This is a genomic window from Stecheria intestinalis (assembly GCF_009696165.1).
Lineage (GTDB): Bacteria > Bacillota_I > Bacilli_A > Erysipelotrichales > Erysipelotrichaceae > Bulleidia > Bulleidia intestinalis.
Genome location: NZ_VUMN01000025.1, coordinates 1 through 44,776, shown reverse-complemented (window position 1 = coordinate 44,776; position 44,776 = coordinate 1). Strand labels below are relative to the sequence as shown.

Below are 44,776 nucleotides of genomic sequence, written 5' to 3'. Positions count from 1 at the left end.
CCTGCGGGGAGACAATCTCCCGCTTGGCCGGCATCAGGTAAAGATGCTGTTCAACGTATTCTTTTACCTGTGTCAGCCCGCCGGAATAGCCATGAGCTACAAGAATATCCATGATATTGTTGGAATTCCTGTTATTCTTTCGGAGCATATCATCAATAAGGGCAGTATAGCCGGTCAGCACCGTGCTGCCATGATGTGTTCCCTTTAATGCATGATCCTTAATGACAAAGCCATCCTTCTGGATCTTGCGAAGCCTCTTCCGGGATATCCCCGTTCTTCTGCCAAGCTCAGCCAGATTAACTTTATCAATGCTGAAAGACGAACCCTGTTCTTCTTTCATCTCTTCCAGGGCTTGTGATATAGTGGCCTCAAGGTCACTGCGCTGTTTCTGGTTCATGTTCCTCCTTTCGCTAGTACATTGAGCATGTCTAGTATAGAAGGAACCATGCTTAGTTACACGCAGTGGCCCTTTTCTTCCGACAAATTATGGCCTTTCTCAGCCGACGTTTAATGGCCCATTTTTCCCGACGCTTTCTGGCCCTTATCGCCCGACCCTAACAACGTAAAACCGCCCCGTAAAGGGGCGTGGCTTCTACCGAATGACATTTTGTGAATACCACGGCTTCCTCTGGTCAGGGCAAAAGAGGAGGCCGCGGCAATATGGGGACTGCGCCTGGAGCGCCTTCAAGCAGTTCTTCCGACAGTACAGAAGCGGGACAGCCGGTATAAGGCTGTCTCTTTTGATATAATGCCATAGGAATGGGAGGTACCCGGCCAATGAGAATCGGAATTGTCGGAACGAACTTTGTTTCGGATATGTTCATGAAAGGAGCGGAGGCAGTACCGGAAATCCAGGCATCTGCAGTGATCAGCGGACATCGGGAACATGCAGAAGCGTTTGCTGGGAAATACGGAATTCCTCATGTATACGGAAATCTGGAAGAACTGCTTGATTCCGGGGAGATTGACGCAGTCTATCTGGCCGTGCCCAACAGCCTGCATAAGGAAATGGCACTTCAGGTGCTGAAACGGGGCATCCCGCTGATCTGCGAGAAGCCGCTTGTGCCGACCCTGGCCGATGCCAGGGAGCTCTATGCCTGCGCAGAAGCACATCATGCTTATCTTCATGATGCGATTGTTCCGCTGTATACCGATCATTTTCAGATTCTGAAGGAGAATCTTGCCCGGGTCGGAAAGATCCGCCATGTCTTCTTCAGCTTTTCGAAGTATTCCAGCCGCTATGATGCCTATCTTGCCGGGAAGAATCCGACCACCTTCCGGAATGATCTCTGCAATGGATGCTGGATGGACCTCGGTGTCTATACCATTGCGGATCTGGTCGGCCTTTTCGGAAAGCCGGAATCTCTCTGCGCCAGCTCGGTGATGCTGGAATCGGGAGTAGATGGAGCTTCTGCCGGGATTCTGCATTACGGAACGTTTGATGCGGTGACGATGATCAGCAAGATCTCCACGTCTTATCAGAATTCTGAGATCCATGGCGAAGAAGGAACGCTGATCATTGAGAAGCCTTCGCTGATCTCGAAGGTCTATTTCAGAGGTGTTCATTCAGATGAAACGGAATTGCTGACCCCGGATGATGCTAATTCATTCGGTGATCAGCTGCGTGATTTCGTGACGAATGTCAAAGCAGGAAAATCTGAGAGTTCCCGGGTGCCGCATGCGCTTTCGCTGGCGGTCATCGAAACTCTGGAACAGTGCCGGAAACAGGCTGGAGTCTATTATCCGAAAGAAGGAAAAACGGAATGAAGGGTTATATCAATGCGGACATCTGGAAGCGGAAAGAAACTGCTTTCCTGATTGAAGACGGTGTCTTTCAGCAATTCGGAACAAATGAAGAGATCGAAGAGCACCTGTCTTCACAGGATGAGCTGATTGATCTGAACGGAGCATTCGTGATCCCTGGATTCACGGATTCGCATATGCATCTGCTGGAATACGGGCATTATCTGAATCATGTGCAGCTGGCTGGCTGCCGATCCATTGATGACGTGCTGGCGAGAATCAGGGGCAGACTGGAGAGCGAGGAGCCGGTAGACTGGATTCTGGCCAGAGGCTTCAATGAAGAAGAATTCGATCATCCGGAAATGCCGGATAAGCAGATGCTCGACAATCTGTCGCGCAATGTGCCGATCTGTCTGACCAGAGTGTGCGGTCATAAGATGGTATGCAATTCCAAGGCACTGCAGCTTGCAGGCATTGAAGCAGATTCAGAGATTGAGGGAGGACGCATTGATTTTGAACACGGACTCCTGGAAGAAACGGCGCTCAATGTCATGCACCAGGCATGGCCGGAAGAAACCATCGATTCTCTGAAACAGGCGATCCTGAAAGGCGCATCGGCGGCTAATCGCTATGGCATCACCAGCGTCGGCAGCGATGATTTTCTGTCGGTGACGAAAGACTGGCGCAAGGTGCTGGATGCGTTCCTGCAGCTCAGCTATCAGCAGAAGCTGACGGTGCGCGTCAATGAACAATGCGAGTTTGACAGCCCGGAAGAACTGGCCGGGTTCCTGGATGAGGGCTATACGACTGATGTCGGCGATGATCTGTTCAGGATCGGACCGCTGAAGATGGTGACAGACGGATCGCTCGGCGCAAGGACTGCAGCTCTTTCGGAACCATACACTGATGCGAAAGATACCAGGGGATATCCGATCTATACGAAAGCAGAGCTCAGGACATATCTGGAACTGGCAAATCGCTATAATATGCCTGCCATCTGTCATGCGATCGGAGACAAGGCGCTGAACCAGGTTCTGGATCTCTACAAGGATCTTGTCCTGCCTGGAAATCCTCTGCACTATGGCATCGTGCATTGCCAGATCATGACCCCGGAGCAGATTCAGAAAGTCCTGGATCAGAATCTGGTGTGCTACTTCCAGTCTCTGTTCATCGATTCCGATGCGAAGATCCTGAAGCAGCGGGTCGGAGAGAAGCGGGCTGCTTCTTCTTATCCGTTCCGGACACTTTATGAAGGAACGCTTGCCTGCAATGGCAGCGATGCGCCGGTCGAGACTCCGGATCCCCTGAAGGGCATTCAGCTTGCGGTGACCAGAACTTCTCTGGATGGCAGGGCTTCCATGAATCCGAAGGAATGCATGAGCGTCGAGGAAGCCCTCACTTCCTATACAGAAAAAGGTCCGGAAGCGTTCTTCTCAGAGCATACCGGAAAGCTGGAGACCGGTTATCATGCCGACTTTGCAGTGCTCGAGAAGAACATTCTGAATATTCCTGCCGAGACCATCAGCCAGGTCAGAGTGCTCATGACTGTGCTTGGCGGAGAGGAAGTCTATGAAGTTTCGAAGAATTGAAGACGCAGACATTCCGGTATGCCTGGAATGGTACAACTGGTATATCCGCAATTCCATGGCCACTTTTGAAACGAAGGAGCTGACCCTGGAAGAATTCAAAGACCGGGTTCATCATGTGACTGCATCTTATCCATGGATCATCCTCGAAGACCCGGAACCGGTCGGCTATGCTTATCTCTCTCAGTTCAATGAGCGCGCAGCATATGACTGGACGGCAGATGTCTCGGTCTATCTCCGCCATGATGCTGGTCATAAAGGCTATGGAACTGCACTGATGAAGCAGCTGATCCGGATGGCAGAGCAGGATGGCTATAAGCATCTTGTCAGCATCGTCACGGAAGGAAATACTGCCAGCGAACATCTTCATGAAGCCTGCGGGTTTGAGAAGATGGCATTCTTTCCGGACTTCGGATACAAGCATCATGCATGGGTCGGCGTGACGTATTACGTCCTGAGGCTTTCCGATCAGTTCGAAGATTCGCCGGCAGAACCGGAGGACCGCGATGTCTGAAGTCATTCTGGCCGGGATCTGCCTGAAACAGGATGTCCATGAGTTCGACGGACTGATGGCGGAGTGCAGGGCACTCTGCGCAGCCTGCGGCAGAACGGTTGCGGCAGAAATCACGCAGCAGTCGGAAAGCTTTGATCGGAAGACTGCGTTCCGTTCCGGAAAGCTTCAGGAACTGGCTGCTCTCGTCAAAGAGACGAATGCGGAAGCGATCGTCTTTGCGAATGATCTCAGCGTCGCGGCAGGTCAGCGGATTGAGGAAACCTGCGGCGTGCGGGTCATCGACCGCACTGCTCTGATCCTGGATATCTTTTCACTGCGTTCACGCACGCGGCAGGCAAAGCTTCAGGTAGAAATGGCAAGACTCCAGTATGCACTTCCGCGCTTAAGCGATCCGGGCGAAGAAGAAACGCATGAACGCGGCGGTTCCTATCGTTCCAGAGGGTCTGGCGAACAGCGGTCTGCCCAGATCAGGATCACATACCGCAAGCGGATCCGCCAGCTGCAGAAACAGCTCGCAGAGCTGGAAAAGCAGAACTGGATGACCGAGAACCGCAGATCCAAGAGCGAGCTTTCAAGAGTCGCTCTGACCGGGTATACGAATGCCGGCAAGAGCAGCCTGCTCAATGCAATGCTGAGAGAGAATGCCAGAGAAGGACTTCAGGTTCCGGAAAAAGATATGCTGTTTGCGACGCTGGATACGAGTGTACGGCAAGTTTCCAGCCAGGGCAGGCAGTTTCTGCTGTATGATACCGTAGGGTTTGTATCCAGGCTTCCGCATACGTTGATTGATGCATTTCACAGCACGCTGGATGCGGCCAGACATGCCGATCTGCTGCTTCATGTGATTGATGCTTCAGATCCGCACTGGGAAGAAAAAGCCCGGGTCACGGAGGAAACCCTGCAGGAAATCGGAGCCGGCAGTATTCCGAGAATCAGGGTATTCACGAAGAGCGATCTCGGCATTCATAAGGATCTTCCGGAAGGAATCCGGGTTTCCGCAAAGACGATGCAAGGTATTCCTGAACTGATGAATCAGATTGCTGATACGCTGTATCCGGAAGAAGAAACACTGATCTGCCATCTGCCGTATTCGGCTATGGCATTTCTCGAAGAATCGCGCCGGACCGCGCAGATTGAAATACTGGAAGAAGGGGAGCAGGGACTGAAAGTCCGGGTGTCCGGGCCGAAGGTCCGCCTGATCCCGTTCCATGCATACAGGGAGGAAAGATATGAACAAGACAGTATGGGAAAAGTATGACGAAAAAGGAAGAAATCTGATCAGTACCTTCGGAGAGGAATACCGCCAGTTTCTGAGCAAAGTCAAGACTGAGCGGGAGTTCGTCTGCGAAGGAAAGAAGATGGCAGAAGAAGCAGGGTTCCGCGATCTGAAATTCGTGACGGGTCCTTTGAAGCCGGGCGATCGGGTGTATGCGGTGAACCGCGGCAAGAATCTATGCCTGTTTGTCATCGGAAATCAGCCGCTGACCGAAGGCATGAATATTCTCGGTGCGCATATCGACAGCCCGCGCATGGATCTCAAGCAGCATCCGCTTTATGAAAAAGACGGACTGGTTCTGCTGGATACGCATTACTACGGCGGCATCAAGAAGTATCAGTGGGTCGCAAGACCGATGGCGCTGCATGGCGTCGTCTGCCGCAAGGATGGTTCGAAGGTATTCGTGAACATCGGCGAAAAGCCGGATGATCCGGTTGTCGGCGTTTCGGATCTGCTGATTCATCTGGCCGCAAAGCAGATGGAGAAGAAAGGCAGCACGGTGGTAGAGGGTGAAGCTCTCAACGTGCTGGCTGGTTCGATTCCGATGGCAGGCGAAGAAAAAGATCCGGTCAAGAAATATCTGCTGGACCTTCTGAAACAGGAATATGACATCGAGGAAGATGACTTCCTCTCGGCAGAGATTGAAGTCGTTCCGGCTGGCGAAGCAAGAGATTACGGACTTGATCGTTCGATGATTCTCGGGTATGGACATGATGACCGTGTCTGCGCATATACGAGCCTGCGGGCAATTCTGGAAATGCAGGATCCGGAACGCACGTCCTGCTGCATTCTCACCGACAAGGAAGAGATCGGCAGCGTCGGTGCTACCGGCATGCATTCAAGATGGTTTGAAATGGTCATCACCAGCCTGCTTGCCCATGAAGGCAAAGCAGATCTCGTGCATCTGAATGATACTCTGACCAATTCCATGATGCTGAGCAGCGATGTCAGTGCAGCTGTCGATCCGAACTATGAAGATGTCAATGATCTGAAGAACGCTGCTTATTTCGGGAAGGGAATCGTATTCAACAAGTATACTGGTTCCCGCGGCAAGTCAGGGTCCAATGATGCGAATCCGGAATTCATCGCGAAGGTCCGCAAAGCCATGGAAGATAGCGATGTCATGTTCCAGACGGCAGAGCTCGGTGCAGTGGATGTCGGCGGAGGCGGAACGATTGCTTATATCCTTGCCCAGCTGAACATGGATGTGATCGATGCCGGCATTGCCGTGCAGAACATGCATGCACCGTGCGAGATCGTATCCAAGGCAGATGTGTATGAGGGATACCGTGCTTACAAGGCATTCCTGACGAATATCCGCTGAATATGAACTTGCTGATTCGCCAGCGGCTGTTCTCCTGGCTGGACAGCTATGATGTGTATGCGGATGACGGAACGCCTGCCTATACTGTCAAAGGGGAAGTCTCGTTCGGCCATCAGCTTCGCATCTATGAGCATTCCGGTACTCCCATCGGATTAGTCAAGGAAGTGCTTCTGACGTTCATGCCGGCCTTCCGTCTCTATCAGAATGGACAGCAGATCGGAACGCTTCGCAGAAAAGTCAGCCTGCTGCATCCGTGCTACGAAATCCCGGAACTCGGCTGGTCGGCAGAAGGGGATTTCATGCAGTGGAACTATACTCTGTATGATGAAACCGGAAGAGAAGCTGCTGTCATCTCCAAGCAGATTCTGAATCTGACCGATACCTATGTTCTGAGCATTGCTGATCCGAAGAATGCACTTCTGGTGCTGATGATCGTGATCGCCATCGATGCAGAACTGTGCACTGCAGAGAAAGCATCCTGATTTCCGGAAAATGTTTCTGCGTCTCTTCTTATGAGGAGACGCATTTTTTCGGATTGTCTGTCGGAGATCTGATGCAACGATTGTTTACAGATGAACGGAATGATTGTTAATTCTGCTTGGTGGAATATCTGCTTCTGCAGCTTTACTCTGAAAAAGAGAATGTGCAGAGGTGGAAATCTCATGAGGAAGAAATATATCGATCATATCCGCTGGATTACTGAAGTTCTGGTTGTGATCTATCATGTTATCTACATGTACAATGGTGCTGAAACTGCAGGAGTGATCGGACCATTTTCCTTTCCGCAGTATCAGGACGCGTTTCTCTATCTGATCTATCCCTGGTTCATGCTGATATTGTTTGTGATCTCAGGAATGTGCAGCAGATATGAGCTGGAAAAACGTACAGGCAGAGAATACCTGAAACGCCGGACCGAAAAACTGCTGATTCCTTCTACTATCGGGGTATTTGTCTTTCATTGGATCGATGGGTATTTCAATATGCTCATCAGCAATGCGTTTGCAAAACTCCCATCCGGAATTCCGGGGCTGATCACCTATCTGATCATGGCTCTCAGCGGGATTGGCCCGCTCTGGTACATTCAGATGCTGTGGATCTACTCTGTTCTTCTGGTTCTGATCCGGAAAATAGAAAAAGACAGGTTATACTGTCACTGCAGGAATATCAAGATGATGGGGCTTCTGATGTTTTCCGTCGGCATCTGGCTTTCGGCAAATATTCTGAATGTGCCGGTAGTTTCCGTATATCGGTTCGGAATCTATGGGTTCGGCTTCTTTTCAGGATACTTCGTTTTTTCACATGATCGGGTCATCCGCTGCCTGACGGAATGGGAACTGCCGCTGCTTGCAGGATCTGGAATATCAGCGGTTCTATATCTTGTCAGGTTCTGGGGAGAACCATACGCCGAGCATTGCGTCCTCGATACTTTTCTCTGCAATGTGTATGCATGGATTACTGTACTGGCGATCCTGGCATACATGAATGGGCATGGAAATTACAGCACTTGTTTTTCGAGATGGATGGAAAAGCAGACATGGGGACTCTATCTGCTTCATTATCTGCCGCTTTCTGCATGCGCATGGTTTCTGCATTGCTGCGCGGCAGATCTTCCGCCAGCGGTTCATTATATCCTGACTGCTGTTGCTGCTTTTGCGGGTGCGTGGCTTCTGAATGCAGTGATTATGAGAATACCGCTGCTGCGAGTATTGATACTTGGGAGAAAGTAATGTTCAAGGAAAATCTGATTGTATTAAGAAAACGGAATCATCTGTCTCAGGAAGAACTTGCTGAGAAAATCGGTGTGTCCCGCCAGACGCTTTCCAAATATGAAACTGGAGAATCACTGCCGGATATTGGAATATGCAAAATACTGGCTGATCTGTTCGGCGTCACGCTGGATGACCTGGTAAACTATGAAAATACGGATCATCTTGGTTTTGGTGTTCCGCCTGCCGGAAAGCATGTGTTCGGATTGGTCACAGTGGGAGAACATGGCCAGATTGTTCTTCCGGAACAGGCAAGAACTGTATTCAGACTCATGCCGGGAGACCAGCTGCTTGTGCTAGGCGAAGAAGAACAGGGGATTGCGCTCATCAGGGAAGAGGGCTTCCTGGATTTCGTGAAACATGCAGGAATGGAGTGAATGAAGATCGGATCTGATACAATAGCTGCTATGAACAGAATTCTATTTGTATGCCATGGAAATATCTGCCGTTCCGTATCGGCACAGTACATCATGCAGGATCTTGCAGAGAAAGCAGGAAAGAGCGACGAATTCCTGATCGATTCTGCAGCAACTTCGGCAGAAGAACTCGGCAATCCGATCTATCCGCCGATGAGAAGGGCATTAGCTGCACATAGCGTTCCGATCGGAACGCATACTGCCAGAAAACTCAGAGCTTCTGATTATGGAACATATGATCTTCTGATCGGGATGGATCAGGAAAACAGCTTCTATATGCATCGGATTCTGAAAGATGATCCTGAGCATAAGATCCATTTTCTGATGGAATATTCGGATACCCCGGACCGGGAAATCGAAGACCCGTGGTATACCAGAGACTTCGAACAGGCCTATCAGGACATCCTTGCAGGTTGCCAGGGGCTGTTCCGGAGTCTCACATCATCGGAGCGAAGATTCTGAGAACCAGATAGAAGAAGGTGCGGAAGATTCCCATTCTGCCTTCTTCCATGGTAACCAGATGGCTTGCTTTCTGGGCTTCCAGAAAGTCGGCTTTGATTGCATTGATTTCAGCGGAATGGAATAATGCCGTTCCGTTTTCAAAGTGCAGATAAAGCGAGCGATAATCCAGATTGATGGTTCCGACGGTCGCAATTTCATCATCGCTGACGAATACTTTGGCATGATCAAAGCCAGGCGTATATTCATAGATCTTCACGCCTTCCTGGATCAGGTTCGGATAATAGCTGCGGGTAATCCGCCAGATGATCTTCTTGTCTGCAATCCCCGGCGTTATGATGCGGACATCCACACCGCGCTTTGCCGCCAGAATCAGAGAATTCATCATATCGGTATCGATGATCAGATACGGCGTGAAGATATAGCAGTAGTGTCTGGCGTGATTCAGAATATTCAGATAGACATCCTGGCCGGTCAGCTGGAAATCAAGCGGAGTATCTCCATATGGCGCAATGAAGCCATCGGGTTCTCCCTTTACTGCTTCCCGCTTCCATAGCGTATAGTCAGAGTCTTCATGCGTGTATGCATTCCAGTTGGTCAGAAACAGGACGGTATAGCTCCATACAGCCTCTCCGGTAATCCGGATCACATTGTCTTTCCAGTGACCATGGATATGCTTCACATTGATGTATTCATCTGCGAGATTGATGCCTCCGGAGTATGCAGTCACACCGTCAATGACCATGATCTTGCGATGATCGCGATGATTCATGATGCCATTGAGAAGCGGATGAACCCGATTGAAGGCAACTGCTTCAATCCCTTCCTGCCGGAGTTTTTTCCAGTAGTTTCCCGGCAGGGTATTCAGGGAGCCCATATCGTCATACATAACTCGTACTGTTACGCCTTCTGAAGCTTTCTGCTTCAGAATTTCATGAATGGAATCCCACATGACGCCTGGCTCGATGATGAAGTATTCCAGGAAGATGAATTCCTTTGCATTCCGAAGATCTTCCAGCATCGGTTTCCATCCGAGCTCTCCGAGTCCGTAATATCGGAATCCGGTGTTCTGATAGATCGGGAAACCAGCACTGCTGCTGATGAAACGATACTGACCGGCAAGATCTTCATCCTGGAAGGCTTTCTTCTGTATTTCAGGACTCTGCAGGTAGTATTTCTTAGCGGAAGAGGTTTCCTGCTGCAGTTCCTTGTAGATCCGCGAGCTGAATCGATCAAGAACTTCCAGAAACAGCCATACCAGGATTCCTCCGGCAGGTGCAATCAGAATCAGAACAATCCACATCAGATCCGAAGAAAGATGTCTGGAATAACTGACTATCAGCAGAACGACCACCAGACTGAATAATCGCAGCACAGTTTCCAGATCATTCAGCAGTTCCGCAGGAACATACGTCAGAGCTGTATAGATAAATGCAGCCTCCAGCAGTATCAGCAGAATCATCAGGACCATCCTGCTGAACAGAACATGAGCGATCTTTTTCATAGTGCCTCCTGGTTACTATTTTAGCGAGAAATACTGTATTTCTGCCTTGATCTTCAGAAATCCGATCTGTGATATTGAGGAAAATGCTCCTGCGGAAAAAGAATCATAGCCATTTCTTCAGAATCAGGGATATTGATCTTCCATGAACGAAATTTCAGGACAGAATATGCAGGAATGGAATGTGCATGTTCAATGACTCTCTGAGTCTGTCCCATGGTGCTGGTTTTCTATGAAGAAGAATCCTGCTTTGGAAAACGGATCCCGGCATAGTGTTTTCTTTGCGTGAACCGATGGATTTCTTTGGATCATCTGATGCAGAATTCCACGCAGATTCCTGAAACAGGCGGAATTCCGGGATTGACAGCGATTTCAAATACTGTTAAAAATATCTCAGACGGATTGTTACCGCAGAGCGGGCGAGACTGTCAGTATGGGAATGTTACGGAAGGCATGACCTGAACAGATGAATGAGAATTCATTTTGTTTAGGTTTTTTTCTGGAAAGGTGAAATATGCTCAGACTGGTCAAGATGTTCAACAACAATGTAGCCCTGGCCGATGATGGCAATGAGGAGCTGATTGTTATGGGCAGAGGAATCGCTTTTCAGAAAAAGCCCGGAGATGTGCTGGATGAGACAAAGGTTGAGAAACGGTTCAGCGAAGTATCAGGAAGCGGTGCAGAGCATCTGTCGACATTGCTCGGTACCGTTCCGCCGGAAGTGTTGGAGCTTTCTGAGAAGATCATCTCGGACGCAGAGCAGGAACTGCAGGTATCATTCGACCCGGCAATCCATGTCGGACTGACCGATCATATCTGCGAAGCACTGAACCGATGCCGCAATGGTCAGAAGCTGCATAATGTGCTGCTTCATGAGATCGCTAAATTCTATCCGAAAGAATTCGCAGCAGCCAGGCATGCCCTGGAAACGATCTACCTGACAACCTTTGTTCAGATGGAAGACGATGAAGCAGGTTTCATTGCCATGCACTTCGTCAACAGCGAGCACAGCGGAGAACCGCTGAATGAAACCATTCAGATCTCGAAAATCACAGAAGACATTCTGAAGATCGTCGAGCTGACGTACCGGATCAAGCTGGATCCGGACTCATTGAACTGGACGCGGTTCATCACGCATATCCAGTACTTCGCTAGAAGGCTGCTCGCCAGCGATATCATCCAGGGAAATCCGGATGATGACCTCCTGTATGCCCAGGTAAGAAAGCAGTATCCGAAAGCTTATGAATGTGCCCTGAAGATCAAGGAATACATCGAAAAAGTGTACGGAGTAACCATCACGAATGAAGAAATGACTTACTTCATGATCCACATCAACCGCGCAGCCGGGCGGTCTGATTCAGGAATGTAACGGAAACGGCATGACCTGACAGAAAACGGAATCTCGTTTTTTTCTGTCAGGTTTTCTTTTGGAGAAAGGGAAAAACATTATGGCAAAAGATTATTCCGGACTGGCAGCCGATATTGTCAAAGGAGTCGGCGGAAAGTCCAACATCAGCGGCGTCACCAACTGCATGACTCGCTTACGCTTCGTGCTGAAAGAAGAAAGCAAGGCCGATGAAGCAGGCCTCCGCAAGCTGAAAGGTGTCGAGGGCGTCGTCAGCCAGGGCGGTCAGTATCAGCTGATCATCGGGACTGACGTCGCTGACGTCTGCAAAGCAGTGCAGAAAGAAGCAGGACTGACTGCTGATGCACCATCCATATCAGAAGGAAAGAAACAAGGCATGGTAAACCGTGTTCTCGGTACGATCACTGCGATTTTCCAGCCGATTATTCCGGGCATCTGCGGTGCGGGCATGATCAAGGCAGTGCTTGCATTATGCTCCACGTTCCAGCTGCTGGATACGACGGGAACCACGTACAGCCTGCTGTCTTCTCTGGCTGACAGCGCATTCTATTTCCTGCCGATCTTCCTGGCATTTTCTTCCGCAAAGCAGTTCAAGTGCAATCCGTATCTTGCGGCAGTCATCGGTGCCTTCATGATCCATCCGAGCACGATCTCCGTCATCAATGGCGAAACGGCTGCGACAATCTTCGGGCTTCCGGTCAAGGCAGTCTCTTATGCAAGCAGCGTCGTGCAGCCGATTCTCGTGATCTGGGCAATGTCCTATATTCAGCGTTTCGCGGACAGGATCTCTCCGAAACCGGTGAAGATCTTCCTCTCCCCGCTGATCACGTTCCTGATCACCGCTCCGCTCGCTCTCGTCGTCATCGGCCCGCTCGGTTCTTATATCGGCGATGCGCTGTATGTGCTCTTTGACTTCTTCAACAACCAGGCCCGCTGGGTACTGCCGCTTCTGATGGGTACCTTCACACCGCTCTTCGTCATGACCGGCATGCATTACAGCTTCATGCCGATTCAGCTTGCTCAGTATGCAACATTAGGATATGGCACGCTGCTCGGCCCAGGCATGCTGGCATCCAATATCGGCCAGGCTACTGCTTCTCTGATTGTCGGTCTCAAGACCAAGAACAAGGAACTCAAGGACAAGGCACTCTCTTCTTCTGTCACTGCATACTTCGGCATCACCGAACCGGCAATGTATGGTGTCACGCTTCCTCTGAAGAAGCCGTTGCTTGCAGCAATGATCGGAGGCGGTGCTGCGGGTTTATTCGCAGGCCTCGTGAATCTGCGTACCTACGCTTCTGCGACTGCAGGCATTCTTGCCCTGCCGGTTTATATCTGCGATGATCTCTCAAATGTGCGCAATGCGGTCATCACGATTCTGATTTCCATTGCGGTTACCGCAATCATGACTATGATCCTCGGCTGGGACGATCCGGCTCCGGAAGCGGAAGGAAAGGCTTCTGAAACCGCACCTGCAGGTTCTGCTTCTGAAAATCTGGTCCGCCGCATCACCGTCGCTTCGCCTTGCGAAGGCACTGCTGTTTCTCTGAAAGAAGTACCGGATCAAGTATTCTCCCAGGAAATCATGGGCAAAGGCATTGCCATCCGTCCTGAAAGCGGAGCGATCAAGGCTCCGGCTGACGGAAAAATCACCGCAGTATTCCCGAGCGGCCACGCTGTTGGAATAACCACACCGGAAGGTGCAGAGATCCTCATTCATATCGGCATTGATACGGTAAATATGAAGGGAAAAGGATTCAGAATTCACGTTGCGCAGGACCAGGAAGTGAAGAGAGGTGATCTTCTGGTAGAGGCAGACCTGAAGCTGATCCGCGAAAAGGGATATGACCCGATCATTCCGGTCATTGTCACCAATACTGCAGACTTCACAGACGTGATTCCCGCAGACGAAGGAACCGTGAAGACCGGAGATCCGATTCTCACGGTTATCCGCTGATGGAAGAGCGCTTTCCGGATCAGTTCCTGTGGGGCGGAGCGATCGCTGCCAACCAGTGCGAAGGCGCATACGATCTGGATGGGAAAGGACTTTCCATCCAGGATGTCATGCCCCATGGCATCTGGGGACCGATCACGGAGAAACCCGAAGCAGAGAACCTGAAGCTGAAGGGCATTGACTTCTATCACCGCTATCCGGAAGATATTGCCTTATTTGCAGAGATGGGCTTTAAGGTTCTCCGTCTTTCGATTGCCTGGAGCCGCATCTTCCCGAATGGCGATGATGAAGAACCGAATGAAGCAGGGCTTGCCTACTATGACAAGGTATTCGATGAATGCCGGAAGTATGGTATTGAGCCGATGGTGACGCTGTCTCACTATGAGACGCCGCTTCATCTTTCTCTGGAATATGACGGCTGGAGAGACCGCCGGCTCATCGGCTTCTTCGAGCGCTATGCCCGGACTGTATTTGAGCGCTATAAAGGGAAAGTTCATTACTGGCTGACGTTCAATGAAATCAACTCCATCCGGGTATACCCGTTCATGGGCGGAGCAATTCATACACCGAAGGACCAGCTGACTGCTTCTGATCTGTATCAGGCTGCCCATCATGAATTCCTGGCAAGTGCGCTTGCGGAGAAAGCGGCGCATGAGATTGATCCGGAAAACAAAGTCGGCTGCATGGTGCTGGGCATGATCAATGATCCGCGTACCTGCGCACCGGAAGATCTTCTCGCAGCTATGGATCAGGATCATCTCTATCTGTTCTTCACGGATGTTATGATGCGGGGCGCCTATCCGAGCTATACCAAGGCACTCTTCGAAAAGCTCAATGTCTCACTGAACATGGAACCAGGAGATGCAGAACTCCTGAAAGAGGGAACTGCAGACTTCCTGTCCTTCAGCTATTACATGTCGCGCTGTGTGGCTGCAGATCCTTCCAAGTATGACAGTGCTGCCGGAAACCTGACCGTCAGCGTTCGCAATCCGTATCTGAAGCAGTCTCAATGGGGATGGGCAATTGACCCCGCTGGTCTCGAACAGTATTGCGTCCGCATGTATGAACGCTATCAGAAACCGCTCTTCATCGCCGAGAATGGACTCGGGGCTGAAGACGTCCTTATTCCGGATGGAAAGGGAAGCTATACGGTTGAGGATGATTACCGCATCGATTATCTCCGGAACCATCTGAAGGCCGTTCGCAATGCCATCCATCAGGGAGCAGAAATTTTTGGATACACTGCCTGGGGCTGCATCGATCTCGTCTCTGCATCGACTGCCGAGATGCGCAAGCGCTATGGCATGATCTATGTCGACCGGAACGATGATGGAACCGGAACTCTGAACCGCTACCGCAAGAAAAGTTTTTACTGGTACCGGGACGTCATCGCCAGCAATGGTTCTGATTTATCATGAATATGCATGGAAACCGGGTTCTGTAACCCGGTTTTTCTGATGGCAAGCTTCTTTCAGATGTTCATGAACGAGAAACTGCTTGATATTCTCCGCTGGTATCTGGTGCTGGTCTGAAAATAGATGGACAACGCCTGATACAGCTTTGATATTTTGCTCGCGCTGAAACAGTCTTATGGATTGACGGATTCTGATTACGTGCTGTTGTCTGAATTATAGCGAACGATGTTCGGAAAAAATATGCCAAGATATCTTACAGAAGAACGAAACAGAAAACAGGATGTACTCCTGAAAGCAACCGCAGATCTTTTCCGGAATCATGAATATGACGAAATCACGATGCGTCAGCTCTGTACGGAAGCTGGAATCGGACTCGGAAGTTTCTTTGATTATGTTATGAAGAGACAAACACCTCTATTTCGGGTAAGATGGAAGCAGAAATCAGGAGCACAGAACGATGAGTGAAGCAGGAGAGAATATCCGTCTGCAGAAGGCGGTAGAACAATACCGGAAAAAGGGAACCGATGAAGCATATTATGCAATTCTGGATGCGGTTGAAGAATGCGTCAGACATGATGCAGAAGTATGGATCAACGGTAATCCGATTCCCGGTGATCCGGATCATGTGGATCCGGCTGGCATGGAAGGAGACGATGGTCAGTTCTATATGATGATCTTCTCTTCCCGCGAAGCATCCAATCATGGTGAAAACCAGCATCCGATGCTGGTAGGAGTCCGTGATATGATCGCAACCGTCTACGGAACCGAGCACTGTGCAGGCTTATGCATTGACTATGCTTTCGGCCATGAAGTACCGATGGTGACCAGGGAAGTACTGGAACAGATCCTTCCTGAAGACGCAGTGGATTTCTGAGTCAAGATGTTCGGCGGATGCCGGGCATTTTTATTTGCAATGAAAAAGAGCAGCGAATTGCTGCTCTACTGGTAGAGTTCCGGATACAGGAATTCCAGAAACAGGGGAACGATGGTCTCCCAGGAGGCTTCGCTGTGCGTGCCTCCGACGACCACATTCGGGAATGTATGGCAGCCCTGTTCCGTATAGGCGTGATTGATCCGCAGCAGGTAATCCATGCAGCGGGCAAACGTTTTCTTGGCTTTCACTTCATTAGAACCGAAGTCCAGATAGATTCTCGTATCATGAGAGAAGCTGGAATGGTCGATCAGATCCGTGATCTGATCAGCATAGATATCCATCGTCGAGCTGACACACGCCGCTCTGGAATAGAGATCATTGAACTTCGCGATCATATACATCGACATCAGGCCGCCCATCGACGATCCGGCAATACCAACCTGTTTCCGGTTTTTTGAAATCCGGTAACGCTTCTCGCAGGCTGGTTTCAGGGTATGCGCAAACCACTCTCCGGTGATCTCTCCTTTGGCATTGAGCTTGCCGATCCAGGTATGAGAATCCGGCTGAAACGGGCTGTACTCTTCGAGCCTTGCATTTCCGGTATGATTGCAGTCCTGTCCGATCACGACCAGCGGCAGGTGCGTGCCATCGAGATAATCCCGGATGCCCCAGCTTTTTCCATAGGTAGCCAGGGAATCATCAAACAGATTATGCCCGTCAAACATATACAGCACCGGATAACGCTTCCGGCTTTCATCATAATCATCCGGAAGATAAACCCAGATCTTTCTCGGACTCTGCGCAAGGGGTTCAATCGGAAGCTCAAACTCCTCAATTCTTCCCATGGCGTTCTCCCATCCACTTGATATGCGATTCACTGCCATCGCGGATCCGCTGAATATTTGCCTTATGCCGGTAGGTAACAAAGCACCAGAGAGCAAGCAGGCAGATCGAGAGATTCACCGGATTCTTCAGAATGAAGCTGATGATCACCGCAATCAGCAGTGAAAGAATCGAAGAAAGCGAAACCATCCGGCAGATCCACAGGATCGCGAAGAAGCAGATAATCGGGAAAAAGAACTGCCAGAAATACTGATGCGTCAGAAATACGCAGATTCCGAGCAGATATCCGTAGCTCGTGGCAACTGCCTTGCCGCCCCGGAACTGTGCGAAGATCGGGAAACAATGACCCACACAGCAAGCAAGACCTGCATAAGGAATCGCTTCCGGAGCCACGTAATATGCCAGCATCATCGAAAAGAATGCCTTGAAGGCATCCAGCAGCGTGACGCTGATCGCAGCCGGCTTGCCGAGAATTCTTCCAGCATTGGTCGCACCGAGATTTCCGGAACCGTAATTACGGATATCCTTATGATAAAAGACTTTTCCGATGACAAGACCCCATGGAACTGAACCGAAGAGATAACTGACAATCAGGACAAGCAGAGTTTTCATATGTTCCTCCGATTGCATTCATTATAACTCAAAAGGGAACCGGTTCTGAAGCATCCGGATTGCTTCGATCTGATGCATGAGCAGCCTCTTCAGCTCGCTGATCCGGAAATCGCTGATTCCGGATACTGCCTGGCAGGAAGAAAGCTTTCTCGCATAAAGATCCGGAACATCTTCCAGTACTGAGAAATCATACGCCAGAAGATTCCGGCATCTGCTGATCAGCGCGTCATGATTCATACGGGTCGTCTCGAAGAACTTCGCATTGCTCGAAAGACCTTCTTCATAAACTTCTTCGTCTATAGAAAAGCATGCCAGACCGCTTCCGGTATCGAAAATCGGTATGCAGGATTCCAGCTGAAGCGTGTCCGGGTTTCTCAGAACCCCGAAATTATTCAGATGCCGATCGCTGTTCAGCATCAGATAGTCCAGGACAATCATGTCATCAACGCACTTTGATGCATTCCGGATTCCTGCTTTCTCCAGCATGCATACATAGCCCCGATGCCATGACATGCCGGCAGGAATCGGCTTCGACTTCAGAATATCCCAGGCTCCGATCATTTCATGTTTCTCATCGGTCATAGAACGGCAGGAAGAAACGATCTGATTCTCGAAGACTTCTACATCATAGCTGCAGACCTCCATGCCTAATCGCTTTCCGATCAGGCTGGCCAGCCATTCATTCACCGGTTCTTCCTGATAGGACGCAGATCCTCCTTTGATCAGCACGAGATCCTGATTCCGCTGTACCCAGGCCTTGCGGTGATAGCCATTCAGCGTATTGCCAGGACATCTTTCATATTCTTTCTTCCAGACAATCTTCTTGCGGGAAAACGAAACCGTCCGGAATCCTTCTTCTTCAAACGGATGGCGGAAATATGAAACCTCCTTCCAGCGCAGGGAAGAATCTTCCGGCTTCACCCAGTAGACATCAGATACCGATAACGCATGGTCTGCATTCAGAAGATCCCTCGGATGCGAAAAACCGATCACCGTCTTCATATGATCCAGGCCAACCCGATATGTCGGAATGCCTCTGCGCAGATACCAGATATTCAGCTGTTTCAGGGAAAGGACAGATACTTTCGTTCCGGCCCCAGGCGGAATATGAGCAGGATTCAGAACCTTGGTCACGTTCAGAAACAGGTGGGAATCCGGATCATAATCCGCTTTCAGAACCGGGATGTCTTTGTGCATCAGGAGTACATTCATCGCAGAACTATTGTACCCAAGCAGACAGTTCATGCAAGCAGTGAGATTTCAGCGTATAATTTTCAGCAATACTAGGGGGCAGAAAGCTATGCTGAAACGATTTGCTGCGTATTTCCGGCCGCACCGCAGGCTGTTTTTCCTTGATCTGGCATGTGCATTTCTGGTGGGACTCGCGGATGAGTTCATGCCGCTGATCGTCCGCAACATGATCAATCAGTATGTTCCTGACAGAAACTGGAATATGATGGTCCGCTGGAGCTTTGCCTTGCTTGGGATCTATCTGCTCAAGCTTCTATTGAACCTCATCATCAACTACTGGGGCCACATCATGGGCGTCCGCCTGCAGGCAGATATGCGCCGCGATCTCTTTCAGCACATCGAATCACTTCCCGTCTCGTTTTTCGATGAAAACAAGACGGGCTCGATCATGTCCCGCATTACCAATGATCTGCAGGAAATCTCCGAGATGGCTCATCATGGACCGGAGAATATCTTCACTTCGGCGGTCATGTTAACGGTGTCTGCAGTCATGCTCGGAAGAATCAACCTGAAGCTCACGATCATCGTGTATGCATTCCTTCCCGTTGCTGTGCTGTTTGTGATCCTGATCCGGAAAGGGCAGATGGCTGCCTTCCGGCAGAATCGAGTAGAAATCGGAGAGATCAACGGCGAAACTGAGACTTCGATTGCCGGCATCCGGGTCACGAAAGCCTATGGCGGAACCGAAGGGGAGATGGAGAAATTCGACCGGACAAATCTCAGATATGTGGAAGCCAGAAAGCGTTCCTATAAGTATCTGGCTTTATTCAATTCCGGCATGACCTTTTTCACCGACATGATGTATGTTVTCGTCGTGATCTTCGGCGGCCGCATGTTCTTTGCAGGTTCGATCAATTCCGGCGACTTTGTTGCTTACCTTCTTTATATCTCGATGTTCCTGACACCGATCAAGAAGCTCGTTGAGACGTATGAGCAGATTGCTGACGGCATCTCCGGCTATGAACGGTTCGAAGAGATCATGAATATCCCGTCAGAAAAGGATGATCCTGGTGCAGTCGAAGTCGGAAGACTGAAAGGAGACATCTCCTTTGAAGATGTCTCGTTCCATTACCAGACCCAGGAAGCTTCCGGCCGGAAAGTCATCAGCCATATGAACCTGCATATTCCGGCGGGTCATACCGTCGGTCTTGCCGGTCCTTCCGGAGGCGGAAAGACCACCATCTGCAACCTTATCCCGCGTTTCTATGAGATTGATTCCGGCACAATCCGGATCGACGGCATCGATATCCGCCATATGACCAGAGCTTCTCTGCGCCGCAATATCGGCATCGTTGCCCAGGATGTATTCCTGTTCAACGGCACGATCCGGGAGAATATTGCCTATGGCAATCCGGACGCCACCGACGAAGAAATCATCGAAGCAGCAAAGAAAGCAGAGATTCATGAAGATATCATGGCCATGCCGGATGGCTATGATACGAATGTCGGCGAACGCGGCGTCCACCTTTCCGGAGGCCAGCGTCAGCGGATCTCCATCGCCAGAGTATTCCTGAAGAACCCGCAGATCCTGATTCTCGATGAAGCTACGTCTGCTCTGGACAACGCGACCGAGATGCAGATCCAGAAGTCTCTGGATGAACTCGCCAAGGGCAGAACCGTTCTGGTCGTTGCCCATCGTCTGTCCACGATCCGCAAAGCAGACGAGATCATCATGGTTTCTTCTGAAGGAATCAAGGAACGCGGCACCAGCGAGGAACTGCTTGCGAAGCATGGCCTGTACTGGCAGCTGTATGAGTATCAGTTTGCGGATCTCTCCTGAAGCACGTATAATCAGAAATACGCATGAAAAAAACGAATACACATATTCTGATCGCAGCACTGGCCATGGGGATGTGCATCACGCTGGTGCCGGTGATAGCAGAAGATGAGAATCCTCCTTATACGGATACGACCTACTGGAATAATCTCTGTTCCGGAACCAGTCTCACCTCAGACCAGCAGACTGCATGCTCTGCTTATCTGCAGTACATCCAGGGGCAGAATTCTTCTCTCCAGCAGCAGATTTCAGACGCCCAGTCCAGGAAAGATGCAGCATCTGAACAGCTTTCTTCCGTTCAGTCTCAGATCAGCGATCTGAACTATCAGATCTCGGAAATCAATTCGAGCATTGAAGACCTGAACAACCAGATTGCCGAAGCAGAACAGCAGTCGGCTCTCATTGCGCAGCAGATCAGCGATACCAAAGTGCAGATCCAGCAGAAGACGGATGATATTGCGGCCCTGAAGGAGAAAGTCAAGAAACGCATGGAGAAGCAGCAGGAAACCATGCGCACCAATCAGATTCTCGATGTGCTGCTCGGCGCCAAGTCATTCAGCGAGATGATCACGATTGCCAACGGTCTCTCTGATATCAGCCAGTATGACAGCCATACGCTCCAGCAGCTTCAGGACGAGACGGATCAGCTGAATCAGATGGAAGCAGATCTGCAGAGCCAGGAATCCGAGCTCGAACAGCTGCAGTCAGACCTGGAATCCGGCAAGGCGGTGCTTGCTCAGCAGCAGGCGGAACTGGTCACTGCATCGAGTTCTCTCTATGCCGCCCAGGCTTCCTATCAGGCTCAGCTTTCTTCTGCCCAGTCAGATCTCAACAGCGCTTCTGCTGCTCTGAGTGCCAATCAAGCTGCCCAGAGTTCGGTGCAGAATGGCATCAGCTCCTCGAAAGCCAACAGTGCTTCCAGCTCTTCCTCTTCTGATTCCGGAAGCAGTTCTTCGGATTCCGGATCAAGTTCTTCTTCGGATTCGAGTTCGAGCTCCTCCTCCAGCAGCAGTTCTTCTTCGAATACGACTCCTTCTTCCGGAAATTCCGGCGGAAATCCGTATTACGGCGGTTGGAGCAACTGCACGTGGAGTGCGTGGCAGCTGGTTCATGATGCGATCGGCATCTCTCTGCCTAGGTGGGGGAATGCAGGGGAATGGCTTGCTAATGCGGCAGCCAGCGGTTATTCCACCGGTTCTTCGCCCAGAGCGAATTCCCTCATTGTATGGGGATGGCATGTCGGCTACGTGACTGCTGTAGATGGAGACAATATCTACGTCAAGGAAGGAAACTACCTCGGAAGCTACCGCGAAGGATGGCTTGCCTCCTGGCGGAAAGGATCGATCATCGGATATATCTATCTGTAACGAAACGTCAGGCAATCTGGCGTTTTATTGTTCTGCCAGCGTGCAGAGATCATTTTCTCACCGTCTTCGGACAGGTTCAGCACAAGCTGATAGGAAGAATCTTTCAGTTTCATCACAGCATAGGACCCATCAGATTCCGCATCTGTTCCGTAAAGCACACTGATGTCATAGACACTTTTCCCGGAAAACCAGCCCTGATCGGCTAGCTGTTTCGTTGCCGGTATCACGACGGATCTTCCTTGAACCCGCATTTCTCCAGGACCTGAAGATCCGGGTTTTTCTGTTTCAGGGCCTCTTTCAGGATGAGATGTTCCGAGTTCAGAAGCGAGAGGAAAGTGAACGCACTCATTCCGATCAGGACCAGGAAATGGGTGAGAGGGAATACGCGATGGTGCCGATGCGCTCTGCCAGTTCTACTGTTCCGATTCCTTCTTCTGCCATTCTGACATTCAGATTCAGACGGATCATGTCAGTTCTCCTAGAACTTCCTTCATCAGGCCGGCTTTCGCAAAGGCATCACGGATCACCCGGACAATCAGGCACATGAAGCCGGCTGCTGCCGAAACAAGGAAGAGCATCGGGGGATAAAGAAGGCCGATCGCAGCGGTCAGCATCCGGACATTGCTTTCTTATAAGACATGTCCTGCCTCCATCTTCGTCAGAAAAACCCGCATCACCCACAGTGGTCTCAGCAATGCGGCTGCACAGCCGCAGCCAAGCACGAGAAGGAGAGCGAATGAAATCTCTTGTAAGACATGGACTCCAGCCGGGTTCAGATGTGCAAGAAAGGATCTTGCGATCGATATGCCGAAGACCGCCACCACGATGCAGAGAACTGTCACGGCTGCTTTCGCTGCGATGATATGCTGTTGCATGAATCTTCCTAAGAAAAAGACTGAATTCCTCTTACAGAACTCGGTCTAGCTGAATATGATCGAATATCAATTAATATTGATCCAAAAGCAATCAATCAGAAACCTCTGGAATCGAACTTCATGTTCTTCAGCTTTTCTTCCTTGAAGTCATTGAAGCGATCTTCTTTGATGGCCGTTCTCGCATCTTCCATCAGCCTCAGCAGGAAACGGATATTATGAATGCTCATGAGCCTCGTTCCGAAGCCTTCCTGACAGCGGAAGAGATGATTCAGATAAGCCTTGGTATAGTTCCTGCAGCAATAGCAGTCGCATTCCGGATCCAGCGGCGTGAAGTCTTCCGCATACATCGCTTTCTTGATATTGATGCGTCCCTGGCTCGTCATCAGCGTGCCATGCCGGGCAATTCTGGTCGGCAGCACGCAGTCGCACATATCAATATTCAGGGAGATGGCTTCCAGCAGGTCATTGACGGCACCGACGCCCATCAGATAGCGGGGCTTATCTTCCGGCAGCTTCTCAACGGACCAGCGCACCATGCGGTACATGGTTTCCTTGTCTTCGCCGACCGAAGTCCCGCCGACTGCATAGCCCGGGAAATCCATCTCGACCAGCTTCTCGGCACAGTAATCACGGAGGTCTTCATTGTCACCGCCCTGCACGATGCCGAAGATCGCCTGTTCGTCCGGTCTCGTATTGGCATTCTTGCCGCGCTCTGCCCATCTCAGGGTTCTCAGCATTGAACGCTCTGCATATTCTCGCGTGGCCGGGTAGGGGATGCACTCATCAAAGGACATCATGATATCTGCCCCGATCTTGTTCTGGATCTGAATGGACTTCTCCGGACTCAGAAACAGCTTGTCGCCATTCAGCGTATTGCGGAACATGACGCCTTCTTCACTGATCTTTCTCGTATCAGAAAGCGAGAATACCTGGAATCCTCCGGAATCTGTCAGCATCGGTCCTTTATAGTTCATGAACTTCTGGACCCCGCCTGCTTTGGCAACGATTTCTTCTCCCGGTCTCAGCCATAGGTGATACGTATTTGCCAGGACTACTCCTGCTCCCATCTGATACAGTTCCTCCGGCGAGACGAACTTCACGGTTGCCTGGGTTCCGACTGGCATGAACATCGGCGTTTCCACATCGCCATGCGGCGTATGCAGAATGCCGGTGCGGGCACCGGACTGCTTGCACACATGGGTGATTTCAAATGTTACTGGACTGCTCATTGCAAACCTCACTTCTACGGGAAATCAGTATACCAGGAAAGCCGGGATTCCGGTGTATAATCATGTAGATATGAAGTCTCAGACGATCAGGATCCGCAATCTTCCGCCAGTTCAGGGAAAACGGCATTTCATCCGTGTCAAGCCTGCCGGCTTTCTGCTTGGCTGCGCCATTGCCGGAATATTGATGACATTTGACAATACTTCGGCAGCCGGAGTCGGCATCTGCATCACCCTGCTATGCCTGTTTGCCGAACTGATGCTGCCGGATCGGCTTCTGGCAGAATTCACGGATGACTATCTGGTCCTGTTCAATACGAGAGAACGGGATTCGTGTTCTCTGATCTACTGGGATGAGATCGTGAACTGGCAGTATGAATATCATTCTTATGCAGATACGCTCGTAATCCTTCTGGTCGATGGATCCGAGCAGACTGCGGATATGTATTCGAAGAAAAGCGCTGCCCGGTGGCTCAATCAGTATATTCCCGGCAAGGAAACAAAGAATATCCGCGTGAGCAGGGAAGGAGAATAGCATATGACTGATAAGAATCTGGTAGATCCTGAGAAAGTAGCAGAATGCAGAGCAAACATGGGCTGCGAACGGGATTATGACGATATGTCCATGATCTTCAACATGTTTGCCGACAGCACCCGTCTCAAGATCATGAATGCCTTGTTCACAAATGAACTCTGCGTCAGCGATCTCGCAAGTCTTCTCGAAATGTCCCAGTCTGCCATCAGCCATCAGCTGTCTTCCCTGAAGAAGACCAAGCTCGTACGCACCCGCAAGATCGGCAAGCTCGTCTATTATTCCATGGCCGATGAGCATATCAAGAATATCTATAAGATGGCTTATGAGCACATCCGGGAGTGATCATGCGCATCACAGCAATTGACTTTGAAACAGCCAACTATTCGCCGGCATCTGTCTGTGCCGTCGGTGTTTCCTGCATGGAAGATGGCGAACTGACCGATGAATACTATACGCTGATCCGGCCTGCTGATAATGTGAGCCGCTTTGCCCCAGGCAACATCCGGATTCATGGCATTCATCCGGAAGACGTCGAAGACGCTCCTGGTTTTCATGAAACGTATGATAAGCTGCTGCCGCTCTTAAGCGATTCGCTGGTCTGCGCGCATAATGCCCGCTTTGATATGGGCTGCCTGAAAGCCGCATGCAGGAATGTGGGCCTGCCGCTGCCGCGTTTCTCCTGGTTTGATACGGTTGCCCTCAGCAGAAAACTCTATCCATCGCTTCCGCATCATCGTCTCAATGATATGTGCGACTACCTGGATGTTGATCTGAATCACCATAACGCTGCCAGCGATGCGTATGGCTGTCTGATGATCGTCGTCCATGCGATGGAAGATACCGGTATCTATGATATTGAGGAACTGCTTCATCAGACCGGCATTCCGATCTATCCGCTGCGATAGCGTTTACAATTTCTGTAAAATCTGATGCCTGCAGACAGAATCTGCGGGCTTTTTGCGATTTTACATAAATTTAGCATTCACTGTCCTTTTCACTTTACATAGCCTCATTATCTTTACTTGTGTTCAATAGGGAGGCGTAAAGCAATTTATGGTATCTATGAAAACATTGACAGCAGGTGTCCTGGCAGCAGTAATGCTCGCAGGATGCGGATCTTCTTCCAGCAGCGCAGCAGCTACTTCTGCAGCAGCCGCAGCAGAAAGCACCGCAGCAGCAGAGACAAGCGCAGCTGCAGCAGATGCTGATCTCAGCGGAACAGTTTCCACCGATGGATCTACTTCCATGGAGAAGGTCATCGGTGCTCTGTCCGAAGCATTCCAGGAAAAGTATCCGAACGTTACCGTAACTTATAACCCGACTGGTTCCGGTTCAGGTATCACAGCAGTCACCGAAGGAAACTGCGATATCGGTCTTGCTTCAAGAAATCTGAAGGATGAAGAAAAGAACGGTCTGACATCCACCACCGTCGCAATCGACGGCATCGCAATGATCGTCAACACTGCAAATGAAGTAAGCGATCTGTCTCTCGATCAGATTGCTAAGATCTACACTGGCGAAATCACGAACTGGAAAGATGTAGGCGGCGCTGATCAGGAAATCGTCGTCATCGGCCGTGAAGCAGGATCCGGAACTCGTGATGGTTTCGAATCCATCACCGGAACTTCTGACAAGTGCCAGATGGATCAGGAGCTGACTTCCACTGGTGCAGTCATCCAGGCTGTCGGTGCAAACGAAGCAGCAATCGGCTATGCATCATTGGCAGCAGTAGACGATACGATCAAGACTCTGACTGTTGAAGGCGTTGCACCGTCTGAAGAGACTGTCCTCGATGGCACTTACAAGATTCAGCGTAACTTCAACATGATCACCAACGACAGCAAGGAACTGAGCCCGGCTGCACAGGCATTCCTCGACTTCGCTACCAGTTTGGAAGCAGCATCTCTGATTGAAGCTGCAGGCGCTGTACCGGTTTCGAAGTAATTAACAGAAATTCATCAGACTGCAGTGCCGTCAGTGTGCAGAACGCATGCTGACGGTATTGCATGTTATGGAAAAACTATGGAGAAAACTAAGAAATCAAACAACCCCGTTGAAATATTCATGCATGGCCTGATGTTCATCTTCGGCATGATGAGCGTCGCCTTCGTTCTGTTTATTTCGATCTTCCTGATTGTTTCCGGTGTTCCGGCAATCGGAACGATCGGCATCAAGGATTTCCTGTTCGGAACGGTATGGGCTTCAACGGCGGCTGACCCGAAATTCGGCATCCTGCCGTTTATTCTGACCTCGTTCTGGGGCATGGCCGGTGCCATCATCCTGGCAGTTCCGATCGGCCTTCTCTGTTCGGTCTACCTGTCCAAAATTGCAAAACCGAAGGTTGCTGCAGTCATTCGTTCTGCAGTCGAACTGCTTGCTGGCATTCCTTCTGTCGTCTATGGTCTTGTCGGCATGATCGTGCTGGTCCCGTTTGTCATCAAGGTATTCCATGTCGCAAATGGCTCCTGCATGCTGACCGCAATCCTGGTGCTTGCCGTCATGATTCTTCCTTCCATCATCAGTGTTTCGGAAACTGCACTGAATGCAGTCCCGAAGGAATATGAAGAAGCCAGCCTGGCACTAGGCGCTACGTATACGGAGACCGTATTCAAGGTTTCATTCCCTGCCGCCAGAAGCGGTATCGCTGCTGCGATCGTGCAGGGCGTCGGCAGAGCCATCGGCGAAGCAATGGCTGTCATGATGGTTTCCGGCAACGTTGCCAATATGCCGTCTTTGTTCCAGAGTGTCCGTTTCCTGACCACGGCAGTTGCATCGGAAATGAGCTATGCAAGCGGCCTTCAGAAACAGGCTCTGTTTTCCATCGCACTGGTTCTGTTTATCTTCGTCATGCTGATCATGTTCATTCTGAACTTCATGATCAAGCGGGACAAGAAATGAGGAGGATGATGATCTATGTCTGAAAAGAAATCGCAGGCAGAGGAACGCATTGATACGATTTCCTCTGCCCGCAAAAACAAGATCAGGGCGCTGAACTTCCTGATGGTTGCTTCCTTCGTGATCATTCTGGCCATCCTGATTCTGATCATCGGGTATATCCTCTGCCGGGGCATTCCGTATGTCACCTGVGAGATGCTGAGCACGGAGCCGAGTGTTCTGAAGAATACGTACGGCATTCTTCCGAATATTCTGAATACGCTCTACATTGTCATCATCACGCTGATCATCGTGCTTCCGATCGGCGTCGGCGCAGCCATCTACCTGAATGAATACGCCAGAAACAAGAAGATCGTCAGAATGATCGAATTCGCTACCGAGACGCTGTCGGGTATTCCTTCGATTATCTACGGTCTTGCCGGAATGCTGATCTTCTGTCAGTTCTTCGGACTGGGAACGGGCATGCTTGCAGGATCTATGACCCTGGTCATCATGACTCTTCCTACCATCATCCGCACCACCCAGGAAAGTCTCAAGACCGTTCCGAACAGCTATCGCGAAGGCTCCCTTGCGATGGGGGCTGGCAAATGGCACATGATCCGCACTGTCGTCCTCCCTTCGGCAATTGACGGAATCGTGACCGGCTGCATTCTTGCAGTAGGACGTGTCGTCGGTGAATCTGCAGCACTGCTCTTCACGGCCGGCATGGCAAATAAGATCGTCTCCTTCGGAAGAGCTATTACGCCAGGCACTTCCGGAGCCAGCCTCACGGTGGCATTGTATATGTATGCAATGGAGCGCAACCAGGTCAATGTTGCCTTCGCAATCGCTGTCATCCTGCTGCTATTGACGTTCCTGATCAATTTTGCAGCAAAGCTGGTAGCCTATAAACTCAAGAAGAAAGTAGAACAGTAAAGCAATGGAAGAAAACAGCAAAACAAATGAGCCGATCATCACGGTCAGGAATCTGAATCTCTGGTATGGTGATCACCAGGCTCTGAAGGATATCAATCTTGATATCGAAGAACATAAGATCACGGCACTGATCGGTCCATCGGGCTGCGGCAAATCTACTTTTATGAGATGTCTCAACCGGATGAATGATCTGATTGAAGGATGCAAGGTCGAAGGAGATGTCCGTCTCAGAGGAATTGATATCTACAATGACATGGATGTGAACGTGCTCCGCAAGCGGGTCGGCATGGTATTCCAGAAAGCAAATCCGTTCCCGATGAGCATCTATGACAACATCGCATATGGTCCGCGTGTCCACGGCATCAAGGATAAGAAGACGCTCGATGAGATCGTTGAGCGTTCGCTGACCGGCGCAGCTATCTGGGACGAAGTCAAAGATCGTCTCAGAAAGAATGCATTAGGTCTATCCGGCGGCCAGCAGCAGCGTCTCTGCATTGCAAGAGCCCTGGCAGTGGAACCGGAAGTTCTCCTGATGGATGAGTCTACCTCTGCACTCGATCCGATCAGCACAGGCCGTATTGAAGACCTCTGCATTGAACTCAAGAAGAAATATACGATCGTCATCGTCACTCATAACATGCAGCAGGCAGTCCGCATCAGCGACAACACCGCGTTCTTCTTGCTCGGCGATCTGATCGAGTATGGCAAGACGGACGACATCTTCTCCAACCCGAAGAACAAGAAGACAGAAAACTATATCACCGGAAGGTTCGGATAAAAACAATATGCGTACCAGATTTGATAATGAACTGAAAGAACTTGAGAACTCCATGACCGAGATGGGAAACATGTGCGAGGAGAGCATCTCGCTCTGCCTTGATGCATTGTTTACCGGCAACCGCAAGACCGCAGGCGAAGTGATTGTCAATGTCTCGGCAATCTCCAGGGAAGAGCGTGATATCGAAGCACTCTGCCTGAAGCTGCTCATGCAGCAGCAGCCAGTCGCTACGGACCTCAGAGTGATCTCTTCTGCATTGAAAATGGTCTCTGATATGGAACGGGTCGGCGATCAGGCTGGGGAAATCTCAGAGATCGTGATCACCGAAAATCTCTCTGCAGCAAATGATATCCTGAATCTGAAGAAGATGGGTACCGCTGCGAGCAAGATGGTGAGCAATGCCATCAGTGCCTTCACGAAACGCGATGCGGATCTTGCCAGAAGCGTGATCGCAGATGATGATATCGTGGATGAATGCTTCTCAAAGGCAAAGAAGAAGCTCGTGGAAATCTATGATAACCGTGAAGCAAACATGGAGTATGCACTGAATCTTCTGATGATTGCCAAGTACTTCGAAAGAATCGGCGATCATGCGGTGAACATTGCTCAGTGGGCAATCTTCGCAATCACCGGTGTGAGAGAAGGCAATACCAACTGAATTGAAATGAAGAAAGCAGGACTTTCCCTGCTGATGGCGTAAACCTACTTGAAATAGGCATACGCTTTTTTTACCTCAAGTCACATTTTTTGAATTGGAAACATTCTGAAATAAACATATTTGTTGAACAAATAAATAATTTTATTTACTCTTATGATATCAGAGGAAATGAAAATGCGGATTGATGATGAATTGAAAATCCTCGCTGTAAAAACCGGAATGACTTTGACAGAGATGGGGAGAAGAATGGACAAATCCCCGCAGGCATTCAGCCAGAAAATCAAGAGAGGCAGTTTCACGCTGGATGACATGCAGGATATTGCGCTGGCAACTGGATGCAGTTTTGAGTGTGCTTTCGTACTTCCTGATGGAGAGCGCATTGAGATCGGAGGAAGAAAATGATCCGATATATAGAAGGCGATATGTTTAAAAGCCCGGCTCAGGTTCTTGTAAATACTGTGAATACTGTTGGCGTTATGGGCAAAGGCGTTGCACTCGAATTCAAGAAGCGTTATCCGGATATGTTTCAGGCATATAGGGAGGTGTGCGATAAGCGGAAACTGAAAATAGGAACATTGATGCTTTTTTATGAACCTGATCATTGGGTCCTTCTCTTTCCTACCAAGGAAAACTGGAGAAACCCTTCTCGTATTGAATATATTGAAGCCGGTCTAGCAAAATTCCGCAGAACTTATGCAGAAAAGGGAATCACTTCTGTTGCATTTCCAAGACTTGGATGCGGAAACGGTGAACTGAACTGGTCTGATGTCCAGCCAGTCATGGAGAAATTTCTGCAGGACTTGCCGATTGATGTCTATGTCTACCTCGGAATGGGAACGGATCCATTTCCAGAGCATAAGAATCAGGAAAAAACGGTTGACTGGCTGAGACATAACGCGAAAGATATGTCTTTTCAAGGATTAGAAGATGATATCCGATATAACTGTTCCATCGTTCCATATCATTTTTCCTCTGATCGATCAGATTGGTGTGTGCTCTGGAAAGAAGGTTTGGCATTCGAAAAAAATGGCAAAGACAAAGAGCAGGTGCTCGTAGACGAAGATTCATTTTTTGAAATCTGGTCGGACCTTCGCAGCAATGGGATTGCTGCTAGAAGAACAGCAGGGTCTCTTGAGCGCCTTGTAATGGATCTGCTGCTTTCGCTGGGCTACCTCTCAGAAATCAGAATCTCGGATGGAAAAACAGGAGAAAAGACAGAAGGGTACCAGATAAACTCAGGAGAAGGAAGAGTTTATGACCTGAAAGGACGAAGTGATGAGCTATCAGGAAATCATTCTGAAAAATGAAGAATTTGCTCTGGTAAAGTGGTGGCCCCATTATGCGTATCATTACACTGATATACGGAATGCAATCAGCATTTTGGAGAGCGGGATGCTTTACAGCCGGATGCAGGCAGTAGAACTGCAAGTCATGCAGAACGATAATGCCAGCCGTCAGGTGATTGATATGACGGAACAGAGAACAACTTCCTATGTGAGGTTCTATTTCCGCCCCTTAACGCCAACTCAATATCACAATGAAGGATTCAAGCATCGTGATCTTCGCTATGATGGAGATCCGAATGCAAATGTTCCGGTTCCCATTTTCTTCTTTTTCTATCTGGACAAATTGCTATCTGATCCGAATACATCCTTTTCAGAGGGATCTGAAGCAGGAAGAGGATGTCCATTGCTGCAGGGAGAAGAAGAGTTTTCACGGCTGGATTTCCGGATGATCTACAGAAATGGACCTTTTCTGTCCGAGGATGTGGACAGAAAAAGAGAAAGATCTCTGAGACAGTCTGAAATTGTTTATCCTGACAGATATCAGATTGAGCATTCTCTTGCTGGAATCGTCTGCCGCAATGCAGAAGAGAAAACTACATTTCTGAATCTGCTCAAAGATAGAAGCAACAAGCTGTTTTGCTACTGGGGGCCTAGAGTCAGAGTGATCAATCCAGGACTTTTTTACAATAATGGATTGTTTATTGAAAAATGTTCTCTTCATGACCGGGATTTCAGCATCTCTTTTTCTGACGCATATCCAAGAAAGAAATTTGCTGCCGGAAAGTTGAAAGACTATCGGGTAAATGCCTGCGTGCAGTTTGAATGGTTGCGCGGAAATGAAATAGTGAATCGGAAGGAATTTGAACTCGGCGTTGACTATCTGAATGCCAGACCTATTGTTTTTCATGGAGTACCAGAGGTCAGAAAAGCTCGCGAATTATCAGTAAAGGTATTCCTGGATAATCAGCTGATGAGCTATCAGAAATTTTTTCTGGGACATGTAGAATATTGATTGGCATCAGAAGACATTAGATAGCTTCTGACTTTGAGATCTGACGATTTCTTCCAAATCCTGAATTATTTCTGAAAATAGGGATCTGCATGATTCATCAGGTCAGAAGAGCGTCGAATAATGCATGAAGCGTTCATTTGGAAAAAATGAGGCAACACATTTCAGAGAAGAACAGAAATTCTGGGGAGTAAATCAAAACGGTTATCAGTTATCAGTTTCATGTCACACGGCTGATCCAGATGGATCATTACCTGAGCGTAGAGCCCTTTTCTTCACCAGGAGAAAATCACATGCTGTTAGAGTTCAGAAATAAAATTACAAATCATTTGCGGATGAAACAATCTTTTCCATGATTCCTGCCCCAAGGTAGACTGGACTTGATTACAGCGTACTGACAGCGCATGCCGGCTCTTCAAAATACAAGAGACTCTGCTCTGCAGTGATTTACCGTCCGAACGCTTCCGGTAAAACAAATCTGATCGGGGCAATGGATACCTTTAAGTCCATTGTGCTGCGCAGAAATATCCTTGAGGCAGAGCAGACAGGTATGAACGCAGCTGAGGCTGTGCTTGAGATGATCCCGAATTTCAGAGAACCTCAGACTCCGACTGAGTTTTCAATTTGGCTCAGTCTAAATTCTTGTTGATGAGGAGGAGATAAGTTTAAGGTAGAGAACAAAAAAGGATCTCTTGTACAAGAACCAATGTTTGATTTCCGAGCAGAAACATCGCCGATCTTGTAATACATGATTGCATGCCACCTCTTCCTGCAGAACCCTCCTAATCAATATACCATTCCCATGGAATCCCTCTGCAGTCATATTTCCGGATCCTGAAGTCCTCTGCGCAAGAGCCAATCCTGTCCGTTCAGTGCTAAACTGAATGCAGGAAAACAGGAGGAGAATCAGGAGATGGCATTGAAGTGCAGAGCCTGCAGGGAATGCAATGGCATTGCCTGCCGAGGAGAAATACCAGGAGTCGGAGGGAAGGGGACCGGCAGCAGTTTTATCCATAATGTGGAAGCACTGGCGCGCATCCGGATCAATATGGATGTATGTGCGGAACCATCTGAAATATCCACTGAAGCAGAATTACTAGGCATGAAGCTTTCGATGCCGGTCTTTGCGGCACCATGTGCGGGCATTCAGAATAACTACGGAGATGACATCAGCGAATATGACTATTCCTGCCAGCTTCTTGATGCCTGCGAGAGCCTTGGCATCAGAGGCTTCACCGGTGATGGAATTGATCCGGTCAATCTGTTTCAGAAGCCTGCCCAGGCCGTCAATGACCATCATGGCCATGGCATCGTCACGATCAAGCCATGGGTTCAGAAAGGCATTGAAGAACGGATTCATCTGCTGGAAGGATTATCCTTTGAAGCAGCTGCCATGGATATCGACGCGGCCGGACTGCCTTTATTGAGAGCCGGGAAGACCCCGGTGGAAACCAAGACTGCTGCATCCCTTAGGAAGGTGAAGCAGGCATTAGGAGGAAAGCCATTCATCGTGAAGGGGGTCATGACGGTGCATGCGGCAGAAACTGCCATCGAAGCGGGGGCTGATGCGATCGTCGTGTCCAACCATGGCGGCCGAGTGCTCGATGGTACGCCAGGAACGGCAGAAGTGCTGCCGGAGATTGCGGATGCAGTGAAAGGAAAGGTCACGATTCTGGTTGATGGCGGCATCCGTACGGGCAATGATATCTTCCGCTGTCTTGCACTTGGCGCTGATGGTGTTCTGATCGGCAGACCGTTCGCATTATCGATTGTGCAGGGCGGAAGCGCGCAGATGATTGCGCTTGGAAAGAGGCTTCAGGATGAGCTTGCTGAAACAATGCGCATGACCGGATGCAGTACCCTTGCACAGATTGACAGAATAAAGATCAGGTATTGAAATAAATTTCATCACAAGTGTAATTTGTTTACATTGTGAGGGCGAAAGGATATAATGTATCTGTGTGTTGAGAGGTAATGCATGGCAGAATATGAAAATAACGCGTACTTCTGGCAGAAACTGGATACTCTGTACCTTTCGAGCCAGCTGAAGATCACGCGCAGAAAAGGGGAATCGCATCCGGAATTCCCGAACCTTGTCTATCCGGTTGAATATGGTCATCTGGAAGACACAAACGGGGAGCCCGAGGGAGTTTCCGTGTATCTCGGCAGCGGCAATCATTATGCAATCACTGCATTGATCGTGGCTGCAGATATCCTGAAGAAGACTCTGGATGTCAAGATCCTGACCGGCTGCACGCCGGAAGAAGAGCAGCTGGTGCTGCGATTCCTGAATCAGACGGAATACCAGAAGACCGTTCTGATCCGCAGGGGTACTGAAATCCCGAACTGGGGCGAAAGCGATAGCTGAGCAGAAAGAGACTTGGAATACAGTCTCTTTTATTATGAAAAGATGTTTCCGGAGGGAAACACCTTGTTTACTGCAGATGCTTGAGTTTGGAGATGCGGCGGCGCAGCAGGTTGCTGAGCGCTTCAATGCGATGATCGCTGATCCTTGTGACTTCCTGGAACGATGCCAGTTTCCTCTCATAGGCTTCCGGCAGATCATCAAGAACCGAGAAATCAAATCTGCCCGGATTCATGATCAGTTCGCCTAATTCATCATGGCGGAAATGCTTGCGGCTGAAGAGCTTGCAGTCTTCATGCGTTTCTTCATAAGGAAGCTCATCCGTGCCGGTGAAGCATCCCATCGCACTGCCGGTATCAAAGATCGGGGCAAGATCTATCCACTGATTCGTATCTGCATTGACGAGAATTCCGAAGTTCTGATTATGCCGGTCGCTGTTCAATAGCAGGAAGTCCAGGATGAGCATCTCATCAAACTTGTCGTCCACATCGGTGATGCCATGCTGCTCCAGAAGTTCCAGGAAACAGTCAATCTCCGATTCTCCGGAAGGAATCTTCAGCGTCTTCATCGCATCTCTGGCCGGAACGAGATCTGTATGCAGATTCAGCATCTCAGGACATACGCTCACGATCTGATTCTCATACGTTTCAACTCGGTATGGTACTGCGTAGATGCCAAGCCGCTTGGCTGCCTGCCAGGCCAGCCATTCATTGAACGGTTCTTCCTGGTATCTCGTGACGCTTCCCTTGAGCAGGAACAGCTTATTATCTCTTCTGACCCAGGCTTTTCGATGAAAACCGCAGAGCGTATTGCCTGGCGTACGGAGGGCAGTATCCTGGGGCTGAAAGTCCATCTGCCGGAACATGGATCTGGCAAATCCCTCCTGATCAAACGAACGATGAAAATAATTCAGCTCTTCATATGAAGCATTCACCCGCTCCTGTCTGAGCCAGTAGTGATCACTTAATGACAGCCCGAATTCTTCTTCCAGAAGATCCAGACGGTCTGCAACGCCAAGCCGCTTCAGCAGCCGCTTGAGATCTACCCGGTAATCCGGAATGCCTCTCCATACCCACCAGTCATTCAGAAGATCAAGGGAAATGGAGCCCTTCACGAAAGTACCTACAGGATAGTGCGACGCATCATGAACTTCCGTGATCTTCCGGAACGTATGCGTCTGAGGAGAGTATTCCGCCGAGAGAACGGCTTTGTCTTTGTGCATCAGCACGTATTTTCTGTTCCCGAACACGCCTATATCCTAACGGATAAAACGGGTTCATACAATCAGAAAAACCTGCAGATTCAATCTGCAGGCTCACCGATGAAATCATAATTCAGGTCTTCCGGGTCAAACTTCGTGATCAGTTTCAATGCAAACTGCTTTGCGTCTTCCAGCTGTTCCGGAAGATCTCTGGAATCCGTGACACCAGGCTGACCTGGTACTTCTCTTGCCTCATGGTTCGGGTTCAGCAGCGGAAGAACAGATGGATCTTTTTCATCCAGCATCATCGCACTGATCATATGCGGCTGCTTTGCCAGGGTTTCCAGACGGATGACCGTATGGTATTTCGCACTGCTTCCAGGTGCAATCATCTTCGTGAAGGTTGAGACATCATGGCAGGAATCTTCAAAACGCTTGGCTGGAATCTCCATGCCATAGACGGTATGGAACAGTCCTTCATAGAGCGTTCCGATCGCTTCTGCAGCAGAATCAGATACCTTCACATCTTTGAATACCCGGTAGCTCTTCTTTTCTTTCTGAAGCACCCAGGCATCGAGTTCTGCTTCAATGCGGAAGTGGGCTTCTCCTTCAAAGGTACCGACTGTATCATGGATCTTCTTCGCTTCCCGGTTGATGTGCGGGTGCATCTTCGAGTCCAGGGCATAATGGGTCATAAACCCATAGAAATAGCTCTTCAGCACACCGCTTGAAGCACAGTGTGTGTGCAGATAGAGGATTGCTTCTCTGACCTTTGTGTGATGCATCATATTTCCGTACTTCGACAGGGAACCAGGCAGGACATAAGCCCTGGAAAAGAACATATAGTCCGGTCCCTGGGAGCCAAGAAAATAAGCATGGGGATCAGTGATCTCCTGCTGAATCGAAAATGGAAGGGAATTATAGACCTTCCGGGCAAATTCTGTATGGGTTGTTGCGGCTGGCATGCGCTCCTCCTCAGTAAGTAAAGCGGGCAAGCCTCATGTGCATGAACGCAAGTCCCTGGGGAATGCGGCGCACCTGGCGGCTGCTCCATTCAATGGACGCACAGTACTTGTCTGCTGCTTCCACGATCATGCCTTCCTTCGTTTTCGGCATGCCTGGGCAGCTCGGCCACATATGGTGCAGAATGCAGTCCTCTATGATCGGGTCTACCTCGAAATGCTGCTTCGCATTCTGAAGGGCAATCACCGGATGCACGGCACAATGACGTCCGCGGATCGGCTGTTCTCCTTTATGCTGGTCATACAGATAGAAATCATGGAGCATCGCTCCTCTGGTGGCCGAACGATAGTTCAGACCCTGTTTCTTCGCCCAGAGGTAAGTATACCATGCCACATTCACGCAATGCTGGAAGCGCGTTGTGGAGTAGTGGTGCGTATAATGGCGCAGGCGCTGGTAATCCGGATCTGCATAGATATCGGAAGTGATTCTCAGAAACTCCATTGCGGCTTCATCATCCGCATCCAGAAATGTCCTTCTGGAACCTATTACTTTTGTCATCGTTTCCAGTTTAATCAGAAATCGTGAAGGTGCAATACAGCTTAAGCAAAATTCAGGTTCAGGATTCCTGCTCGATCTGATCCCGGAAAAATTCGAATTCCTGTCTCAGGAACGCAATCGATTTTTCGGAATTTCTTCCTGATAAGGTGTCCAGAAACTGTGCTTCCAGGTCAATGCACTTCTTCGCTCCGAGTGCGCGGATCGCATCCTGCCAGTAGCTCAATGTCACATTCCGGAACGAATTGAACATCATCGACAGAATGAAGTTTCCGGAAAGCACGCAGATCTCATGATGAAACTCAAAGAACGAACCCGCCAGCTGAACATCATCTGGCTGTTCTGCTTCCGCAATTGCTCTGGCACAGGAGAGGTATTCCTTCAGGGTTTCCTCGAAGGGATCATTCTGTTCCAGCAGCAGTTCAATCGCTCTTCCTTCAATGGCAAGCCGCATATCAAGCAGTTCCTGCATATGATCTTTTGCAAAGCGATCTCTGCTGAAGGTAATCAGGTAATTCAGAGTCTCGATATTCCCGTTTTTCAGATAGTCTTCGACATACGTTGCGTGGCGGGCATTCGTCCGGATGAAGCCCATCCGTTCCAGTTCTTCCATTGCAAGGTGCACTGCAGAACGGGAAATCTTTGCCTCACCAGCAAGTTCCCGTTCGGTCGGAAGACGATCGCCTGGCTTCAGCTTTCCATCCAGAATCTCTGAAGCAATCTGATTCAGGAACTGATCTTTCAGGTGCTTTTTTCCAGTTTCTTTCTGATCCATGGCTTCCTCCGAGGCTTGTTAACCGGAAGAAGCTTATCACATGTTTGACAGTTTGTGCATCTGATCACTATACTGACTGTGGTTAAACCACAAGGAGGAACAGATGGCATTCTATAGAGATCATTATGATGTCATCGTCATCGGCGGAGCACTTGCAGGAATGAGCTGCGCCATGAAGCTGGCATCAGAAGGAAAGTCCGTTCTGATTCTCGAACGGCATAATCTTCCCGGAGGCGTCGCAACCTCCTTTGTCAGAAGCGGCGTGGAGATGGAAGCCACTCTGCATGAGATGATGTCGATCGGACCGGCAGATCATCCATTATTCATGCGGAAGTATCTTGAAGAGATGGGCGTCGTGATTGACTGGCTGCGGGTACCGGAAGCCTATACGCTCGTCTCTGAAGAAGATCAGATCAATATTGAACTTCATGCTGGAAAGAACCTGGATGGATCCTGGATTGCGGCAGATGAGATTGACCAGCAGTATCCAGGCACCAGAAAAGAAGTCAATGCACTGCTGGATCTCTGCGAGAAGGTGTATCAGTCTGTAGTCTATCTGAATGAACACTCCCTCAGCAAGCTGCAGATGCTGAGGCAGCATGAGGAACTTGTGAAGACTGCAGGCTATTCCGCAAAAGAAGTCATTGATCAGACCACGCATCTGCCTGAAGAGGTGAAGAAGATTCTCAGTGCCTACTGGATCTATGTCGGTCAGCCGATGAACTCTCTTCCATTCACGATCTATGCATTCCTGATGGGCGACTATATGAGCGGCGGCAGCTATGTGGCAAGGGGCTTCTCGCATGAGATGGCATGTGCGATGGCAGATGCCTGCATGAAGAAGGGGGTTCAGATCGAATACGGCCAGGAGGTGGAGAAGATCCTCGTGAAGGATCATCAAGCCTATGGCGTAAAAACGAGAAGAGGGGATGAGATCCATGCGGATTACATCGCCTCAGGACCATATCCGGATGTCGTATTCGGAAAGATGGTCGAACCGCAGAGCGAAGTTCCTGTCGAGGCAAGAAAGTATGCCAATGCGATGCCGTTAAGCGTCAGCTGCTTCTCCGTGGTACTGATGCTGGACCAGAAGCCAGAAGACCTGAATATTCACAGCTATTCTGTTTTCTCTTCCGAAAAGGCTATGGATACCGCGGAGTTCTGGAAAGAAGGAAAGCATCTTGGAAACTGGAGCTATCTCACGACGATCTGTCTGAACTATGCAAATCCGGAAGCAGTCCCTGAAGGTAAAACTTCTCTTTCGATCACGAATCTCCCGCTGGCGGAATGCTTTGCACATGTCACTGCAGACAATTACTTTGAGACCAAGCGGACAATCGCATCACAGATGATCGATCAGGTATCAAGGAGACTCGGAGTCAATCTGAAGGATCATATCATCGATATCGAAATTGAAACTCCGGTCACGATCTCGCATTATACCGGTGCCTACCGCGGCAGCATCTACGGCTATCAGCATACTATGTCCAACAGCATCGTGGCGCGCCTGGAAGATGCAGGGAAAGACAACAATCTGATCTCTCATCTTGTCTGGTGTTCTTCTGCTCAGCTGGCAGGCGATGGCATGGCCGTCAATATCAATAACGGAAAGATCGCTGCCCAGATCATTCTCACGGAAATGAAGGAGGCTGCCTGAAATGAAAGTCAGAGGATTGATTCGTGATGTCACAGGTGCTTCCCGGGTAACCAGGGCAAGAAGGAACCTGATTGCCAGCGGCAGCAGCGAGAATCATTATTCCGATCCGATCCGGGAGCTTGCAGAAGAAGTGCATCCGGAAGTCACCAGAGTCCGGGTGGTGAAGGTTGAAGATGTTTCTTTGACCGCCAGGATGTTCACCTTTGAAGCATGCGAAGGCGATAAGCTTCCGCCGTTTCAGGCAGGCCAGTACTGCTCCCTTGATCTGAAGATCAATGGGACCATCACGACAAGACCATATTCCATCTGCTCTGCACCATATCAGGCAAGACAGAACGATCATCCGTTCTTTGCCTTGACGATCCGCAATGGAAAACCGAACGAAGGATTTGCGTCAAGCTGGCTGTATGAACACGTGAAACCAGGAGATGAATTCAATGCCCATCTGCCATTCGGACAGTTCTATTACGAACCATTGAGGGATGCGAAGCATCTCATCGCTTTAGCAGGAGGCAGCGGCATCACGCCATTCTTCGCCATGGCTCAGGAAATCGCACATGGCACCATGGATGCAGATCTGACTATTCTCTATGGCTCCAGAAACACCAAGGATATCATCCTGGAACAGCAGCTTGCTGCAGTGGCAGAACAGTGTTCCCGGGTCAGGTTCATCAACGTGATCTCCGACGAACCGGATTACGAAGGAGAAAAGGGCTTTCTGAATGCAGATCTGATCCGGAAATACAGCGGATCAGAAGACTGCACGTACTTTGTCTGCGGCCCGCTCCCGATGTATCAGTTTGTTTCCGGGGAGCTGAAGAAGCTGGAAATTCCGGAACGGAGAATCCGCTTTGAAGTATTCGGGGCTCCGCGCGATATCACAAAAGCAGAAGGATACCATGGCGATTCTTCCAGAGTCTGGAAATGCACCGTATGCAGAGGACTGGAAGAACAGGTCATTGAGGCAAAGGCATCGGAACCGCTGGCAGCAGCCCTGGAGCGGGCAGGAATCCCGAATCATACGAGATGCCGCAGCGGTGCATGCGGCTACTGCCGCTGCCAGCTGCTGGAAGGAGACGTATTCATTCCGTCTGAAGGCGATGGCAGAAGATACGCCGACCGCAAGTTCGGCTATGTGCATGCATGTTCAACCTGGCCGCTGTCCGATGTGAAGATCCGTATCATCATTCAGTGAGTCAGAAAACTGCATGCGGCAGCTTGGGGCTCATAAGGCAGCAAAGCTCAAACACTGAAGCTGATAAACTATCTGTCAGTTTTCAGCGTACTGAACACATTGCAAGCGCCAGGGCTCCGGGACGCAGTGTCATGATGGAGTTTATAGTACGATTTCCGATTTAGAGGAAAGCGGCGTAAATCCCAGGTGCTTCAGCCCTGGGATATAATCCGCTCGCCTTCCTTGTTCCTGCTAAAGTGGTCCATGCAGAAAGGACAGCACTCTGAAAATGCTGTCCTTTCTGGCGGGATCACTATGCAAAGGCTGCGCCGTTTCCAGGAACCTGATCTGCATTCTTATGATATCCCGGGAATTGCAGGCAGTCTCTTAATGGACAGAATCAGCAATTTTCTTCATTCTTGCCGCAAGGCCATGAGCTTTCTTCACAGGCAATGAGCAGCAGGCAACCCGGATGCCTTTATTGACGAGGACTGTGTAGATATGATTCTTCATCAGTTCCGCGTGGATACGTTCTGCCCGGTCATTATCTTCGACTTTGATCGTGACGAAGAAGCCTTCCTTGTACGGATAGGTCTCCAGACCGCATTCTTCTGCTTCCTTCAGGAATACAGAGCTGCGCTCTTTCATGAGATCGATGTATTTCTGCTTTTCCTTCAGGAAGGTATCGCGTTTCTCCGTGACAACCCAGACGAAGTTCTTCATGGCCGCATTCGGAATGTTGGACCAGGTTGCTCTGGCGTTCTTCTCAAAGACGATCTCCGCATCGCGGACATCTGATTCCTGCTTTGCGACGATGACTGCGGCACCGCAGCGCAGTCCGTAGGAAGTCAGAGTCTTTGAACAGGAGAAGCAGATGACACCCATGACCTGATCGCTGAACTGATTGAAGCAGTCCATGTAAGCTCTCGAATGTGCCAGGTTGTAGGAATAGTCAATATAGGCAATATCATTCACGAGAATGACCGGACCGGTCTTTCCAGCTTCATTGAGCAGATCCGTTAATTCTTTCCATTCTTCGTCGGAAAGACTGTAGCCGGTCGGGTTATGACACGGGCTGTTGACGACCAGGACAATCCGATCCTGCGTCTTGTGCACTTCTTCAATCGCGTTCTTCACGGATGCGAGATTGAAATGGTCTCCCTCAAACATCTGATACTTCACGGTCTTCAGATTGTCCTGTGCGGCCATCAGGCTGTAGGAGCCCCAGGCAATATCCGGCAGGATCACGGTCTGACCTGCATCGAGAAATGTGACCATCGATGTGGAGACTGCACCGGTTCCGCCAGGCGTAGCGATGACGGAGTGGGGCAGATTCAGACTGCTTCCCTGAGTGACCCAGTCCCAGACTTCCTTGCGGTAATCCGGGTTTCCGGTGAAGCTGGAAGCGTATGCTGCTTTGGTGCGGTGATCGATCACATCGTAATGATCAAATACGGTATCAAAAGCAACTAGCTTTCCATCTTCTCCATACAAAGATCCGATGGTCGCATCGGTTACTGCATCTTCGCCATGTTCTGCTTTATCTTTTTTCGCCATGTCTGCAACCGCAAATACCGTATCCTTGATCGGTACGAGACTGGCTGTTTTCCGAGTGAATGCCATGGATGTGTTCTCCTTCTGTCCTGCTGTTCAGCGGGTGTTTTTCACATCTGCTGTTGCGATAATGATACACCCGATATGCTACAATGGAGCCATGGACGACGAGAAGAATTTCTGGAATGATACCGGCAGAATTCTGATCATCCTGGCCCTTGTCATCGCAAGCACCAGTCTGATCATGACCCTGCTGACCAAATCAATGGAAAAGAAGGAAGAAGCGGCAGCCATCTCTGCCTCTGCTTCGGCATACTGGCTGCCGGAAGAGACAACCAATGTCGTGAATGTCTTTGCGGCAGGAACCGTGAATACGACGATGCAGAGCTCTGATTATTCGGCTTGTGTGTCTTCGCTTTCAGAGATCATCAGCACTTCCGGCTTTTCTTCCTATCAGCAGGAATCGCTGATCGGCACAGATCTGCCTTCGCAATTCGGAGATGCGATGGTTTCTTCCGGCTTCAATCTGGTCGGACTTGCAAATCCGGCAAGTCTTGCCCATGGCAAGGATGGTATTGATTCCTCGATGGCATACTGGACCGATTCTTCGGCAATGACCAGCGGAACCAATACAAGCACGGATTCTCAGAATCAGCTGCGGATTGCAGAAGCGGATGGAGTTAGTGCAGCCTTCCTTTCTTTCACAGATCTTCTGGATGACCCGATTCCGGAGAATGAGAACTACCTCGTCAATGTGTATGATGATGAAAAATCGCCGCTGTTAGTAAACAAAGCGGCGCAGAATGCGGATATCGTGATTGTCTCGATCTTCTGGAATGGCGGCCAGGGCGCACTGCCGAATGACCGTCAGAAACAGATTGCGGAAGCCCTTGCCGGAGCGGGGGCTTCGGTGATTATCGGGAATGCCGAGAATGCAGTCCAGCCGGTGTGCTGGATTGATGATACGCTGGTGTTCTATTCGTTAGGCAATCTCTTGACAGATGAAATAGACAGCACGGACCGGATCGGAGCAATCGGCGCCGTGACGGTGACCGAAATCACTGCCGGAACGACGCATCGCATTGAACTGACGAACCCGAAAGTCGATCTGGTCGTCAGCTGCCCGCAGAGCGATGGCAGCGTTGTCGTCAAGCCGATCAGCGATGTGACTGAAGCAGAACTTCCGGATCGGGAAGGGCTGTATGACGGATACAGCCAGACCTTGAAGCGCATGGATGACAGCATCCGCATCGGCGGTCTCTATTAAGACTGCTTCATGATCCATCCGCGCTTCTGAAGCACCGGCAGCAGCAGTTTGAATAATGCGGCTAAGGCAAGCACCTCAAACGGCAGCAGGATCGTATTCTTTACGGCACTGCGGGCCAGATACCAGTAATAGCCCTTCGAATACAGGATTGCAGACCATAACGACCCGAGCAGCACATTGACCAGATAATTGTTCAATAGCTTGCTGAGGAATAAGCGCTGCCAGGTGATCTTCTTCTGATAGAGGAACAGCGAATAGATCAGTTCCCCCAGCATGGCAGTGATCGTATATCCGAAGAAGAACGCACCATCCGGAAACAGCACGAAGCTGACGAGATCTGTGACGGCACCGCTCACGATGCCGGCCGCCGGTCCCACGATGCTTGCCTCCAGGGCAACGATCAGAAACGAGATCGAGACTCTGAGGTTTTCCGAGACCGGAATGTAATACATGCTGAGCACGGTCTTCAGTGCGATCATGGCTGCCATCAGGGCCAGATACTTTGTCTGATGGAGCTTTTCTGCAGATGATTTCCAGAGATTCATAAAAGAGGACCCTCCTTTCCCGAATCGAACAAACGGAAAGAAGGTTCCTCTCTGTTTTTTCTGTCCGGGTTGGAACTGCCATCGCAAGAATGCTCTTTTCGTCCGCAAGATTATCCCTTGAACTCCTTGCGGCACTTTACGCGGCAGCTCTCGGTATCTTCTGATACCTTGTCACAAAGGGTACCACAACATGTCCGAAAATCAAGAAAAAACAGTCAGAACATGAAAAATACGATACAATTCGTATGCTATGAAAAAACTGATTGCTATTGCCCGGAACCAGGAAGAAGGCGAACGCCTTCTGAAAGCCGGCGCTGATGAAATTGCATATTCCCTGAAAGGCCACAGCTTCACCGGTCTTTGTTCGATCACGATTGATGAACTGCACGCATGCAGATCTTATTCTGTTTTTCTGAACCGGTTCTATTTCGAAGAAGATCTGGACAGTCTGAAAACAGTCCTGAACGAGCTTGATTCCATGAATCCGGAACATATCTAC

At 49.8% G+C, this 44,776-nt stretch carries 47 protein-coding genes and 1 riboswitch; of the genes, 32 read left to right on the top strand and 15 right to left on the bottom strand.

Annotation, left to right across the window (positions count from 1 at the left end; all coding sequences use genetic code 11):
- Nucleotides 1–397, bottom strand: a 397-nt coding sequence (locus FYJ51_RS10080) for a hypothetical protein (protein ID WP_205946291.1), incomplete at its 3' end; no start/stop codon positions are given.
- Nucleotides 398–777: 380 nt separating this feature from the next.
- Here FYJ51_RS10080 and FYJ51_RS10075 point away from each other — a divergent pair.
- The 9 genes from FYJ51_RS10075 to FYJ51_RS10035 all read left to right on the top strand — a co-directional run bounded on the left by FYJ51_RS10075 (nt 778) and on the right by FYJ51_RS10035 (nt 9,087).
- Nucleotides 778–1,767, top strand: a complete 990-nt coding sequence (locus FYJ51_RS10075; protein ID WP_205946290.1) for a Gfo/Idh/MocA family protein — start codon at nt 778–780, stop codon at nt 1,765–1,767.
- Nucleotides 1,764–3,332, top strand: a complete 1,569-nt coding sequence (locus FYJ51_RS10070) for an amidohydrolase (protein ID WP_154505406.1) — start codon at nt 1,764–1,766, stop codon at nt 3,330–3,332. Before FYJ51_RS10075 ends, FYJ51_RS10070 begins: the two co-directional genes overlap by 4 nt.
- Nucleotides 3,313–3,843 carry a GNAT family N-acetyltransferase gene (locus tag FYJ51_RS10065; protein ID WP_154505404.1) on the top strand — a complete coding sequence of 177 codons (531 nt, stop codon included), beginning with the start codon at nt 3,313–3,315 and terminating at the stop codon, nt 3,841–3,843. The genes FYJ51_RS10070 and FYJ51_RS10065 overlap by 20 nt, the downstream gene beginning before the upstream one ends.
- Entirely contained in the window at nt 3,836–5,101 is a 1,266-nt protein-coding gene (gene hflX / locus FYJ51_RS10060) for a GTPase HflX (RefSeq protein WP_154505402.1), read from the top strand. The genes FYJ51_RS10065 and hflX overlap by 8 nt, the downstream gene beginning before the upstream one ends.
- Complete coding sequence (locus FYJ51_RS10055; protein WP_154505400.1) at nt 5,073–6,443, top strand: aminopeptidase; 1,371 nt, start codon at nt 5,073–5,075, stop codon at nt 6,441–6,443. Before hflX ends, FYJ51_RS10055 begins: the two co-directional genes overlap by 29 nt.
- A gap of 2 nt (nt 6,444–6,445) precedes the next feature.
- The gene (locus tag FYJ51_RS10050) at nt 6,446–6,925 is read left to right on the top strand and encodes an LURP-one-related/scramblase family protein (protein ID WP_154505398.1); all 480 of its coding nucleotides are present in this window, start codon (nt 6,446–6,448) and stop codon (nt 6,923–6,925) included.
- 180 nt (nt 6,926–7,105) lie between these two features.
- Nucleotides 7,106–8,170, top strand: coding sequence for an acyltransferase family protein (locus tag FYJ51_RS10045; RefSeq protein ID WP_154505396.1), 1,065 nt, complete (start codon nt 7,106–7,108; stop codon nt 8,168–8,170).
- Nucleotides 8,170–8,586 carry a helix-turn-helix domain-containing protein gene (locus tag FYJ51_RS10040; RefSeq protein WP_154505394.1) on the top strand — a complete coding sequence of 139 codons (417 nt, stop codon included), beginning with the start codon at nt 8,170–8,172 and terminating at the stop codon, nt 8,584–8,586. Before FYJ51_RS10045 ends, FYJ51_RS10040 begins: the two co-directional genes overlap by 1 nt.
- Nucleotides 8,587–9,087, top strand: coding sequence for a low molecular weight protein-tyrosine-phosphatase (locus tag FYJ51_RS10035; protein WP_235897279.1), 501 nt, complete (start codon nt 8,587–8,589; stop codon nt 9,085–9,087).
- Here the strand turns inward: FYJ51_RS10035 and cls are convergent.
- The gene (gene cls, locus FYJ51_RS10030) at nt 9,062–10,588 is read right to left on the bottom strand and encodes a cardiolipin synthase (protein WP_154505392.1); all 1,527 of its coding nucleotides are present in this window, start codon (nt 10,586–10,588) and stop codon (nt 9,062–9,064) included. The two genes, FYJ51_RS10035 and cls, sit on opposite strands and share 26 nt — an antisense overlap.
- 511 nt (nt 10,589–11,099) lie before the next feature.
- Here cls and licT point away from each other — a divergent pair.
- From licT to FYJ51_RS10005, 4 genes are all read left to right on the top strand, one after another.
- A complete protein-coding gene (licT, locus tag FYJ51_RS10025) occupies nt 11,100–11,954 on the top strand; it encodes a BglG family transcription antiterminator LicT (RefSeq protein WP_154505390.1) in 855 nt (284 codons plus the stop codon).
- A gap of 79 nt (nt 11,955–12,033) precedes the next feature.
- A complete protein-coding gene (locus FYJ51_RS10020; RefSeq protein WP_154505388.1) occupies nt 12,034–13,908 on the top strand; it encodes a beta-glucoside-specific PTS transporter subunit IIABC in 1,875 nt (624 codons plus the stop codon).
- The gene (ascB, locus tag FYJ51_RS10015; RefSeq protein WP_154505386.1) at nt 13,908–15,323 is read left to right on the top strand and encodes a 6-phospho-beta-glucosidase; all 1,416 of its coding nucleotides are present in this window, start codon (nt 13,908–13,910) and stop codon (nt 15,321–15,323) included. The genes FYJ51_RS10020 and ascB overlap by 1 nt, the downstream gene beginning before the upstream one ends.
- Nucleotides 15,324–15,777: 454 nt before the next feature.
- On the top strand, nt 15,778–16,194 hold the full coding sequence (locus tag FYJ51_RS10005; protein ID WP_154505382.1) for an SseB family protein: 417 nt from the start codon (nt 15,778–15,780) through the stop codon (nt 16,192–16,194).
- Nucleotides 16,195–16,259: 65 nt separating this feature from the next.
- Here FYJ51_RS10005 and FYJ51_RS10000 read toward each other — a convergent pair whose 3' ends face one another.
- From FYJ51_RS10000 to FYJ51_RS09990, 3 genes are read right to left on the bottom strand one after another with little or no spacing between them, the layout of a single operon-like run.
- The gene (locus FYJ51_RS10000; RefSeq protein ID WP_205946288.1) at nt 16,260–17,039 is read right to left on the bottom strand and encodes an alpha/beta hydrolase; all 780 of its coding nucleotides are present in this window, start codon (nt 17,037–17,039) and stop codon (nt 16,260–16,262) included.
- Nucleotides 17,026–17,649, bottom strand: coding sequence for a glycerol-3-phosphate 1-O-acyltransferase PlsY (gene plsY, locus FYJ51_RS09995; protein WP_105303341.1), 624 nt, complete (start codon nt 17,647–17,649; stop codon nt 17,026–17,028). Before plsY ends, FYJ51_RS10000 begins: the two co-directional genes overlap by 14 nt.
- Nucleotides 17,650–17,670: 21 nt before the next feature.
- The gene (locus FYJ51_RS09990) at nt 17,671–18,846 is read right to left on the bottom strand and encodes a HipA domain-containing protein (protein WP_154505378.1); all 1,176 of its coding nucleotides are present in this window, start codon (nt 18,844–18,846) and stop codon (nt 17,671–17,673) included.
- A gap of 103 nt (nt 18,847–18,949) precedes the next feature.
- Here FYJ51_RS09990 and FYJ51_RS09985 point away from each other — a divergent pair, with 103 nt between their 5' ends.
- Nucleotides 18,950–20,680, top strand: coding sequence for an ABC transporter ATP-binding protein (locus FYJ51_RS09985; RefSeq protein ID WP_154505376.1), 1,731 nt, complete (start codon nt 18,950–18,952; stop codon nt 20,678–20,680).
- A gap of 23 nt (nt 20,681–20,703) precedes the next feature.
- Nucleotides 20,704–22,044 carry a coiled-coil domain-containing protein gene (locus FYJ51_RS09980; RefSeq protein WP_154505374.1) on the top strand — a complete coding sequence of 447 codons (1,341 nt, stop codon included), beginning with the start codon at nt 20,704–20,706 and terminating at the stop codon, nt 22,042–22,044.
- Here FYJ51_RS09980 and FYJ51_RS09975 read toward each other — a convergent pair.
- The 4 genes from FYJ51_RS09975 to tgt all read right to left on the bottom strand — a co-directional run bounded on the left by FYJ51_RS09975 (nt 22,035) and on the right by tgt (nt 24,148).
- Nucleotides 22,035–22,271, bottom strand: coding sequence for a hypothetical protein (locus FYJ51_RS09975; RefSeq protein ID WP_154505372.1), 237 nt, complete (start codon nt 22,269–22,271; stop codon nt 22,035–22,037). The two genes, FYJ51_RS09980 and FYJ51_RS09975, sit on opposite strands and share 10 nt — an antisense overlap.
- Nucleotides 22,272–22,508: 237 nt before the next feature.
- Nucleotides 22,509–22,658, bottom strand: a complete 150-nt coding sequence (locus FYJ51_RS09970) for a hypothetical protein (protein ID WP_154505370.1) — start codon at nt 22,656–22,658, stop codon at nt 22,509–22,511.
- A 15-nt stretch (nt 22,659–22,673) separates the two neighbouring features.
- Nucleotides 22,674–22,919, bottom strand: a complete 246-nt coding sequence (locus FYJ51_RS09965; protein ID WP_105303346.1) for a hypothetical protein — start codon at nt 22,917–22,919, stop codon at nt 22,674–22,676.
- A 95-nt stretch (nt 22,920–23,014) separates the two neighbouring features.
- Nucleotides 23,015–24,148 (bottom strand): tRNA guanosine(34) transglycosylase Tgt, encoded by a 1,134-nt coding sequence (gene tgt, locus FYJ51_RS09960; protein ID WP_154505368.1) that lies wholly within the window; start codon nt 24,146–24,148, stop codon nt 23,015–23,017.
- Between the two features lie 52 nt (nt 24,149–24,200).
- Here tgt and FYJ51_RS09955 point away from each other — a divergent pair, with 52 nt between their 5' ends.
- The 13 genes from FYJ51_RS09955 (at nt 24,201) to FYJ51_RS09895 (ending at nt 34,589) form a co-directional block, all read left to right on the top strand.
- Nucleotides 24,201–24,680: a hypothetical protein gene (locus FYJ51_RS09955; RefSeq protein WP_154505366.1), complete on the top strand. Its 480-nt coding sequence runs from the start codon at nt 24,201–24,203 to the stop codon at nt 24,678–24,680.
- Nucleotides 24,681–24,683: 3 nt separating this feature from the next.
- The gene (locus FYJ51_RS09950; protein ID WP_105303349.1) at nt 24,684–25,022 is read left to right on the top strand and encodes an ArsR/SmtB family transcription factor; all 339 of its coding nucleotides are present in this window, start codon (nt 24,684–24,686) and stop codon (nt 25,020–25,022) included.
- A 2-nt stretch (nt 25,023–25,024) separates the two neighbouring features.
- Nucleotides 25,025–25,585 (top strand): 3'-5' exonuclease, encoded by a 561-nt coding sequence (locus tag FYJ51_RS09945; protein WP_154505364.1) that lies wholly within the window; start codon nt 25,025–25,027, stop codon nt 25,583–25,585.
- Nucleotides 25,586–25,733: 148 nt separating this feature from the next.
- Nucleotides 25,734–26,624, top strand: a complete 891-nt coding sequence (locus tag FYJ51_RS09940) for a phosphate ABC transporter substrate-binding protein (protein WP_235897278.1) — start codon at nt 25,734–25,736, stop codon at nt 26,622–26,624.
- A gap of 78 nt (nt 26,625–26,702) precedes the next feature.
- Nucleotides 26,703–27,578: a phosphate ABC transporter permease subunit PstC gene (gene pstC, locus FYJ51_RS09935; protein ID WP_105304875.1), complete on the top strand. Its 876-nt coding sequence runs from the start codon at nt 26,703–26,705 to the stop codon at nt 27,576–27,578.
- 15 nt (nt 27,579–27,593) lie between these two features.
- Entirely contained in the window at nt 27,594–28,490 is an 897-nt protein-coding gene (gene pstA, locus FYJ51_RS09930) for a phosphate ABC transporter permease PstA (RefSeq protein WP_154505362.1), read from the top strand.
- 4 nt (nt 28,491–28,494) lie between these two features.
- Nucleotides 28,495–29,268 (top strand): phosphate ABC transporter ATP-binding protein PstB, encoded by a 774-nt coding sequence (gene pstB / locus FYJ51_RS09925; RefSeq protein ID WP_105303352.1) that lies wholly within the window; start codon nt 28,495–28,497, stop codon nt 29,266–29,268.
- Between the two features lie 7 nt (nt 29,269–29,275).
- Nucleotides 29,276–29,926, top strand: a complete 651-nt coding sequence (gene phoU, locus FYJ51_RS09920; protein WP_154505360.1) for a phosphate signaling complex protein PhoU — start codon at nt 29,276–29,278, stop codon at nt 29,924–29,926.
- A 246-nt stretch (nt 29,927–30,172) separates the two neighbouring features.
- A complete protein-coding gene (locus FYJ51_RS09915; RefSeq protein ID WP_205946287.1) occupies nt 30,173–30,328 on the top strand; it encodes a hypothetical protein in 156 nt (51 codons plus the stop codon).
- Nucleotides 30,325–31,233: a macro domain-containing protein gene (locus tag FYJ51_RS09910; protein ID WP_154505358.1), complete on the top strand. Its 909-nt coding sequence runs from the start codon at nt 30,325–30,327 to the stop codon at nt 31,231–31,233. The genes FYJ51_RS09915 and FYJ51_RS09910 overlap by 4 nt, the downstream gene beginning before the upstream one ends.
- Nucleotides 31,202–32,224: a DUF4433 domain-containing protein gene (locus FYJ51_RS09905; protein WP_154505356.1), complete on the top strand. Its 1,023-nt coding sequence runs from the start codon at nt 31,202–31,204 to the stop codon at nt 32,222–32,224. Before FYJ51_RS09910 ends, FYJ51_RS09905 begins: the two co-directional genes overlap by 32 nt.
- A 910-nt stretch (nt 32,225–33,134) precedes the next feature.
- Complete coding sequence (locus FYJ51_RS09900; protein ID WP_154505354.1) at nt 33,135–34,118, top strand: alpha-hydroxy-acid oxidizing protein; 984 nt, start codon at nt 33,135–33,137, stop codon at nt 34,116–34,118.
- Nucleotides 34,119–34,199: 81 nt separating this feature from the next.
- Entirely contained in the window at nt 34,200–34,589 is a 390-nt protein-coding gene (locus tag FYJ51_RS09895) for an Inorganic pyrophosphatase (protein ID WP_105303358.1), read from the top strand.
- A gap of 67 nt (nt 34,590–34,656) precedes the next feature.
- Here the strand turns inward: FYJ51_RS09895 and FYJ51_RS09890 are convergent, their stop codons facing one another.
- From FYJ51_RS09890 to FYJ51_RS09875, 4 genes are all read right to left on the bottom strand, one after another.
- On the bottom strand, nt 34,657–35,808 hold the full coding sequence (locus tag FYJ51_RS09890; RefSeq protein ID WP_154505352.1) for a HipA domain-containing protein: 1,152 nt from the start codon (nt 35,806–35,808) through the stop codon (nt 34,657–34,659).
- 80 nt (nt 35,809–35,888) lie between these two features.
- On the bottom strand, nt 35,889–36,752 hold the full coding sequence (locus FYJ51_RS09885) for a zinc dependent phospholipase C family protein (protein WP_105303360.1): 864 nt from the start codon (nt 36,750–36,752) through the stop codon (nt 35,889–35,891).
- A 10-nt stretch (nt 36,753–36,762) separates the two neighbouring features.
- Nucleotides 36,763–37,308, bottom strand: a complete 546-nt coding sequence (locus tag FYJ51_RS09880; protein WP_235897277.1) for an HD domain-containing protein — start codon at nt 37,306–37,308, stop codon at nt 36,763–36,765.
- 58 nt (nt 37,309–37,366) lie between these two features.
- Nucleotides 37,367–38,080, bottom strand: a complete 714-nt coding sequence (locus tag FYJ51_RS09875) for a FadR/GntR family transcriptional regulator (protein WP_154505348.1) — start codon at nt 38,078–38,080, stop codon at nt 37,367–37,369.
- Between the two features lie 103 nt (nt 38,081–38,183).
- On the opposite strand from FYJ51_RS09875, the gene FYJ51_RS09870 reads away from it, so the two are divergent.
- Complete coding sequence (locus tag FYJ51_RS09870) at nt 38,184–39,737, top strand: phytoene desaturase family protein (protein WP_154505346.1); 1,554 nt, start codon at nt 38,184–38,186, stop codon at nt 39,735–39,737.
- 1 nt (nt 39,738) lies between these two features.
- Complete coding sequence (locus FYJ51_RS09865) at nt 39,739–40,932, top strand: iron-sulfur cluster-binding domain-containing protein (protein ID WP_154505344.1); 1,194 nt, start codon at nt 39,739–39,741, stop codon at nt 40,930–40,932.
- A gap of 366 nt (nt 40,933–41,298) precedes the next feature.
- Here the strand turns inward: FYJ51_RS09865 and FYJ51_RS09860 are convergent, their stop codons facing one another.
- The gene (locus FYJ51_RS09860; protein ID WP_154505342.1) at nt 41,299–42,534 is read right to left on the bottom strand and encodes a pyridoxal phosphate-dependent aminotransferase; all 1,236 of its coding nucleotides are present in this window, start codon (nt 42,532–42,534) and stop codon (nt 41,299–41,301) included.
- A gap of 91 nt (nt 42,535–42,625) precedes the next feature.
- On the opposite strand from FYJ51_RS09860, the gene FYJ51_RS09855 reads away from it, so the two are divergent.
- Nucleotides 42,626–43,732, top strand: a complete 1,107-nt coding sequence (locus tag FYJ51_RS09855; RefSeq protein ID WP_205946286.1) for a CapA family protein — start codon at nt 42,626–42,628, stop codon at nt 43,730–43,732.
- Here the strand turns inward: FYJ51_RS09855 and FYJ51_RS09850 are convergent.
- Nucleotides 43,729–44,277 carry a folate family ECF transporter S component gene (locus tag FYJ51_RS09850; protein WP_154505338.1) on the bottom strand — a complete coding sequence of 183 codons (549 nt, stop codon included), beginning with the start codon at nt 44,275–44,277 and terminating at the stop codon, nt 43,729–43,731. The two genes, FYJ51_RS09855 and FYJ51_RS09850, sit on opposite strands and share 4 nt — an antisense overlap.
- A 72-nt stretch (nt 44,278–44,349) precedes the next feature.
- Nucleotides 44,350–44,427, bottom strand: a riboswitch (THF riboswitch).
- Nucleotides 44,428–44,527: 100 nt separating this feature from the next.
- On the opposite strand from FYJ51_RS09850, the gene FYJ51_RS09845 reads away from it, so the two are divergent.
- Nucleotides 44,528–44,776, top strand: a 249-nt coding sequence (locus tag FYJ51_RS09845) for a hypothetical protein (protein WP_154505336.1), incomplete at its 3' end; no start/stop codon positions are given.

Bases quoted from the DNA above. Each gene is read 5' to 3' on its own strand.
- FYJ51_RS10075 (WP_205946290.1), top strand. From the start codon at position 778: ATGAGAATCGGAATTGTCGGAACGAACTTTGTTTCGGATATGTTCATG.
- FYJ51_RS10070 (WP_154505406.1), top strand. From the start codon at position 1,764: ATGAAGGGTTATATCAATGCGGACATCTGGAAGCGGAAAGAAACTGCT.
- FYJ51_RS10065 (WP_154505404.1), top strand. From the start codon at position 3,313: ATGAAGTTTCGAAGAATTGAAGACGCAGACATTCCGGTATGCCTGGAA.
- hflX (WP_154505402.1), top strand. From the start codon at position 3,836: ATGTCTGAAGTCATTCTGGCCGGGATCTGCCTGAAACAGGATGTCCAT.
- FYJ51_RS10055 (WP_154505400.1), top strand. From the start codon at position 5,073: ATGAACAAGACAGTATGGGAAAAGTATGACGAAAAAGGAAGAAATCTG.
- FYJ51_RS10050 (WP_154505398.1), top strand. From the start codon at position 6,446: ATGAACTTGCTGATTCGCCAGCGGCTGTTCTCCTGGCTGGACAGCTAT.
- FYJ51_RS10045 (WP_154505396.1), top strand. From the start codon at position 7,106: ATGAGGAAGAAATATATCGATCATATCCGCTGGATTACTGAAGTTCTG.
- FYJ51_RS10040 (WP_154505394.1), top strand. From the start codon at position 8,170: ATGTTCAAGGAAAATCTGATTGTATTAAGAAAACGGAATCATCTGTCT.
- FYJ51_RS10035 (WP_235897279.1), top strand. From the start codon at position 8,587: ATGAAGATCGGATCTGATACAATAGCTGCTATGAACAGAATTCTATTT.
- cls (WP_154505392.1), bottom strand. From the start codon at position 10,588: ATGAAAAAGATCGCTCATGTTCTGTTCAGCAGGATGGTCCTGATGATT.
- licT (WP_154505390.1), top strand. From the start codon at position 11,100: ATGCTCAGACTGGTCAAGATGTTCAACAACAATGTAGCCCTGGCCGAT.
- FYJ51_RS10020 (WP_154505388.1), top strand. From the start codon at position 12,034: ATGGCAAAAGATTATTCCGGACTGGCAGCCGATATTGTCAAAGGAGTC.
- ascB (WP_154505386.1), top strand. From the start codon at position 13,908: ATGGAAGAGCGCTTTCCGGATCAGTTCCTGTGGGGCGGAGCGATCGCT.
- FYJ51_RS10005 (WP_154505382.1), top strand. From the start codon at position 15,778: ATGAGTGAAGCAGGAGAGAATATCCGTCTGCAGAAGGCGGTAGAACAA.
- FYJ51_RS10000 (WP_205946288.1), bottom strand. From the start codon at position 17,039: ATGGGAAGAATTGAGGAGTTTGAGCTTCCGATTGAACCCCTTGCGCAG.
- plsY (WP_105303341.1), bottom strand. From the start codon at position 17,649: ATGAAAACTCTGCTTGTCCTGATTGTCAGTTATCTCTTCGGTTCAGTT.
- FYJ51_RS09990 (WP_154505378.1), bottom strand. From the start codon at position 18,846: ATGCACAAAGACATCCCGGTTCTGAAAGCGGATTATGATCCGGATTCC.
- FYJ51_RS09980 (WP_154505374.1), top strand. From the start codon at position 20,704: ATGAAAAAAACGAATACACATATTCTGATCGCAGCACTGGCCATGGGG.
- FYJ51_RS09970 (WP_154505370.1), bottom strand. From the start codon at position 22,658: ATGCTGACCGCTGCGATCGGCCTTCTTTATCCCCCGATGCTCTTCCTT.
- FYJ51_RS09965 (WP_105303346.1), bottom strand. From the start codon at position 22,919: ATGCAACAGCATATCATCGCAGCGAAAGCAGCCGTGACAGTTCTCTGC.
- tgt (WP_154505368.1), bottom strand. From the start codon at position 24,148: ATGAGCAGTCCAGTAACATTTGAAATCACCCATGTGTGCAAGCAGTCC.
- FYJ51_RS09950 (WP_105303349.1), top strand. From the start codon at position 24,684: ATGACTGATAAGAATCTGGTAGATCCTGAGAAAGTAGCAGAATGCAGA.
- FYJ51_RS09945 (WP_154505364.1), top strand. From the start codon at position 25,025: ATGCGCATCACAGCAATTGACTTTGAAACAGCCAACTATTCGCCGGCA.
- FYJ51_RS09940 (WP_235897278.1), top strand. From the start codon at position 25,734: ATGGTATCTATGAAAACATTGACAGCAGGTGTCCTGGCAGCAGTAATG.
- pstC (WP_105304875.1), top strand. From the start codon at position 26,703: ATGGAGAAAACTAAGAAATCAAACAACCCCGTTGAAATATTCATGCAT.
- pstB (WP_105303352.1), top strand. From the start codon at position 28,495: ATGGAAGAAAACAGCAAAACAAATGAGCCGATCATCACGGTCAGGAAT.
- phoU (WP_154505360.1), top strand. From the start codon at position 29,276: ATGCGTACCAGATTTGATAATGAACTGAAAGAACTTGAGAACTCCATG.
- FYJ51_RS09915 (WP_205946287.1), top strand. From the start codon at position 30,173: ATGGACAAATCCCCGCAGGCATTCAGCCAGAAAATCAAGAGAGGCAGT.
- FYJ51_RS09910 (WP_154505358.1), top strand. From the start codon at position 30,325: ATGATCCGATATATAGAAGGCGATATGTTTAAAAGCCCGGCTCAGGTT.
- FYJ51_RS09905 (WP_154505356.1), top strand. From the start codon at position 31,202: ATGAGCTATCAGGAAATCATTCTGAAAAATGAAGAATTTGCTCTGGTA.
- FYJ51_RS09900 (WP_154505354.1), top strand. From the start codon at position 33,135: ATGGCATTGAAGTGCAGAGCCTGCAGGGAATGCAATGGCATTGCCTGC.
- FYJ51_RS09895 (WP_105303358.1), top strand. From the start codon at position 34,200: ATGGCAGAATATGAAAATAACGCGTACTTCTGGCAGAAACTGGATACT.
- FYJ51_RS09890 (WP_154505352.1), bottom strand. From the start codon at position 35,808: ATGCACAAAGACAAAGCCGTTCTCTCGGCGGAATACTCTCCTCAGACG.
- FYJ51_RS09885 (WP_105303360.1), bottom strand. From the start codon at position 36,752: ATGCCAGCCGCAACAACCCATACAGAATTTGCCCGGAAGGTCTATAAT.
- FYJ51_RS09880 (WP_235897277.1), bottom strand. From the start codon at position 37,308: ATGACAAAAGTAATAGGTTCCAGAAGGACATTTCTGGATGCGGATGAT.
- FYJ51_RS09875 (WP_154505348.1), bottom strand. From the start codon at position 38,080: ATGGATCAGAAAGAAACTGGAAAAAAGCACCTGAAAGATCAGTTCCTG.
- FYJ51_RS09870 (WP_154505346.1), top strand. From the start codon at position 38,184: ATGGCATTCTATAGAGATCATTATGATGTCATCGTCATCGGCGGAGCA.
- FYJ51_RS09865 (WP_154505344.1), top strand. From the start codon at position 39,739: ATGAAAGTCAGAGGATTGATTCGTGATGTCACAGGTGCTTCCCGGGTA.
- FYJ51_RS09860 (WP_154505342.1), bottom strand. From the start codon at position 42,534: ATGGCATTCACTCGGAAAACAGCCAGTCTCGTACCGATCAAGGATACG.
- FYJ51_RS09855 (WP_205946286.1), top strand. From the start codon at position 42,626: ATGGACGACGAGAAGAATTTCTGGAATGATACCGGCAGAATTCTGATC.
- FYJ51_RS09850 (WP_154505338.1), bottom strand. From the start codon at position 44,277: ATGAATCTCTGGAAATCATCTGCAGAAAAGCTCCATCAGACAAAGTAT.